Origin of the sequence: Amycolatopsis heterodermiae, from assembly GCF_034929455.1 — a bacterium.
Lineage (GTDB): Bacteria > Actinomycetota > Actinomycetes > Mycobacteriales > Pseudonocardiaceae > Amycolatopsis > Amycolatopsis heterodermiae.
Genome location: NZ_JAYFSI010000004.1, coordinates 1 through 54,206 on the forward strand (window position 1 = coordinate 1; position 54,206 = coordinate 54,206).

57 protein-coding genes, 1 tRNA gene and 1 pseudogene (1 of these 59 running past the window's edge) are annotated in these 54,206 nt (G+C 71.0%); 34 read left to right on the forward strand and 25 right to left on the reverse strand.

The genetic code is table 11. The features are described 5' to 3' along the window. Together VA596_RS18805 and VA596_RS18810 are read left to right on the forward strand one after the other, a co-directional pair. A pseudogene (locus tag VA596_RS18805) lies at positions 1–943 on the forward strand (glycosyltransferase); the annotation flags it as partial. Positions 944–962: 19 nt separating this feature from the next. Further along, on the forward strand, positions 963–1,976 hold the full coding sequence (locus VA596_RS18810) for an acyl-CoA dehydrogenase family protein (RefSeq protein ID WP_323328898.1): 1,014 nt from the start codon (positions 963–965) through the stop codon (positions 1,974–1,976). On the opposite strand, the gene VA596_RS18815 is transcribed toward VA596_RS18810, so the two are convergent. Next, positions 1,973–2,218: a hypothetical protein gene (locus tag VA596_RS18815; protein WP_323328900.1), complete on the reverse strand. Its 246-nt coding sequence runs from the start codon at positions 2,216–2,218 to the stop codon at positions 1,973–1,975. The two genes, VA596_RS18810 and VA596_RS18815, sit on opposite strands and share 4 nt — an antisense overlap. A gap of 142 nt (positions 2,219–2,360) precedes the next feature. On the opposite strand from VA596_RS18815, the gene VA596_RS18820 reads away from it, so the two are divergent. The 9 genes from VA596_RS18820 to VA596_RS18860 all read left to right on the forward strand — a co-directional run bounded on the left by VA596_RS18820 (position 2,361) and on the right by VA596_RS18860 (position 9,942). Beyond that, positions 2,361–3,125 carry an ESX secretion-associated protein EspG gene (locus VA596_RS18820; protein ID WP_323328902.1) on the forward strand — a complete coding sequence of 255 codons (765 nt, stop codon included), beginning with the start codon at positions 2,361–2,363 and terminating at the stop codon, positions 3,123–3,125. A gap of 129 nt (positions 3,126–3,254) precedes the next feature. Next, entirely contained in the window at positions 3,255–3,704 is a 450-nt protein-coding gene (locus tag VA596_RS18825) for a hypothetical protein (RefSeq protein WP_323328904.1), read from the forward strand. A gap of 3 nt (positions 3,705–3,707) precedes the next feature. Then, a complete protein-coding gene (locus VA596_RS18830) occupies positions 3,708–4,277 on the forward strand; it encodes a DUF3558 family protein (RefSeq protein WP_323328906.1) in 570 nt (189 codons plus the stop codon). Between the two features lie 10 nt (positions 4,278–4,287). After that, on the forward strand, positions 4,288–5,814 hold the full coding sequence (locus VA596_RS18835) for a hypothetical protein (protein WP_323328907.1): 1,527 nt from the start codon (positions 4,288–4,290) through the stop codon (positions 5,812–5,814). A gap of 109 nt (positions 5,815–5,923) precedes the next feature. Then, positions 5,924–6,433 carry a YbaB/EbfC family nucleoid-associated protein gene (locus tag VA596_RS18840; RefSeq protein ID WP_323328909.1) on the forward strand — a complete coding sequence of 170 codons (510 nt, stop codon included), beginning with the start codon at positions 5,924–5,926 and terminating at the stop codon, positions 6,431–6,433. Positions 6,434–6,444: 11 nt separating this feature from the next. Further along, the gene (locus VA596_RS18845; protein WP_323328911.1) at positions 6,445–7,260 is read left to right on the forward strand and encodes a WXG100 family type VII secretion target; all 816 of its coding nucleotides are present in this window, start codon (positions 6,445–6,447) and stop codon (positions 7,258–7,260) included. 1 nt (position 7,261) lies between these two features. Further along, positions 7,262–8,584, forward strand: a complete 1,323-nt coding sequence (locus VA596_RS18850) for a hypothetical protein (protein WP_323328913.1) — start codon at positions 7,262–7,264, stop codon at positions 8,582–8,584. Then, positions 8,568–8,987 (forward strand): hypothetical protein, encoded by a 420-nt coding sequence (locus tag VA596_RS18855; RefSeq protein WP_323328914.1) that lies wholly within the window; start codon positions 8,568–8,570, stop codon positions 8,985–8,987. The genes VA596_RS18850 and VA596_RS18855 overlap by 17 nt, the downstream gene beginning before the upstream one ends. Then, entirely contained in the window at positions 8,977–9,942 is a 966-nt protein-coding gene (locus tag VA596_RS18860) for a hypothetical protein (RefSeq protein ID WP_323328916.1), read from the forward strand. The genes VA596_RS18855 and VA596_RS18860 overlap by 11 nt, the downstream gene beginning before the upstream one ends. On the opposite strand, the gene glfT1 is transcribed toward VA596_RS18860, so the two are convergent. From glfT1 to wzm, 3 genes are read right to left on the reverse strand one after another with little or no spacing between them, the layout of a single operon-like run. After that, a complete protein-coding gene (gene glfT1, locus VA596_RS18865; protein ID WP_323328918.1) occupies positions 9,936–10,844 on the reverse strand; it encodes a galactofuranosyltransferase GlfT1 in 909 nt (302 codons plus the stop codon). The genes VA596_RS18860 and glfT1 overlap by 7 nt on opposite strands. After that, a complete protein-coding gene (gene wzt / locus VA596_RS18870; protein ID WP_323328920.1) occupies positions 10,844–11,659 on the reverse strand; it encodes a galactan export ABC transporter ATP-binding subunit Wzt/RfbE in 816 nt (271 codons plus the stop codon). Before wzt ends, glfT1 begins: the two co-directional genes overlap by 1 nt. A 3-nt stretch (positions 11,660–11,662) precedes the next feature. Continuing rightward, a complete protein-coding gene (wzm, locus tag VA596_RS18875; RefSeq protein WP_323328921.1) occupies positions 11,663–12,613 on the reverse strand; it encodes a galactan export ABC transporter permease subunit Wzm/RfbD in 951 nt (316 codons plus the stop codon). A gap of 143 nt (positions 12,614–12,756) precedes the next feature. Here wzm and VA596_RS18880 point away from each other — a divergent pair, with 143 nt between their 5' ends. Genes VA596_RS18880 through pseI form a run of 4 tightly spaced genes read left to right on the forward strand, consistent with a single transcriptional unit; the run spans position 12,757 to position 15,384 of the window. Further along, positions 12,757–13,383, forward strand: a complete 627-nt coding sequence (locus VA596_RS18880) for a glycosyltransferase family 29 protein (RefSeq protein ID WP_323329717.1) — start codon at positions 12,757–12,759, stop codon at positions 13,381–13,383. Between the two features lie 33 nt (positions 13,384–13,416). After that, entirely contained in the window at positions 13,417–13,851 is a 435-nt protein-coding gene (locus VA596_RS18885) for a hypothetical protein (RefSeq protein WP_323328923.1), read from the forward strand. Continuing rightward, positions 13,852–14,304, forward strand: a complete 453-nt coding sequence (locus tag VA596_RS18890; protein ID WP_323328925.1) for a GNAT family N-acetyltransferase — start codon at positions 13,852–13,854, stop codon at positions 14,302–14,304. 30 nt (positions 14,305–14,334) lie between these two features. After that, positions 14,335–15,384: a pseudaminic acid synthase gene (pseI, locus tag VA596_RS18895; protein ID WP_323328927.1), complete on the forward strand. Its 1,050-nt coding sequence runs from the start codon at positions 14,335–14,337 to the stop codon at positions 15,382–15,384. On the opposite strand, the gene pseC is transcribed toward pseI, so the two are convergent. Both pseC and pseB read right to left on the reverse strand, forming a co-directional pair. Then, a complete protein-coding gene (gene pseC, locus VA596_RS18900; protein ID WP_323328928.1) occupies positions 15,381–16,511 on the reverse strand; it encodes a UDP-4-amino-4,6-dideoxy-N-acetyl-beta-L-altrosamine transaminase in 1,131 nt (376 codons plus the stop codon). The two genes, pseI and pseC, sit on opposite strands and share 4 nt — an antisense overlap. After that, complete coding sequence (gene pseB / locus VA596_RS18905; protein WP_323328930.1) at positions 16,504–17,487, reverse strand: UDP-N-acetylglucosamine 4,6-dehydratase (inverting); 984 nt, start codon at positions 17,485–17,487, stop codon at positions 16,504–16,506. The genes pseC and pseB overlap by 8 nt, the downstream gene beginning before the upstream one ends. Before the next feature lie 40 nt (positions 17,488–17,527). On the opposite strand from pseB, the gene VA596_RS18910 reads away from it, so the two are divergent. The 3 genes from VA596_RS18910 to VA596_RS18920 are packed head-to-tail and all read left to right on the forward strand — an operon-like array spanning position 17,528 to position 20,397. After that, positions 17,528–18,274: a cytidylyltransferase domain-containing protein gene (locus VA596_RS18910; protein ID WP_410171899.1), complete on the forward strand. Its 747-nt coding sequence runs from the start codon at positions 17,528–17,530 to the stop codon at positions 18,272–18,274. Then, positions 18,271–19,209: a spore coat protein gene (locus VA596_RS18915; protein ID WP_323328935.1), complete on the forward strand. Its 939-nt coding sequence runs from the start codon at positions 18,271–18,273 to the stop codon at positions 19,207–19,209. Before VA596_RS18910 ends, VA596_RS18915 begins: the two co-directional genes overlap by 4 nt. Positions 19,210–19,251: 42 nt before the next feature. Beyond that, the gene (locus tag VA596_RS18920; RefSeq protein WP_323328937.1) at positions 19,252–20,397 is read left to right on the forward strand and encodes an epoxide hydrolase family protein; all 1,146 of its coding nucleotides are present in this window, start codon (positions 19,252–19,254) and stop codon (positions 20,395–20,397) included. Between the two features lie 164 nt (positions 20,398–20,561). On the opposite strand, the gene VA596_RS18925 is transcribed toward VA596_RS18920, so the two are convergent. Then, positions 20,562–21,137, reverse strand: coding sequence for a bacterial proteasome activator family protein (locus VA596_RS18925; RefSeq protein ID WP_323328939.1), 576 nt, complete (start codon positions 21,135–21,137; stop codon positions 20,562–20,564). 134 nt (positions 21,138–21,271) lie between these two features. Here VA596_RS18925 and VA596_RS18930 point away from each other — a divergent pair, with 134 nt between their 5' ends. Further along, positions 21,272–22,471, forward strand: a complete 1,200-nt coding sequence (locus VA596_RS18930) for a cysteine desulfurase-like protein (RefSeq protein WP_323328940.1) — start codon at positions 21,272–21,274, stop codon at positions 22,469–22,471. Here the strand turns inward: VA596_RS18930 and VA596_RS18935 are convergent. Then, a complete protein-coding gene (locus VA596_RS18935; protein ID WP_323328943.1) occupies positions 22,468–23,445 on the reverse strand; it encodes an NAD(P)H-quinone oxidoreductase in 978 nt (325 codons plus the stop codon). The two genes, VA596_RS18930 and VA596_RS18935, sit on opposite strands and share 4 nt — an antisense overlap. A gap of 82 nt (positions 23,446–23,527) precedes the next feature. Here VA596_RS18935 and VA596_RS18940 point away from each other — a divergent pair, with 82 nt between their 5' ends. Further along, positions 23,528–25,069 carry a M28 family metallopeptidase gene (locus VA596_RS18940; RefSeq protein WP_323328945.1) on the forward strand — a complete coding sequence of 514 codons (1,542 nt, stop codon included), beginning with the start codon at positions 23,528–23,530 and terminating at the stop codon, positions 25,067–25,069. A gap of 51 nt (positions 25,070–25,120) precedes the next feature. Here VA596_RS18940 and ypfJ read toward each other — a convergent pair whose 3' ends face one another. Continuing rightward, a complete protein-coding gene (gene ypfJ / locus VA596_RS18945; RefSeq protein ID WP_323328948.1) occupies positions 25,121–26,053 on the reverse strand; it encodes a KPN_02809 family neutral zinc metallopeptidase in 933 nt (310 codons plus the stop codon). Positions 26,054–26,586: 533 nt separating this feature from the next. On the opposite strand from ypfJ, the gene VA596_RS18950 reads away from it, so the two are divergent. Next, complete coding sequence (locus VA596_RS18950) at positions 26,587–27,060, forward strand: MarR family winged helix-turn-helix transcriptional regulator (RefSeq protein ID WP_323328950.1); 474 nt, start codon at positions 26,587–26,589, stop codon at positions 27,058–27,060. A 20-nt stretch (positions 27,061–27,080) separates the two neighbouring features. Here VA596_RS18950 and VA596_RS18955 read toward each other — a convergent pair. From VA596_RS18955 to VA596_RS18965, 3 genes are all read right to left on the reverse strand, one after another. After that, a tRNA-Ser gene (locus VA596_RS18955) sits at positions 27,081–27,170 on the reverse strand. Positions 27,171–27,563: 393 nt separating this feature from the next. Next, a complete protein-coding gene (locus VA596_RS18960) occupies positions 27,564–28,403 on the reverse strand; it encodes a patatin-like phospholipase family protein (protein WP_323328953.1) in 840 nt (279 codons plus the stop codon). 40 nt (positions 28,404–28,443) lie between these two features. Continuing rightward, positions 28,444–28,725: a DUF2277 domain-containing protein gene (locus VA596_RS18965; protein WP_323328955.1), complete on the reverse strand. Its 282-nt coding sequence runs from the start codon at positions 28,723–28,725 to the stop codon at positions 28,444–28,446. A 102-nt stretch (positions 28,726–28,827) separates the two neighbouring features. On the opposite strand from VA596_RS18965, the gene VA596_RS18970 reads away from it, so the two are divergent. Further along, positions 28,828–29,784, forward strand: coding sequence for an Ldh family oxidoreductase (locus tag VA596_RS18970; RefSeq protein ID WP_323328957.1), 957 nt, complete (start codon positions 28,828–28,830; stop codon positions 29,782–29,784). Between the two features lie 28 nt (positions 29,785–29,812). Here VA596_RS18970 and VA596_RS18975 read toward each other — a convergent pair whose 3' ends face one another. Next, a complete protein-coding gene (locus tag VA596_RS18975; RefSeq protein WP_323328959.1) occupies positions 29,813–30,037 on the reverse strand; it encodes an RNA-binding S4 domain-containing protein in 225 nt (74 codons plus the stop codon). A 17-nt stretch (positions 30,038–30,054) separates the two neighbouring features. Continuing rightward, positions 30,055–30,852, reverse strand: a complete 798-nt coding sequence (locus tag VA596_RS18980) for a trypsin-like serine peptidase (RefSeq protein ID WP_323328961.1) — start codon at positions 30,850–30,852, stop codon at positions 30,055–30,057. Positions 30,853–30,991: 139 nt separating this feature from the next. Here VA596_RS18980 and VA596_RS18985 point away from each other — a divergent pair, with 139 nt between their 5' ends. Further along, positions 30,992–31,810 (forward strand): SDR family oxidoreductase, encoded by an 819-nt coding sequence (locus tag VA596_RS18985; protein WP_323328963.1) that lies wholly within the window; start codon positions 30,992–30,994, stop codon positions 31,808–31,810. 190 nt (positions 31,811–32,000) lie between these two features. Further along, a complete protein-coding gene (locus VA596_RS18990; RefSeq protein WP_323328965.1) occupies positions 32,001–32,630 on the forward strand; it encodes a hypothetical protein in 630 nt (209 codons plus the stop codon). A 1-nt stretch (position 32,631) separates the two neighbouring features. On the opposite strand, the gene VA596_RS18995 is transcribed toward VA596_RS18990, so the two are convergent. Beyond that, positions 32,632–33,291 carry a response regulator gene (locus VA596_RS18995; RefSeq protein ID WP_323328966.1) on the reverse strand — a complete coding sequence of 220 codons (660 nt, stop codon included), beginning with the start codon at positions 33,289–33,291 and terminating at the stop codon, positions 32,632–32,634. Beyond that, on the reverse strand, positions 33,288–34,865 hold the full coding sequence (locus VA596_RS19000; RefSeq protein ID WP_323329718.1) for a sensor histidine kinase: 1,578 nt from the start codon (positions 34,863–34,865) through the stop codon (positions 33,288–33,290). Before VA596_RS19000 ends, VA596_RS18995 begins: the two co-directional genes overlap by 4 nt. Before the next feature lie 190 nt (positions 34,866–35,055). Here VA596_RS19000 and VA596_RS19005 point away from each other — a divergent pair, with 190 nt between their 5' ends. The 4 genes from VA596_RS19005 (at position 35,056) to VA596_RS19020 (ending at position 38,734) form a co-directional block, all read left to right on the forward strand. Then, on the forward strand, positions 35,056–35,862 hold the full coding sequence (locus tag VA596_RS19005; RefSeq protein WP_323328968.1) for an ABC transporter ATP-binding protein: 807 nt from the start codon (positions 35,056–35,058) through the stop codon (positions 35,860–35,862). Further along, the gene (locus tag VA596_RS19010) at positions 35,852–36,733 is read left to right on the forward strand and encodes an ABC transporter permease (RefSeq protein WP_323328970.1); all 882 of its coding nucleotides are present in this window, start codon (positions 35,852–35,854) and stop codon (positions 36,731–36,733) included. Before VA596_RS19005 ends, VA596_RS19010 begins: the two co-directional genes overlap by 11 nt. Position 36,734: 1 nt before the next feature. Next, positions 36,735–37,790 carry an ABC transporter substrate-binding protein gene (locus VA596_RS19015; protein WP_323328973.1) on the forward strand — a complete coding sequence of 352 codons (1,056 nt, stop codon included), beginning with the start codon at positions 36,735–36,737 and terminating at the stop codon, positions 37,788–37,790. A 233-nt stretch (positions 37,791–38,023) separates the two neighbouring features. Continuing rightward, entirely contained in the window at positions 38,024–38,734 is a 711-nt protein-coding gene (locus VA596_RS19020) for a G1 family glutamic endopeptidase (RefSeq protein ID WP_323328975.1), read from the forward strand. Positions 38,735–38,780: 46 nt separating this feature from the next. On the opposite strand, the gene VA596_RS19025 is transcribed toward VA596_RS19020, so the two are convergent. The 3 genes from VA596_RS19025 to VA596_RS19035 all read right to left on the reverse strand — a co-directional run bounded on the left by VA596_RS19025 (position 38,781) and on the right by VA596_RS19035 (position 43,231). After that, the gene (locus VA596_RS19025; protein WP_323328977.1) at positions 38,781–39,563 is read right to left on the reverse strand and encodes a LytR/AlgR family response regulator transcription factor; all 783 of its coding nucleotides are present in this window, start codon (positions 39,561–39,563) and stop codon (positions 38,781–38,783) included. Between the two features lie 71 nt (positions 39,564–39,634). Further along, a complete protein-coding gene (locus VA596_RS19030; RefSeq protein ID WP_323329719.1) occupies positions 39,635–40,243 on the reverse strand; it encodes a hypothetical protein in 609 nt (202 codons plus the stop codon). An 87-nt stretch (positions 40,244–40,330) separates the two neighbouring features. Beyond that, the gene (locus tag VA596_RS19035) at positions 40,331–43,231 is read right to left on the reverse strand and encodes an ATP-binding protein (RefSeq protein WP_323328979.1); all 2,901 of its coding nucleotides are present in this window, start codon (positions 43,229–43,231) and stop codon (positions 40,331–40,333) included. Positions 43,232–43,680: 449 nt separating this feature from the next. Here VA596_RS19035 and VA596_RS19040 point away from each other — a divergent pair, with 449 nt between their 5' ends. Continuing rightward, on the forward strand, positions 43,681–44,784 hold the full coding sequence (locus VA596_RS19040) for a S1 family peptidase (RefSeq protein WP_323328981.1): 1,104 nt from the start codon (positions 43,681–43,683) through the stop codon (positions 44,782–44,784). A 97-nt stretch (positions 44,785–44,881) separates the two neighbouring features. Here VA596_RS19040 and VA596_RS19045 read toward each other — a convergent pair whose 3' ends face one another. From VA596_RS19045 to VA596_RS19055, 3 genes are all read right to left on the reverse strand, one after another. Further along, positions 44,882–45,286 (reverse strand): SsgA family sporulation/cell division regulator, encoded by a 405-nt coding sequence (locus VA596_RS19045; protein ID WP_323328983.1) that lies wholly within the window; start codon positions 45,284–45,286, stop codon positions 44,882–44,884. A gap of 154 nt (positions 45,287–45,440) precedes the next feature. Further along, a complete protein-coding gene (locus tag VA596_RS19050; RefSeq protein WP_323328985.1) occupies positions 45,441–46,640 on the reverse strand; it encodes an MFS transporter in 1,200 nt (399 codons plus the stop codon). Between the two features lie 49 nt (positions 46,641–46,689). Next, positions 46,690–47,163, reverse strand: coding sequence for an Lrp/AsnC family transcriptional regulator (locus tag VA596_RS19055; protein ID WP_323328988.1), 474 nt, complete (start codon positions 47,161–47,163; stop codon positions 46,690–46,692). Between the two features lie 214 nt (positions 47,164–47,377). Here VA596_RS19055 and VA596_RS19060 point away from each other — a divergent pair, with 214 nt between their 5' ends. Continuing rightward, positions 47,378–48,373, forward strand: coding sequence for a beta-ketoacyl-ACP synthase III (locus VA596_RS19060; RefSeq protein WP_323328989.1), 996 nt, complete (start codon positions 47,378–47,380; stop codon positions 48,371–48,373). On the opposite strand, the gene VA596_RS19065 is transcribed toward VA596_RS19060, so the two are convergent. Beyond that, entirely contained in the window at positions 48,361–49,857 is a 1,497-nt protein-coding gene (locus tag VA596_RS19065) for an adenylate/guanylate cyclase domain-containing protein (RefSeq protein ID WP_323328991.1), read from the reverse strand. The two genes, VA596_RS19060 and VA596_RS19065, sit on opposite strands and share 13 nt — an antisense overlap. 72 nt (positions 49,858–49,929) lie before the next feature. Here VA596_RS19065 and VA596_RS19070 point away from each other — a divergent pair, with 72 nt between their 5' ends. Next, entirely contained in the window at positions 49,930–50,427 is a 498-nt protein-coding gene (locus VA596_RS19070) for an FBP domain-containing protein (RefSeq protein ID WP_323328992.1), read from the forward strand. Positions 50,428–50,484: 57 nt separating this feature from the next. Here the strand turns inward: VA596_RS19070 and VA596_RS19075 are convergent, their stop codons facing one another. Next, entirely contained in the window at positions 50,485–51,177 is a 693-nt protein-coding gene (locus tag VA596_RS19075) for a FadR/GntR family transcriptional regulator (protein ID WP_323328994.1), read from the reverse strand. A 55-nt stretch (positions 51,178–51,232) separates the two neighbouring features. On the opposite strand from VA596_RS19075, the gene VA596_RS19080 reads away from it, so the two are divergent. After that, a complete protein-coding gene (locus VA596_RS19080) occupies positions 51,233–51,580 on the forward strand; it encodes a VOC family protein (RefSeq protein ID WP_323328996.1) in 348 nt (115 codons plus the stop codon). A 79-nt stretch (positions 51,581–51,659) separates the two neighbouring features. Continuing rightward, the gene (locus VA596_RS19085) at positions 51,660–52,433 is read left to right on the forward strand and encodes a sulfite exporter TauE/SafE family protein (RefSeq protein ID WP_323328998.1); all 774 of its coding nucleotides are present in this window, start codon (positions 51,660–51,662) and stop codon (positions 52,431–52,433) included. Here VA596_RS19085 and hisC read toward each other — a convergent pair. Then, positions 52,423–53,478 carry a histidinol-phosphate transaminase gene (hisC, locus tag VA596_RS19090; protein ID WP_323329000.1) on the reverse strand — a complete coding sequence of 352 codons (1,056 nt, stop codon included), beginning with the start codon at positions 53,476–53,478 and terminating at the stop codon, positions 52,423–52,425. The genes VA596_RS19085 and hisC overlap by 11 nt on opposite strands. A gap of 126 nt (positions 53,479–53,604) precedes the next feature. Here hisC and VA596_RS19095 point away from each other — a divergent pair, with 126 nt between their 5' ends. Next, on the forward strand, positions 53,605–54,206 hold the 5' portion of the coding sequence (locus VA596_RS19095) for a dienelactone hydrolase family protein (RefSeq protein ID WP_323329002.1). Its footprint extends 28 nt past the window's final position; 602 of the gene's 630 nt are visible here — the first part of the coding sequence; the start codon lies at positions 53,605–53,607; its stop codon lies off the right edge, out of view.

Below are 54,206 nucleotides of genomic sequence, written 5' to 3' on the forward strand. Positions count from 1 at the left end.
GCTGGAGCCGGGGCAGCCGGTGGAGCACTCGCTGACCACCGCGGACCTGCTCGGCGTCGACGAGGAAACGTTGAAGCCGAACCGGCAGGAACGGCGGCTGGACGCCGGGTACAACGGCTGGTGGTCTTGCCTGATCCCGTACGAGGTGGTGCAGGCCACCGGGTATCCGATGCCGTTCTTCTTCCAGTGGGACGACGCGGAGTACTCCTACCGCGCCCGCGCCCACGGCTTCCCCACCGTCACCCTGCCCGGCGCCGGGGTGTGGCACGCGGACTTCCACATGAAGGACTGGGACGAGTGGCACCGCTACTTCAACCTGCGCAACTCCATCATCACCGCCGCGCTGCACTCGCCGTTCAACCTGAACCTGCTCTCCCGGGTGCTGCTGGCCCAGCTGGTGCGGTACCTGCTGGGGATGCAGTACGGGCTGTCGGCCACGCTGATCAAGGCCGTCGAGGACTTCCTCGAAGGCCCTGAGGTCCTGCGCGACGGTGGCGTGGAGGCGATGAAGGAGATCCGCCGGATCCGGGACCAGTACCCGGAGACCAAGCGGCACAAGGCCACCGACGTCCCGGGCATCGCCTCCAACGACATCGGCATCATCAACAGCGCACCGCGGCCCAGCATGCAGCGCCTGGTGCTGATCAAGCGCGTGCTCGACCGCGTCCTCGGCCGCAGCCGCTTCGGGCTCGGCGCGGTGCCGATCGACGAGGCGAACTGGTGGCACATCGCCCTGTTCGACACGGCGGTCGTCACCGACGCGAACCAGGAAGGCGTCCGCGTCCGGTCCTACGACAAGGTCAAGATGTTCGACCTGGCCAAGCGCGGCGCGAAGGTCGTCCAGCGGCTGCGCAAGGAAGGCGCGGCGGTGCAGGAGCAGTACAAGCGCGCCATGCCGGAGCTGACCTCGCGCGAAAACTGGAAGCGCCTGTACAAGCTCTGAGCTGGGTTAGCCTGACCGCATGACCGATCTGGTGGCGCGTGCTCGGGCGATCGCCGACGACGTCCTGTTCCCGGCCGCGGCCGAGGTGGACGTCAAGGGCGAGGTGCCCCGGAGCCATTTCGACCTGCTGGCCGAACAGGGTTTCTACGGCTTGGCCGCACCGGTCGAGCTGGGCGGTGCGGGAGCGGACCTCCCGCAGCTGTCCGCCGTCGTGGAAACCCTGGCCGGCGGTTGCCTGAGCACGACGTTCACCTGGTTGCAGCACAACGGCCTGGTCGCCGGGCTGGCGCATTCCGCGTCTCCACTGCGGGAGCGCTACCTGGCGCCGCTGATCCGCGGGGAGGTGCGCGCGGGCGTCGCGTACGGCGGGGTGATCCCGAAGACGCCGCTCATGCGCGCCACCCGGGTCGACGGCGGGTACGCCTTCACCGGCCTGGCGCCGTTCGTCAGCGGCTGGGGCCTGATCGACGTGCTGCAGCTGTGCGGCCGGGACGGCGACAACCTGATCAGCGCGGTGGTCGACGCGGTCGCCGGACCCCAACTGGCGGTCCGGCGGCTCGACCTGGTGGCCGTCCAGGGCACCGCCACCGTCGCGCTGACCCTCGACGGCTACTTCGTCCCCGAAGAGCTCGTCTACGACGAAACCTCGCACGCGGAGTTCATCGCCGGGAACACCTTCGGGGCCCGGCTGAACGGCTGCGCCCACCTCGGCCTGGTCGGGCGGGCCACCCGGCTGATCGAGGATGCCGGCCAGCCGGACCTCGCGGCCACCCTGGCCGCCGAGCAGGCGCAGGTCCGCGACGCGCTCGACGAGGCGCTGGCCGCGGGCGACCTGGCGCGGTTGTTCGAGGCCCGGGCCGCGGGTGCGGAACTGGCCTACCGCTCGGCCGGCGCGCTCGTGGCGGCGGTGGGCAGCCGCGCGGTGCTGGCGGGCGAGCACGCGCAGCGGCTGGTCCGCGAAGCCACGTTCCTGCTGGTGGTCGCGAGCCGCCCGGAGATCAAGGCGGGACTGCTGGCGCGAGCCGCCCGCTAGGCGTGCATGCCGAAGATGTTCGTCTTCCGGTTGAGGTCGTCGACGTAGGCGGCGGCGACGTGGGCGAAGTTGATCGCCACCTCCGCGTCGTTCTTGGTCGTCACGGTCTCCACCGCGCCGGTCTTCACCAGCTGGGCGAGCTTGCCCGTCAGCTTCGCGGATTCTTCGGTGGTCAACGCGAACAGCAGCGGTTCGCCGCCGGTCGCGAGGTGCAGCACGAGTGCGGGTTTCTGGTCAGCCATGCACCCATCGGACCAGCGGCGATCTTCGCGCGGCAAGCGAGTTCGCTGAGGGCGCAGCAGGTTCCGCGTCCAGCTGCGGCACCCGTGCGCGGTGGACTACCGTTTCCCGGAGATCCGTAGACCCGCGGGGGAGAAACAAGCGATGCCACACACGTTCTCGCTGTCGCTGGCAGCGGTGGACATCCTGCTCGAGCAGCTGGGCCTCGGCCGCGCGCCGACGCCGTTCGAGGTCCCGCACGTCGGCACGACCGTCGAGCAGCGGGCGATGATCCGCGACGCCGTGGTCCGCGACCTCAGCGGGCGCGGACTGTGGCAGCGCGGCCGGCTCGACGCGGACACCGAGCTGGCGCTGGCCACCTTCGTCCGCGCCGGCCTCACCATCAGCGCGGTCGCCGAGCTGGGCGGCAAGCAGCTCTTCGCCCGCGTCGCCTCCGACGGCCAGTTCGCCGTGCTCGTGAAGCAGGACGAGAACCTCCTCGTCTTCGAGGAGGTGCGCCCGACTGGCATCGTCCCGGCGATCGTCGACCTGCTGCCGCTGACCCCGGCCGCGCCCGGCCAGTCGGTCACCATCTCCCGCCCGGCCGAGCAGCCCCGCCGCCCGCGCCGCGACGACGCGTACGACCCCTTCGCCGGCGTCAGCGGCCCGCGGTCGCACAGTGGCAGCGGCGGCCCGCAGGTCCGGATGATCGAGCGGGTCTTCCAGGAGCCGAAGAAGCGCATCGGCCAGTTCACCGCCCAGACCCGCGGCGGCACGTTCGCCCCGCTGGCCTGGTTCGACACGGACTCGGGCCGCTGGCTGATGTCGTCCCGCACGGCCGCCGACGGCCAGCGCTGGATCACCTACGCCCCGGCCGACAACGCCCGCCTCGCCCAGCAGCTCTACGCGCAGCTCGAAGGACAGTTCTGACCCTCGGGGAACCTTTCGCGGCGGCCCCGCGTCCCAGATGAAGATCGGTGAACGGCAGTTGCGCAGGGTGCCCGGCTAGTAGACTCCCGGGTGCACACGCACGGGCGAAGCGATAACGGGGTGGAAAGCATGTTGATTGCCGACGGCGGCGGTGGCGGGTCGTTCGCGGACATAGTCAACCCGCTCTCCTCGGCCGGCATGAGCGAGGCCATCAAGGGCGTCACCGCGGAGACCCAGAAGCTGGTCGACGCAGCCAAGAGCGGTGGTTTCAAGATCACGCCGGAAGGCGTCAAGCCGATCCGTGACGCGTTGACCGAGCTGGTCACCGACCTCGACGGCCTCAAGTTCACGAGCGTCTCGCTGGACCAGGCCCCTCAGCTCGGAAATCACCCGTACGGACACACCATCGCCCAGCACGACCAGAAGAGCGCCACCGAGGCCGAGAGTTCGGCGTCCGCCGTGCTCGACAAGCTCCGGCTGGTCGCCCAGCAGGCGGACGAAGCGCTCGCCCGGGCCGCGGGCCTGTACACGGAAACCGAGAACCAGGCGTTCTCCCAGCTGAAGACCGGTCAGGCCTGAGGAATGACGAAACTCTTCGTTCGTGTCGTTCTTCCCCTCGTGGCCGGCGGAGCGCTGCTGGCCGGGTGCACCAGCACCCAGGGCGGAACGGCCTCGCCCGCGCAGTCGCCGTCGGCCGGCGATTCGAGCGCCCCGGAGACCTCCGCGTCTGCGGGCGGCGGCGGGACCGAGTCGATCTCCGACCCCTGCACCCTCATCGAGGCGGGTGATCTGAGCAGCTACGGCGAGTTCAACCCGCCGGTCAGCAAGAAGCTCGGTACCGCGCGGTCGTGCTCGTACCAGAAGAAAATCGCCTCGGCCAGCGACGAATCCATCGTGGTCGGCGCGAACGTCCGTGACGACGCCTCGATCGACCAGGTCAACGACACCGGCGGCGGCGTGGTCGACAAGGACGTCAACGGCCGGAAGGCCAGGGAAGCGTCCGGCGGATCCGTCGCGGCGTGCACGCTCGGACTGGCCGTCGGAGCTTCGCGGGTGGACGTGGTGGTGACCACCGTCAGCTCGGCGGACCAGGCTTGCCAGATCGCCGAAGCGGTCGCCAAGGCCGTCGAGCCGCGGTTGCCGAAGGGATAGGGGAACCCAGATGAGCGCGCGACAGGGATCGCAGCCGAAGACGCCGGACAAGTCGCCTCAGGAAGTCCAGGACATGGCGCCCGCCGAGCGGGACGCCTACCTGCAGCAGAAGGCCGCGGAGGGTGTCGACCCCGGCAGCTGGCTGTTCGGGCCGGTCCAGCAGTGGATCGCCCAGGCGCAGGCGAAGAACCAGTCCCAGGAGATGGGCGACAAGAACGTCGCGGCGGCCACCAAGGGCCGTGACGTCGAGTACGTCTCGGGCCTGAACGCGCCGAACGCGGACTACAAGGGCAGCGACCACGCCCAGCTCAAGGCCTACCTCGACAGCAACCTGAACGTCGACCAGGTCTCCGACGTCTCGACCGCGTACCACGAGGTCCACAAGGTCTTCGAGAAGTTCGGCACGTCGATGAACACGGCCGTGAACGCGTCCAAGGGCACCTGGGAAGGCAGCGCGGCCACGAACGCGCAGTCCTACTTCACCAGCCTCGGCAAGTGGTCGGACGCGAACGGGCAGAACGCGAAGCTCGCGTCGGAGACCATCTACGACCAGGGCCAGGCGGCCGCCACGGCCAAGAACGCGATGCCGGCCCCCATCCCGTTCAGCTGGACCGACGAGATGAAGAACTGGGCGACGTCCAACCCGTTCAGCCTGCCGGACAACGTCGACAAGTCCATCCAGAAGCAGAAGGACAGCCAGGCGGCGCACGACGAGGCCGCCGGCGTGATGTCGACCTACGACAAGAACCTCTACGAGGCCGCGTCGAAGCAGCCCGCCTTCGCACCGCCGCCCAGCTTCAGCACCGGGGGCGGCAGCGGCGACCCGAACGGGCCCGGCGACCGGAACGGGATCAACACCCCGTCCGGTGTCGACATGCCGGGTGCCAGTTCGGTGAACACGCCGGGTGGCAGCCACAGCAGCAGCAGCAGCAACACGGGCAGCAACTTCACCAGTGGGAACATCCCCGGCACGAACGTCACCCCGCACATCTCCGGGCCCGGCTCGACCACCGGCGCCGGGTTGCTCCCGGCGGGCACCACCACGCCGTCCGGCTTCCAGCCGGGCGGGGTGCCGAGCGGCGCGACGTCGAACCCGAACAACAGCGCCATGGGCGGCATGCCGATGAGCCCGATGCCGATGGGTGGCGGCATGGGCGGCGGTTTCGGCGGCGACGAGGCCTACAACTCCAAGATCGGCGGCGGCGCCGGAGGCGGTGGCCGGGGCGGTTCCGGCTTCGGGCCCGGTGGCTCCGGGGCCGGCAGCGCGACCGGCGCGGGAGCCGCCTCGGGCGCGGCCCGGCCGGGTGGCATCGGCGCGGCCGAAGCGGCCGCCGGACGTGGCATGGGCGGCCTGGGCGCGGGCAGTGGCGCCGCGGGCCGCGGTGGCATGGGCTCGGGCGGCGGTTTGGGCCGTGGCCAGAAGGGCGAAGGCGACGAGGACACGGAGCACTCGCGCCCGACGTACCTGGTCGAGGGTGACCCCGACGAGGTCTTCGGCACCGACATGCGCACCGCGCCGCCCGTCATCGGCGAATAACGGCAGACGCGCAGAGCCCCGCACCGGACCCCGGCGCGGGGCTTTTCGCATCCACGCTGGTCACGGAACCAGTAACCTTCGCGGCGCGTCGGACAGCGGGGAGGCCGGGATGACACCTGAGGAATGGCTGGCGAACTTCGAGACGAAGATCGCCGAGGTGCGCGAGAAGGCCGAAGAGTTCCGCGTCGGGCTCGAGGCCGCCGGCACCACCGTCACTTCGCCCGACGGGACGATCCGCGTCGGCGTCGCGCCCAACGGCTCGCTGACCGACCTGCAGCTCTCCGACGCCGCGGTGGCCGGCAAGTCCGGGGCCAAGCTCGCCGAGGAGATCCTCAAGCTCGCCCGCAAGGCGCAGCGTGACGCCGCGGTGAACGTCGCGGCCGCGTTCGCGCCGCTGGGCGGCGACTCCGAGGCCATGCACATGGTCACCGGCTACGTCCCGCCGGAGGAACCCGAAGAGCCGCCGGCGCCCGAGCCGATCCGCGAACGCCGGCTCTGGCAGCACGAGGAGCCGGAAGCCGCACCGCCGCCACCACCACCTCCGCCGCGTCGCCCGGCACGCCCACCGCGTGACGACGATGACGACTTCGGCGACTCCGCCATCATGCGCCGCGACTGAGGGGACCCGACATGACCACCGCCACGTCCGGCACCGGCATCTTCGACACCTACTCCGGCCTCGTCGACTCGATCACCGCCGACTCCGAGTCCGAGGGTGCGCACGTCCTCGACGTCTCCATCAACGCGGCCGGCGCCGTCGTCGACACCATCGGCGCCGCCGCCGACCCGCTCGGCGCCGTCCTCAACGCGGGTGTCGGCTGGCTGCTGGAGCACATCAGCTTCCTGCGCGAGCCGCTGGACGCCCTGCTGGGCAACCCCGACGAAATCAACGCCAACGTCGACCAGCTCAAGTCCGCCGCGGCCGAGATGCACACCGTCGCCCAGGAGCACCGGGACGACCTGCGCAGCGTCGCCGAGTGGACCGGCCAGGCCGCCGACGCGTACCGCGACAGCCTCACGAAGATGGCCGAGGAGCTCGAATCGCTCGGCAAGACGCTCGACGGGACGGCGGCCGTCGCGGGCATCTCCGGCATGCTCGTCTGCACCCTGCGCGGCATCGTGTTCGGCCTGATCTCGTCGGTGATCGCCGAGCTCATCCGGGACGCGCTGATCGCGGCGGCCTCGGCGGTGTGCACCTTCGGCGGTTCGATCGCCGCGTTCTGCGGGGTCGCGTCGGCCCGCGCCGCGGCGACCGCGTCGAAGATCGCCGGCAAGATCAGCAAGCTCCTGGAGGGCTTCGCGCGCCAGGGCGGCCGGCTGGCCAAGCTGCTGGAGGCGATGGAGAAGCTCACCAAGGGCCTCGACCGGTTCTCCACGGTCGGCGGCCTCGCGATGGGCGCCTACCAGGCCGCGAAGCCGTACGGCACGCAGCCGTCGGAGGCGTGACATGGCGACCCACCACACGAGCACACCGCACCACACCAGCACGCCCCACCACACGGACACGACGCCGTCGCACCACGAGACGTCCACCCCGCACCCGGCGCGGGAGCCGCACCCGACCGGCGGCGGTTCCAGCGGCGGCGGGTACGCGCTGCACACGGACTCGCTGCACACCATGGAGAGCAACCTCGGCGCCACGAAGGACAAGGTGCACGCGGTCGGCCGGACCGTCTCCGGGGCCAACTTCGGCGCCCAGTCGATGGGCGTGGTCGGCTCCACGATGACCGGGACGCTCAACACCACCGTCTCGGCGGCCAAGGAACACGTCACCCGCGCGGGCAAGGCGGTCGAGGACGCGGGGGCGCGCACCAAGGCGGTCCGCGAGCACTACCAGACCACGGAAGCGAACGCGGCCGACACGATGACCGCGGCGGGCAAGCACGTAGACGCGCCGAAGGCGGGCGGCTCAGCCCCACCGCCGCCCCCGAACGACGGTGGCGGCCCACCCCCGCCGCCCCCACCGGGTGGTGGCGGCATGCACAACAACCAGGGCCACCACGCCACCGACGCGGAACTGGACGGCCAGTACACCCGCGACTCGATGCAGACGCGCCCGACGTCGACGGACAACCAGATCCGCGACGCGGCCAGCAGATTGGGCTACGACCCGGACCGCCACCTGGCCATGACGCTGCAGCCGACGGCGAACCTGACCCCGGCCCAGCGCGCGGAGATCGTCGCGGTGCGCAACGAGCTGCACGCCGACCCGGGCGAGATCATGACGAAGGTGGTGAAGCCGGAGATGGGCGAAGCGACGCTGCAGAACAAGACCAGCTACGTGGAGCTCAGCACCGGCGACACCAAGACCTTCGACCCCGGCCAGGTCGGCGGATCGGTGGCGCGCGGCAGCGACACCGCCCAGTACGGAACTCCGGCCGAGTACCGGGGCAAGCTCGCGCTGGACGACAACGGCGCCGGGTGGACACCGATCGAAGCGGGCGCGCCGCACGCGTACCAGGTCAGGTACCCCGGCGACTCGAACAAGATGGAGATCAGCTACGGCGGTACGGATGCCGGGACCGCGCACGAGATGCAAGTGCTTTCCGGCCAGCCGGCGCCGCGTCCGTGGGATCCTCCGTTCCTCGGAACGGGCTACACCGGCGGCGGGGTGCCGGAGTGGATCCAGACGCGAGCGGACTACCGTGGCCGGGCCGAGATGTACCTCGTCCACTCGGACGGGACGGAGTCCTTGGCCGGGGTGTACCTCCCGGACCGGGGTTGGTTCGACGTACGTGGCCGAGGAGGCTCGAGTGCCGGGACACCGTAGGATTTCCCCCGCCGAGTACGCGGTGTTCCAGGGCGAGGTCCACCCAGCTGCCGAGCGGGTGCCGGCCGACATGCAGCTCTACCGGAACGGCACGCCTTGGCGGTTGGTGCCGATCGCCGATCTTGACGAGTGGTACACCGTCCGCACCTACGGCACCTTCCTCGAGCACGAGTTCGAGATCTACCACGAAGAAGACGACACGTACTTCATCGGAGTGGTCGGGCGGGGCGACGGGCACTGGCTCGCCGAGACCTGGGCCAAGCCGGAGGAACACCCCGAGGTCGGCTTCCAGCGAATGGACCAGTTCACCTTCGAAGCCACGGTGCCGAAGCACCTGGTCACCGGCTTCCGTGAAGAGCGCACCGACCACCTGAACCGACCGAAGGAAACCGATGAGTCCTGACGCTCCCGCCGGTCTGGCGGGCGGCACCGTGGTGCAGCTGCCGGTCAAGCCCGGCCTCGTCGGCCTCTACCTCGGCAACGTCGTCGTGCCCGGGCGCTTCGAACCCCACCGCGTCCAGGGCTTCGCCGGGCGCGCCGAGGACGTCGCCGAACTCGACACCGCCGCCATGATCCGGAACTACGGGCTGGCGAAGATCCCCGGCTGGGGGCCGCTCGACGCGCTTTACCTGCTCAGGTTCGCGGTCGGCCACACCTTTCCGTTCCGCACCTCCTACGGCGCGTCGGACCGGGAGATCGCGGCCGAGTTCGGGGTTGCGCGGGTGTACCCGCCGCCGTTCCTCGGGACCGGGTACTTCCCCGGCGTCGACCACCCGCTGCCGGAGTACGTGCTGCGGCTGGTCGAACTCCCCGTCGGCGCGGAACTGGTCGTCCGCACGGCGGAAGGGGAGACGCGGCTCGGGCAGTACCACAGCCGGAAGGTCGGCTGGATCCCGGAACAGAAGGACGCCTTCGGCGAATCGACCTTCTTCCCGCCGCCGGTGTCGTTGCCGCCGCTGGTGCGGCGCGGGTACACCGCCCGGTACCGCGGGGGCGACTTCGACGCCGAGTTCGCCGGACCTGGGCGGCTCGTGCTGCACCCGTTGCCCGGTGCTCCGGCGCCGGCCGACTTCGGGGAGACCTACGGCTTCCGGATGAAGGCCGTCGACCAGGTCGAACTGGACGAGCTCACGTTCGTGCGGACGCTGTGCCGCTGGCGCGGTGGCACCTTCGAGGTCCTCGGCCGGACCCGGGACGCCGCCGACCTGATCCTCGTCGACGAGGACTTCCTGACCGCGCGCGACCTCGGTCTGTCCGAAGTGGACTACCGGGTGTGGCGGCAGACCGTGCCCGCCGCCGAACTCACCGACGTCCGGACCGAAGCCGTTCCGGTGCCGCTGGAAGGGCGGTTTCAGTAGCGGTAGAACTTCTCCGCCCGGCCCTGGCGGACGAGCTTCAGCCACTGCAGGAACGCCTTCGGGTCGCGCTTCACGCCGACGAAGTACAGGCCGAAGCGGACGACCTCCAGCGCGCCGATCTTACGCATTCCCGGCTGCGACAACAGGTAGCCGCGGTTGCGGTAGGTGTAGTAGCGCTTGACCTCGTTCTCCGGGTCCTGCGCGTGGAACTTGCCGCCGAGCATCGGCTTGAACTCGTCCGAGCCGTCCGGGTGCAGGTACTTCGTCTTCAGCGACGTGCCGAACGGCAAGCCCGAGCGGGCCAGCCGGCGGTGCAGCTCCACCTCGTCGCCGCGGAAGAACAGGCGCAGGTCCGGCACGCCGACGACGTCCAAAGTGGACGCGCGGAACAGCGCGCCGTTCATCAGGGACGCGATGCCCGGCAGGAAGTCGACCCCCAGCTCGGACTGCGAACGCTTCCACGTCAGGCCGCGGCGGAGCGGGAACGCGAGCTTCTCCGGGGCGTCGATGTTCGACACCACCGGCGAGATCTCGGCCAGGCCCCGCTTCTCCGCTTCCTCCAGCAGGATCGCCAGCACGTTCTCGTCGGCCGGGCGGCCGTCGTCGTCGGCCAGCCAGACCCAGTCCGCACCCATCGACAGCGCGTGCAGCATGCCGAGCGCGAACCCGCCGGCGCCGCCGAGGTTCCGGTGCGACGGCAGGTACGTGCAGGGCAGCGGGTAGTTCTCCACGACCTCGCGGGCCGAGTTGTCCGGCCCGTTGTCGACCACCACGAGGTGGTCGACCGGCCGGGTCTGGGCCGCGATGACCTTCAGCGAGTCCGCGAGCAGCTCCCGCCGGTGCCGCGTGACGACCACGCCGACGACCGCGCCGTCGGGCAGCTGCCGGGTCTCGCTGGCCATCATTCCCCGCCGTTCGTCGTCGCCACCGGCTCGATGCCCAGCCGCTGCAGCGTTTCCTTGCTCATGTCCGCGAACGGGTCGCGGCCCTTGTACCCGGTGAGGACGTCCCGCAGCGTGCCGTGTTGCTTGAGGTGACCCTCGTCCATCCAGATGGCCGAATCGCACAGCTCGAACAGGAACTCGTCGGAGTGGCTGGCGAACACCAGGATGCCCGAGCGCTTCACGAGGTCCTTGAGGCGATCGCGCGCCTTGTTGAGGAACGCCGCGTCGACCGCGCCGATGCCCTCGTCCAGGATCAGGATCTCCGGGTCGATCGAGGTGACGACGCCGAGCGCCAGCCGCACCCGCATGCCGGTGGAGTACGTCCGCAGCGGCATCTGCAAGTAGTCGCCGAGCTCGGTGAACTCCGCGATGTCGTCGACCCGCTTCTCCATCTCCTTGGCCGTCATCCCGAGGAAGAGGCCGCGGATGATGATGTTCTCTTCGCCGGAGATCTCCGGGTCCATGCCGATGCCGAGGTCGAAGACCGGCGCGATCTTGCCGGTGATCCGCGACGAGCCGCGGGTGGGCTCGTAGATCCCGGCGAGCAGGCGCAGCAGCGTGGACTTGCCGGCGCCGTTGTGGCCGACCAGGCCGACGCGGTCGCCCTCGCGGAGGTTGAGGGTCACGTCGTGCAGGGCCTCGATGATCGGCACCTTGGTGTCGGTGCCGATCTTGCCGCCGACCTTGCCGAGGACGCGCTTCTTCATCGACCGCGTCTTCGCGTCGAAGATCGGGAAGTCGACGAACGCGTTGTGGACGTCAATGGAGACCATGTGTCACACCCAATAGGAGACGCGGGCACGGTAATTGCGCATCGCGACGAGCGCGAGCGCCCAGCCGACGATGGTGAGGGAGCCGACCACGATCCAGCTCTCCGGGGAGAACTCCTGCCCCAGCAGCGGTGCGCGGGTCACCTGCATGAAGTGGTACAGCGGGTTCGCCTTGATGATCGGCAGGATCCACGACGCCACGCTGGCTCGTGAGCCGCCGGCCAGGAGCTGGTCGACCGGCCAGACGATCGGCGTGCCGTAGAACAGCAGCTGGATCAGCGAGTTGATGACCTGCGGAATGTCGCGGAAGCGGGTCGAGATGATGCCGAACAGCAGCGTCACCCAGCCGGCGTTCAGGGCCAGCAGCAGGAAACCGGGGATGGCCAGCAGGATGGTCCAGCTGAGGCCCGGGTGGCAGATGCCGCCGGGCACGCAGACTCCGTTGCCCAGCGAGTACTGGTTGCTGAGCGCTTTGAAGAAGATCGCCACCACGGCCACGTAGACGATCATGTTGTGGGCCAGCAGCAGCGTCTGCCGCCAGACCGTCCGCAGGACGTACACGCTCAGCGGCGCGGGGAGCTGCTTGATCATCCCCTCGTTGGCGATGAACGTCTCCATGCCCTCGGACAGGCAGCCGCTGATGAAGCCCCAGATGATGAACCCGGTGGAGATGTAGGGCAGGAACACCTCGACGGGCACCTTGAACAGCTGCGAGTACAGCAGCCCGAGCCCGAGCGCGATGACCGCCTGGCTGATCGTGATCCAGAAGGGCCCGATCACCGACCGGCGGTAGCGCTGCTTGATGTCCTGCCAGCCGAGGTGACCCCACAGCTCGCGGGCTCGGAAACCGGCCTTGATGTCGGCGAAGGCGCGCGAGAACGTCTTGCTGTCCGACGTCGGCGGGGCCGGCGTCGCTACGGGTGAGTCCGCGGCCTGAACCGTGCTGGTGGCATGCACGTGGACGAGGGTACCGATGGGATGTGCGGCGTCCTGGCCACCCCGTCGCTGTGGTAGACGTTCTGACCGCTATGCGGCGGCTCGAGCGCTGCGTGCTGGTACTTTCTCGGCTTATGACTGCTGCTCTCGGCGCGGCGAGCTTGATGGTCAACCTGCTCGCGGCCTACGCCGACCGGCCCGACCCGCGGTCGGTGGCCGTCGTCGGCAACCAGCCGCTGCCCCCCGACCCCCAGCGGGCCAAGGCGATCGACGCGTGCGACCTGGTCATCCGGGTCAACGGCTTCGTCGTCGACAAGCCCGGCGAGGAGGTCGTCGGCTCACGGACGCACGTGGTGGTGTTCAACCGGGCGATCCGCGCGACGCCGTACGTCTTCCAGGACTACCGCAAGCGCCTCTACCTGCTGGTCGAGCCCGGCCGGATGCACTGGGAACCCGAGGACCTGCCGGGCTGGTGGCCCGCCGACCTCGGCGCGGTCCCGGTGTCGAACCGCGAGGTCGTCCTGCCCCTCTCGGACGCGCTGGGCCTGCCCACGCGCGACGAGCCGACGTGGTCGACCACCGGCACCCTGGCCGCCTGGATCGCGCGGACGTCGTTCCCGGGCGCGCAGCTGGTGCTCACCGGGTTCTCGTTCATCGACAACCCGGACCAGACGTCGTGGGAGCACGCCGCCGGCGACTCCTGCATCGTGGGTCCGGAGCACCAGATCGCCGCCGAAGGGCGGCTGCTGGACTCCTGGACCAAGACCGGTGACACCACTCTCCTGCGCTGACGCGCGTCCCCACCCCACGTAAGGAACACCCCCATGGCAGTGCAGAAAATCGGCAGAGGCCTGCTCGACCGGATCGTCCGGGTCGTCGACTTCCGCGTGGACGAGCGCACCCGCGTGCTCGCCGACCGGGTCAACAACCTCGAGCACGCCACCGCCGACCACCGGCGCCGGCTCGACAGCGCCGAGCACAACCTCGAGCAGGCCCGTGGCGACCTGGGCTGGGCCCGCGCCGAGCTCGACCGGCTGATCCCGCACGTCGCCGCCCAGGAAGGCCGGCTGGAGACGCTGCGCGAGTCGATCTCGCTGGTGCCCAACAGTGACACCCCGCAGCTCGCCGAGGCCCGCACGCTGATCGAGGAGATCCAGCGGCAGCACGCGCAGATCCGGGTCCGGCTGGCCGGCATCTCCCGCTACGAAGACCGGCTGCGCCGCCTCGAGGACCGGGTCGAAGAGCCCGTCGCCCAGTAGGTGCGTGCCCGGGAGGCCGCCGAAGCCGACGCCGAGCTGCTGCTGGGCTGGCGCAACGACCCGCGCACGCGGCAGTCGTCCCGGTCGACGGCGGTGGTCACCCTGGCCGAGCACCTCGGCTGGCTGCGCGGCGTGCTGGCGGACGAGGAGCGGCTGCTGCTCGTCGTCGACCACGAGGACGCGCCGGTCGGCACCGTCCGGTTCGACCGGCGTGACGGCGACGGCTGGGAGGTCAGCATCACGCTCGCCCCCGAGAGCCGCGGCCGCGGGCTGTCCGGGGCGGTGCTCGCCGAGGGGGAGCGGGCGGCACGGGAGCGCCTCGGCGTCCGGGTCGTGCTGGCCGCCGTCCACCAGGACAACACCGCTTCGGCGAAGCTGTTCGAGCGCGCCGGGTACGCCGAAGCCGCGCCTGCCGTCAGCGGCTTCCGGCAGCTGCGCAAGACTCTGGGGTGACCTGACGTTCAGCCCGGGGAGGCGGCACCCATGCACGACATCCGGTTCGGCGCGCACCAGATCGGCCCGGGTCACCCGCCGTTCGTGATCGCCGAGATGTCCGGCAACCACAACGGCGACCTCGACCGGGCCCTGGCCATCGTCGACGCCATCGCGGAGACCGGCGCGCACGCGGTCAAGCTGCAGACCTACCGTCCGGACACGATCACCATCGACGTCGACACCCCGGCGTTCCGGATCGGCGACTCGCACTCCCTCTGGGGCGGCGAGAATCTGTACAAACTGTACGAAAAGGCCCACACGCCCTGGGAGTGGCACGCGCCGATCTTCGAGCGCGCCCGCGCCAAGGGCCTGGAGATCTTCTCCAGCCCGTTCGACCCGACCGCGGTCGAGCTGCTGGAGTCGCTGGACGCGCCGGCGTACAAGATCGCGTCGTCGGAGATCGTCGACCTGCCGCTCATCGACCTCTGCGCGCGCACGGGCAAGCCGCTGGTCATCTCGACCGGCATGGCGAACGTCGCCGAGATCGACGCCGCGGTCCGCACCGCCCGCACGGCGGGCAACGACCAGCTGATCGTGCTCGGCTGCACGGCGAGCTACCCGGCGTCGCCCCGCGAGAGCAACCTGCGCGGCCTGCCGCTGCTGGCCGACCTGACGCAGACGCTGGTGGGCCTGTCGGACCACACCCCCGGCATCGGCGCGCCGGTCGCGGCCGTCGCACTGGGCGCGGTGGCCATCGAGAAGCACGTCACGCTGGCCCGCTCCGACGGCGGTGTCGACTCCGAGTTCTCCCTGGAGCCCACCGAGCTGGCCGCGCTGGTCGCGGAGACGCACCGGGCGTGGGAAGCGCTGGGCGAGCCCGTGCTGGGCCCGCGCGAGAGCGAGAAGGAGGGCCTGCGGCTGCGCCGGTCCCTCTACGTCGTCGAGGACGTCCGGGCCGGCGACGAGGTGACGACCGCGAACGTGCGGTCGATCCGGCCCGCCGGCGGGCTGGCCCCGGCCGAGATCACCGCCGTGGCAGGGCGCACCTTCCGCGTCGACGCCGCAAAGGGCACGCCCCTGACCTGGGACCTCGTCTAGTAGAACGCGCGCACGGCGTCGACGACGCGGTCGACGTCGGCGTCCGTCAGCGACGGGAACAGCGGCAGCGAGAGCTCCTGCTCGTAGTACGCCTCGGCGTTCGGGCAGAGCCCGCGCCGGTAGCCGAGGTCCTCGAACACCGGGTGCCAGTACACCGGGATGTAGTTGACCTGGACGCCGATGCCGACCCCGCGCAGGTGCTCGAACAGCGCCTTGCGACGGCCCTCCAGCACCCGCAGCGGGTAAAGGTGCCAGACGGGGTCGGCGCCCGGGCGGCTCGGCGGGGTCGCGACGCCGTCGACGTCCGCGAACGCGGCGGTGTAGCGGGCGTGGATCTCGGCGCGGCGCTTCTTGAACTCCGCGAGCCGGGTGAGCTGGCTGCTGCCGAGCGCGCAGAGGACGTCCGGCAGGCGGTAGTTCAGCCCGAACTCGTGCACCTCCTGGTGCCAGCCGCCTTCGTCCGGGTAGCGCTGCTCGGCGCGGTCGCGGACCAAGCCGTGGTTGCGGAACTTCCGGGCGCGGTCCAGCAGGTGCGCGTCCGGGGTGACGACCGCGCCGCCCTCGGCGGTGGTGAGATTCTTGGTCGGGAAGAACGAGAAGGTCGTCAGGTCGGCGATCGAGCCCACCGGACGCCCCTGCCACGCGCCGCCGACGGAGTGCGCCGCGTCCTCCAGCAGCAGCGCCCCGGCGTGGTGCGCGAGCTTGCCGAGGGCGTCCAGCTCCGCGGGGTGACCCGCGTAGTCGACGGCGGCGACGACCTTCGTGCGCTCGGTCACCGCGGCGGCGGCCGCTTCGACCGCGAGGTTCCCGGTGTCCGCTTCGACGTCGGCGAAGACCACCTTGGCGCCGAACAGCGCCGCGGTGGCGGCCGTCGCCACGAACGTCATCGGGGAGACGACGACCTCGTCGCCCGGCTTGATGCCCGCGGCCGCGTAAGCGACGTGCAGCGCGGCCGTTCCCGAGGTCACGGCCACCGCGGGGGTGCCGCCGGTGTGCGCCGCGAGGTCGGTCTCGAACTGCTGGACGGCGGGCCCGGTGGTCAGCCAGTCGCCGCGCAGCACCGCGACGACCGCCTCGATGTCCGCGTCACTGATCGACTGGCGGCCGTACGGCAAGAAGTCAGCCATACTGCTCGACCAGTTCGCGCAGCTCCTCCGCGTCCAGCCACAGGTCGTTCGTGTCGGAGCGGTAGGCGAACCCGTCGGGCATCGGCTTGCCGTCCGCCGGCGACTCGTAACCCCAGCCCGCGAGGTGCGGCTGGACGACGTAGCGGTCGGCCAGCTGGACCGTCCGGCGCGCGTCGTCCGGCGCGATCATCTCCTCGTGCAGCTTCTCGCCGGGCCGGATGCCGACCTCGTGCATCTCGCTGCCCGGCGCGATCGCCTGCGCCAGGTCGACCAGCCGCATGCTCGGGATCCGCGGCACGTACAGCTCACCGCCGCGCATCTGGTCGAACGAGTCGACGACGAACCGCACGGCCTGGGGGAGCGTGATCCAGAAGCGCGTCATCTCCTTGTGCGTGATCGGCAGCGACTCGCCCTGCTCGGCGAGCTTGCGGAAGAACGGGATGACGCTGCCGCGCGAGCCCATCACGTTGCCGTAGCGGACCACCGAGAACCGGGTCACGTGCGCGGCCGCGTAGTGGTTGCCGCTGATGAACATCCGGTCCGCGCACAGCTTCGTGGCGCCGTACAGGTTGATCGGGCTGGACGCCTTGTCCGTCGACAGCGCGACGACCTTCTTGACGCCCGTGTCGATCGCGGCCTCGATCACGTTCTGCGAGCCCATGACGTTGGTCTGGACGAACTCGAACGGGTTGTATTCACCGGTGTCGACCTGCTTGAGCGCGGCGGCGTGCACGACGTAGTCGACGCCGTGCATGGCGCGCTCCAGCCGGCGCCGGTCCCGGACGTCGCCGATGAACCAGCGCAGGCGCGGATCGTCGTTGAACAACTGCCGGGCTTCGTACTGCTTGAGCTCGTCGCGGGAGAGCACGACCAACCGGCTCGGGTTCAGTTCGGCGAGGGCGTGCGCGATGAACGCCTTGCCGAACGAACCGGTCCCGCCGGTGAGCAGGATGCTGGAGCCATCCAGCTCGGACATCGTTGACCTCCGCGTTTGGGGTTGGGTGCCGTCGGACATCATGTCACCCATGCGTGGAGCGCCCGGTGTCAACGCCGTCATCCAGGCCCGGTCGACGTCGACCAGGCTGCCCGGCAAGGTGCTGCGCCCGCTGGCCGGCCGCAGTGTGCTGGGCTGGGTCGTCCGGGCCGCGGCGACCGCTCCCGGCGTCGACCAGGTGATCGTCGCGACCTCCGCTGACGCCTCGGACGACGCCGTCGCCGCCGAGGCCGCTTCGTGTGGTGCCGCGGTCGTGCGAGGTCCGCTCGACGACGTTCTCGCCCGCTTCGCGCTCGCCCTCGACGAGCACCCGGCCGACGCCGTGATCAGGCTCACCGCCGACTGCCCGCTGCTGGACCCGTCGCTGATCGGCCAGCTCGCGACGCTCTGGCGGGCCCAGCCGTCGCTGGACTACGTCAGCACGACGCTCGTCCGGACGCTGCCGCGCGGGTTCGACGCCGAGCTGGTGCGCGCCTCGGCCTTGGCGGAGCAGGTGGCGACGGCGACCGGCGCGCACCGCGAGCACGTCACGTCGGGCATCTACTCGCAGCCTTCGCGCTATGCGTGCACCGGGATCGTGGTGAGCCCGGCGGCCGACGACCTGCGGGTGACGTTGGACACCGCCGAGGACTGGGCGCTGCTGGAAGCGGTGGTGGCCGAGCTGGGCGACCGCGTCGGCGACTGGCGTGCCGTGGTCGCGCTCCTGCGCTCGCGGCCGGACCTGGTGGCGCTGAACGCCGAGGTCGAGCAGAAGAAGGTCGGCCAGTGAGGCTGCTCCTGCGGGCGGACTCGTCGGCGTCGATCGGCGCCGGGCACATCGCGCGGGTGGTCGCGTACGCCGAGCGCGCGGTGGCGCGCGGCTGGGAGGTCGCGTTCGCCGGGAGCACGGCGAACGCCGAGTGGCTCGCCGCGCGGTTCGACGAGCTGGGGGTCGCGCGGGTGCCGTTCGCCGCTGCCGGGTTCGACGCGGTGGTCGTCGACCACTACGGCCTCGGTGACCTGCGCGAAGAGGTCAACGCGGCCGGGGCGAAGCTCGTCTCGATCGAGGACGGTGGGTTCGGCCGACGGCCCGCCGACGTCGTCGTCGACTCGAGTTTCGTGCCCGGTCCGCGGCCGGACGACGGCTCGGACGTCCTGCTGCGCGGCATCGCGTACGCGCCGTTGCGGGACGTCGTCCTGCGGACCCGCCGGGTTTCCGCCGCGCCGCCCCTGCACGTCACGGTGGTCCTCGGCGGCGGCGCCGAGTGGACGAAGACGGTCGAGCTGCTGCTTCGCGCCCTTCGTGACACGGAACTGCCGTTCGTGGCGGACGTCCTGGTGCGGGGTGAGCCCGTGCTGCCCGCCCTGCGGCCGGACCAGTCGATCCGGGTCGCGGCGCCGAGCCCGGCGTTGCCGGAGCTGTTCGCGACCACCGACGTCGCCATCAGCGCGGCGGGCGTGACGTTCGTGGAACTGTGCTGCGTCGGCGTCCCGACGGCCGCGGTGCAGCTGGTCGACAACCAGGAGCCGGGCTACCGGGGCGCGCTGGAGCTGGGCCTCGCGGCCGGGCTGGGCCACGCGGACACTCTCGCGTCCCGGCTGCCGGAGGCGACGGCGGTGGTGCATTCGCTGCTCTCCGACGCCGAGCTGCGCCGGACGTTGTCCGCGACGGTGTCGTCCACAGTGGATGGTCGCGGCGTGGATCGGGTGCTGGATTCCCTCTGATCGAGGACTCTCGCTGTCCGCGATCGTTCATAGGGTCGTGGCATGACGATCACCCCGTTCCGCATCGACGTCCCGCAGGCCGATCTCGACGACCTCCGCACGCGGCTCGCGAACACCCGCTGGCCCGACCAGCCCGCCGGCGCCGGGTGGCGGCTCGGCGCGCCGGTGGACTACGTGCGTGAGCTGGCGGAGTACTGGCGCGTCGGCTTCGACTGGCGGGCGCAGGAGGCGCGGCTCAACGCCTTCCCGCAGTTCACCACGACCATCGACGGGACGAACATCCACTTCCTGCACGTCGAATCCCCGGAACCGGCCGCGACGCCGGTGCTGCTCACGCACGGCTGGCCGGGCTCGATCGTCGAATTCCTCGACGTGATCGGGCCGTTGACGGACCCCCGCGCCTACGGCGGCGACCCGGCGGACGCGCTGCACGTCGTGGTCCCGTCCATCCCCGGCTACGGGTTCTCCGGCCCGACCCCGGCACCGGACTGGGGACCGGACCGGATCGCGCGGGCCTTCGCGGACCTCATGTCCAGCCTCGGTTACGAGCGTTTCGGCGCCCACGGCGGCGACTGGGGCGCGATCATCTCGCGTGAGCTGGCGGTCCAGTTCCCTGCGCGAGTGCTGGGCATTCACGTGACGATGCTGGCTTCGGCGGTCGCCCGCAGCGAAGCCGACTTCGAGGGGTTGAGTGGCGCGGAACTGGTTGCGGCGCAACGATCCTTGGAGAAGGGTCGCAAGTTCTCGTACGAGGGCACGGGTTACGCGATGATCCAGTCGACGAAGCCGCAAACGCTGGCGTACGGCCTGCACGACTCACCGGCGGGCCAGCTGGCGTGGATCGCGGAGAAGTTCCGGTCGTTCTCGAACACGACCGAGGACCTCATCGACCGCGACGACCTCCTGGCGGACGTCTCGATCTACTGGTTCACCGGCACGGCCAACTCGTCAGCCCGCCTGTACGCGGCGCTGACCGGAGGCTGGGGAGCCCCGCCACCCCCGAACACGGTCCCGACGGGAGTAGCGGTCTTCCCGGACGACATCGGCCTGCCGATCCGGACACTGGCCGAGCGAACGGACAAGATCGTCCACTGGACGGAGTTCCCCCGAGGAGGCCACTTCCCGGCCTTGGAGGAACCGGACGCGCTCATCGGCGACATCCGGACGTTCTTCCGCTCCCTGCGCTGAAGGCTCCCGGCCGCTCGAGAGGGACCAGACATCCCCCACCGCTCCCAGGGGGGCGTCCCCACGTCCAGTCTATCGGCCACCCCGGACCGAACCCGCGAAAAGCCGGTTGTCCACAGGAGTTGTCCACATCACCGCGAGCCTGTGGACAACCCTGCGGACCAACCTCAGAGGTACTGACCCGTCCCGGAGATCCCCGGTCCGTGCCCTTCGTGGCCCGGCATGCCCGCAGCGGCCGCCGAAGGCCCGGCCGGCAGGCCCCGGCGCATCTGCTCCAGCTGGACCCGCGCCGCCATCTGCTGGGCGAACAGGGCGGTCTGTATTCCGCTGAACAACCCCTCCAGCCAGCCCACCAGCTGGGCCTGCGCGATCCGCAGCTCCGCATCCGACGGCGTCGAGTCGTCGGTGAAGGGGTGGACCAGGCGGTCCAGCTCGTCCCGCAGCTCCGGCGCCAGCGAGTTCGACAGCTCCTTGACCGAGGTCTGGTGGATCTCGCGCACGCGGTTCCGGGACGCGTCGTCGAGCGGGGCCGCGCGGACCTCCTCCAGGAGCTGCTTGATCATCGTGCCGATCCGCATCACCTTGGCCGGCTCTTCGATCAGCTCGCCGACTGCCTCGGCGTGCTCGGCGCCCTCGAGGGGTTCGCCGTCCGGTCCGACTACCACCACGTGGGGTGAAGATTCTTGGCCGGCGTCACCCGCTGTGCCCGATTCCCGGAAGTTCGGCTCGGTCATGTGCTCCATCCTGGCCCGTGATCACCACGCTCCGCGACGCCCGCGGGGTGTCCGTGTCCGAGCGTAGCCGCAAACCGCTCTCCCGGTGGTTCTCCACCCAACCCCGGGCGCACGGCGAAACCGCACGTCCGTACGGTGTCCCCATGGCGTTCGACGTCGCTCGTATCCGTGGGCTCTTTCCCGCGCTGGGTGACGGCTGGATCCACTTCGACGGTGCCGCCGGAATGCTGGTCCCGGAACAGGTCGCTTCGGCTGTTTCGACGGCGATGCGAGCCCCGGTGTCGGGGCCGGGTGGAGCGTTTCCGGCCTCACAGCGCGCGGAAAGCATCGTGACCGCGGCCCGCAGGGCCGTGGCCGACCTGGTCGGTGCCGACCCGGCCGCCGTCGTGCTCGGACCCAGCGCGCCGGTGATGCTGCGCCGGCTGTGCGACGCGCTCGCCGAGCGGTGGACGATCGGCGACGAGGTCGTCGTCTCCCGGCTCGACGAACAGGCCAACCTCGCGCCGTGGCAACGCGCCGCGAAGCGCGTCGGCGCGGTCGTGCGCTGGGGTGAGATCGACATCGAGACGTGCGAGCTGCCCGCGTGGCAGTACGAGCAGCTCGTCTCGGCGCGCACGAAGGCCGTCGCGGTCACGCTCGCCTCGGGGTCCGTCGGCACCCGGCCGGACGTCCCGACGATCATCGAGTTCGCCAAGCGCGTCGGCGCGCTGGTCGTCGTCGACGCCACGTACGCCGCGCCGTTCCTGCCGCTGGACATCAACGCCCTCGGCGCCGACGTCATGGTCGTGTCCGCGCAGGCGTGGGGCGGCCCTTCGGTGGGTGCGCTGGTGTTCCGCGACCCCGAATTGATCGAACGCATCTCGTCCGTCTCGCTCGACCCGGCGGCGCGCGGCGCGGCCCGGCTCGAGCTGGGTCCGCACGCCTACCCGCTGCTGGCCGGGCTGATCGCGTCGATCGACTACCTCGCGGGCCTCGACGACGCGGCCGCCGGTTCGCGGCGCGAACGCCTCGTCACCTCGCTCGGCTCGGCGAAGTCGTACCACGCCGGGCTGCTCGCGCAGCTGTCGACGGAACTGCTGTCGCTGCGGCACATCATGGTCATCGGCAACGCGATGCGCCGGATTCCCGCGCTCGCCTTCGCCGTCGCCGGCAAGAAATCGCCCGAAGTCGCCGAATACCTGGCCTCGCAAGGGCTGTGCGCCTTCGCCGACGACGGTGCGGCCGGCGTCTTCGCGTCACTCGGCGTCGGAGAAGTGGGCGGCGCCGTGCGGATCGGGCTCGCCCACTACTCCAACGTCTTCGAGATCAACCAGCTCGTGCGGGTGCTCGAAGAGCTGCGCTAGGACTTCGCGGTCAGCAGGATCTTGCCGAACACACTGCCCTCTTCCAGCGCCCGGTGCGCGGACGCCGCTTCGGCCATCGGGACGACCTGGCCGATGATCGGCTTGACGGCGCCGTCGGAAACCAGCGGCCACAGGCGTTCCCGGACGTCGGCGACGATCGCCGCCTTCTGGTCCAGCGGCCGGAAGCGCAGGCCCGCCGCGAACACGTCGGCCCGCTTGCCGAGCAGCGCGCCGACGTTCAGCTCGCCCTTCACCCCGCCCTGCATGCCGATGATCACGAGCCGCCCGTCGGACTTGAGGACGTCGACGTTGCGGCCCAGGTAGGACGCGCCCATGTTGTCGAGGACGACGTCCGCGCCGCCGGTCTCCTTGCGGAGCACCTCGACGAAGTCCTCTTCCTTGTAGTTGATCGTGATGTCGGCGCCGAGCTGGCGGCACCGTTCGAGCCGCTCCGCCGAGCCGGCGGTGACCGCGACGGTCGCACCGAGCGCCTTGCCCACCTGGATCGCGTGCGTGCCGATGCCGCCGGCGCCGCCGTGGACCAGCAGCACCTCGCCCTCGGTGAGCTTCGCGTGCATCACGACGTTCGCCCACACCGTGCAGGCGACCTCGGGCAGCCCGGCCGCGGTGATCAGGTCGACCTCGCCCGGCACCGGCAGCAGCTGCCCGGCCGGGACGACGGCCTTCTCCGCGTAGCCGCCGCCGGCGAGCAGCGCGCAGACCTCGTCGCCGACGTTCCAGCCCTCGACTCCCTCACCGAGTTCGGCGATCGTGCCGGAGCACTCGAGGCCGATCGTTTCGCTGGCGCCGGGCGGCGGGGGATAGTGCCCCTGCCGCTGGAGCAGGTCGGCCCGGTTCACGGCGCTCGCCGCGACGTCCAGGAGGACCTCGCCGGCGCCGGGCCGCGGATCCGCGACCTCCGCCCATTCGAGAACGTCCGGCTCACCTGGCTCACGGATGGTGATCGCGTACATGCAACGACCGTATACCGGTGGGTGAGAGTCCCGCCGAATGACGCATTGACGTACCTCTCATATCGCACAAAAGTGAGCAACCATGTCACTCTTCCGAAAAAGACTCGTCCCACCGGTGGCCCTGGCCGCCTGCGCGACGCTCGTGCTCGGCTTGACCCCGGCCGCGGCGGCCAACACCGCCCCCGACGGCCCGGCGCTGGCGAAACAGCTCGTCAAGAAGGTCGACATCAACGGGGTCAACCGGCACCTGATCGCGCTGCAGCGCATCGCCGACACCAACGGCGGTACGCGGGCGGCCAGCACCGAAGGCCACAAGAAGTCCGCGGAGTACATCGCCACCAAGCTCGAGGCGGCCGGCTTCCAGGTGACCCGCCAGGAGTTCCCGTTCACCTACGCGGAGACCCTGGCCGAGAAGCTCACCGCCGGCGGCAGAGGCGTGCCGGTCATCGCGATGGAGTACACGCCGTCGACCCCGGTCGGCGGCATCACCGCGCCGCTGTCGGTCGTCGCGGTCGACGACACCAGCGGCTGCGAGGCCACCGACTACACCGCCGACGTCGCCGGCAAGATCGCGCTGATCAAGCGCGGCGGCTGCCCGTTCGCCCAGAAGCAGGCAACGGCCGCTGCGGCGGGCGCGATCGGCGCCATCGTCTACAACAACACCGACGGCGACCTCAACGGGACGCTCGGCGACCCGGCCGCCGCGAAGATCCCGACCGGCGGCGTGACCGCGGCCGCGGGCGCGCAGCTGGCGACGCTGGGCGGCCAGTCCGTGACGCTGGAGCTTCGGGCCTTCCAGGAGGCGCGGACCAGCTACAACGTCATCGCCGAGACCAAGTCCGGGCGCAAGGACAACGTCGTGATGCTCGGGTCGCACCTCGACAGCGTCCCGGCCGGCCCCGGCATCAACGACAACGGCACCGGCTCGGCGACCCTGCTCGAGACGGCGTTGCAGCTGGGGAGCAGCCCGAAGGTCAACAACGCCGTCCGCTTCGGGTTCTGGAGCGCGGAGGAGTTCGGCCTGATCGGCTCGACCTACTACGTCGACTCGCTGAGCTTCGAGCAGCAGCTCGACATCGCGCTGTACCTGAACTTCGACATGATCGGCTCGCCGAACGCCGGGTACTTCGCCTATGACGGTGACAACTCCGACGGCGTCGGCGCGGGCCCCGGCCCGTACGGCTCGGCGCAGATCGAGAAGACCTTCGTCGACTACCTGCAGGCCGCGCGGGGCGTGTCCCTCGAGGGCACCGACTTCACCGGCCGCTCGGACTACGGCGAGTTCATCGCCGTCGGCATCCCGGCCGGCGGCCTGGACACCGGCGCCGAGGTCCTGAAGACCCCGGCGCAGGCGGCGAAGTGGGGCGGCACGGCGAACATCGCGTTCGACCCGTGTTACCACCAGGCCTGCGACAACCTGGGCAACATCGACCGGGTCGCGCTGGACCGCAACGCGGACGGCGTCGCCTGGGCCCTCGGTGTCTACGCGACGAGCACCGAGACGATCAACGGCGTCAAGCCGGGCAAGGCGAAGACGGTCAAGCAGAAGGCCGCCGAACGCAGCGGGCAGCGGAACTTCTCCGCGCACGCTGTCGCCGGTGACCCGCACGCGCTGACTGCGTAGTGACACACAGAAGGGGCCGTCCCGGGTTCGGGACGGCCCCTTCGTCGTGTGTTAGCCCAGGTTGTTGGTGCCGAAGGTGTCGCAGCGGGCCGGGTCACCGGTCTGGAAGCCGGTGGTGAACCACTTCTTGCGCTGCGCGGACGTGCCGTGGGTGAACTGCGAGCTGTCCACCTGGCCGCCGCCGAGCTTGGTCTGGATGTAGTCGTCGCCGATCCGGGACGCCGTGTCCAGCGCGGACGCGATGTCGTCCTGCGTGATGTCGACGATCAGCGGCTTGCCGGTGTCGGTCGGCGTGGTCGTCGCGTGGTTGCCCCAGACGCCCGCGTAGCAGTCGGCCTGCAGCTCGAGCCGGACCGAGCCCGACGTCGGGCCGGTGCCGGTGCCCTTCTTGGACGTGCCGAGCAGGTTCTGCACGTGGTGGCCGTACTCGTGCGCGAGGACGTACGCCTCGGTGAACTGGCCGCCCTGCGCGCCGAAGCGGGTCTTCAGCTCGTTGAAGAAGCTCAGGTCGATGTAGACCTCGGAGTCGGCCGGGCAGTAGAACGGCCCGGTGTCCGAGGTGGCGCTGCCGCACCCGGTGCGGACGCCGCCGTTGAAGAAGTTCGTCGGCGCCTTCCGGTAGGTCGAGCCGGAGCGCGCGAACTGCTGTGACCAGTAGTCCTGGACGGAGTTGACGATCGCGACGATGGCGCAGTCGTGGTTCTTGTTCGCGTCCGCGCCGGTCTTGCAGGTGCTCGCGAGCTGGGAGTTGTCGACCTGCTGCCCGGAGCCGACGCTGCCGAGCCCGCCGCCGCTGCCCAGGTTCACCGCCCCCGGGCTGATCCCGCCGAGCTGCGAGATCACGAAGTAGATGATCAGCCCGACCACGCCGAGCCCACCACCACCGAGCGCCACGCGGCCGCCGATCCCGCCGCCACCACCACCGCTGCCGCGCATGTCCTGGACTTCGGAAGCGTCCAGGCCCGCATCGTCGTCGAATCTCACGCGGCAGATCGTAGCCGGACACGGTCCTGGGCGCGGCCATCGAACTGTGGCCACGCCCAGGACTTGTACCGAGGTTGTCTTCTAGTAGAGCGGCTGGCCGCGTACGGACCGGCGTTCAGGCGCTGTCGCCACGGCTGCTGAGACCGCGGCCTGACACAGGCCCGATCGACGCCGAATGCGTGAACGCATGGAAGCCCGCGCGGTGCTGTTCGCAGTGAGGCCGGTTCGGGCCTCGGTCACGACCGACCCGGTAGGTGTCCGTTCCGGTCGCGGGTACGCAGCTGGCGGTCAACCGCGAAAATCACCCGTCACGCAACCACCTGACCTCTCTGGCGGGGAGCCGGGCCGGCACGTCGCCGTCGTCGCGCCTATACCCTGGCCGACCATCCACCGACAAGCAGAATGCGCCTTTTTCCGCCGAGTCTCAACCTTTTCGTAACCCCACCTTCGGGCGATGTTGCAACGGCATTTTTACCGGCAGACAACTCGGACTCGGACCGCGCGGTCCCTTGATCAACGTTCTACGCTGCCTTATGACCGAGGAGCGGCCTGTGCAGTGGTTGGACGATGCCGAGATGGCGGCGTGGCGCTCCTACATCGTCGCGACCCTGAAGCTGCGGCAGCGGCTGCACCGCGAGCTGGCCGACCGGCACGACGTCTCGCTGACCGACTACGAGGTGCTCGTCTGCCTGGAGCTCCAGCCGGAGCAGCGGATGCGGATGTCGGAGCTGGCCGTGCTCATGGGATCCACGAAGAGCCGGCTGTCCCACCAGGTCGGCCGGCTCGAGGACGCCGGCGTGGTCCGGCGGGTCCGCGACCCGGAGGACAAGCGCGGCGTCATCACGGAGCTGACGAAGGACGGCGTGGCCCTGCTGCAGTCGGCGGCGCCGACCCACGTGGAAGGGGTGCGCGAGCACCTGATCGACCTGCTGAGCCCCGAAGAGCAGGCGACGATCGCTTCGGCCTTCGGCCGGGTGCTGGACCACCTGACCGAGGTGGAGAGCTGACGCTTCGCGCGTCAGCCGGCTGGCGGTAGCGGTGGGATTCGAACCCACGGAGAGGTTGCCCCCTCGCATGTTTTCAAGACATGTTCCTTCGGCCGCTCGGACACGCTACCTCTGCCGACGAGGGTAGCCGACGGCGTTTCGCGGCAACCCGAGCCTGGCTCTCACCGCCCTGATGGTCGCGATGGCTTCCCTGGTGGCGTTCGCGGCCGGCGTGAGCACGGTCAGGGACCGGGCCGGCTCCGTGGTGATCGGCGCGCGACCGCCGACCTGGTGACTTGTCGTCGCGCTCGTCGACGAGCCGGGTTGCGGCAGGTGCGGGGCGACTCGGAGTACAACCGCTGCAACCACAAGTAGGTCGTCCCCGGCTACATGCTCGGCAGTCGCATCGAGGTCCGGTCTCGGCCGACACCGCGGGCGCATGGTGACTGCCGGGTGCGTGGGTCCTGGCGTACCCGCGACCGGACTCGTCGCCGTGCTGTGGTTCTTGGGCCGTCGCCCGCGGCCTAAGACCAGGTGAGCGTCAAAGCCGTGCCTTGGGCGCGGCCTGCCTCCGCGGCCGGGGTGCGGGTCGACGGGTCCAGCGGGTTCTGGCCGATGGCCGCCACCGAGGCTTCGTCCGGGCCGATCACCGCGATCTCCGCGCCCGCCGCTCGCAGGTCCTCCAGCACGGAGAGCAGGGTTTTCTCCCCCGGCAACGGCGATTCCAGGCCCATCGGCGCGACCACCGTGACGCGGGTGGCGCCCGCCGCGTAGTCCGCGTTCTCGCCGGAGCGGATGCCGCCGTCGACGTAGCGGCGGCCGTCGATCGTGGTCGGGGGCCAGATGCCCGGGACCGCGCAGCTCGCGGCCACCGCGTCGACCAGGTCGACGCCCGAAGCGCGGTCGAACAGCTTCGGCTCGCCCGTTTCCGCGTCGACCGCCACCAGGACGATGCGCTGGGCGGGCCAGTCGTGGGACGGCAGCCGGGCGGCGATCACCGCGCGGCGGTCCGCTTCGGACACCGTTTCGGCGGCGAGCGCCATCTCGCCGACCCGTTGCCGCACCTCGGCAGGCGAACCGGCGTCCGCGAACGCGGCGCCGAAGTCCGCGACGAACTTCTCCATGTCGATGTCGGCCGGGATCTCCGGGGTCTGCCGCGCCGGGTCGGCCTGGTGCGCGAAGAGGTCCGCCAGCGCGACGCCGCTGGTGACCTGCGCGGCGACCGTCGCGCCCGCCGACGTGCCGACGATCAGATCCGCGCCGGTCAGGTCCTGCCCGCGATCGGCCAGGCCGGTCAGCAGCCCGGTCGTCCACGCGATCCCGGCGACCCCGCCGCCACCCAGCACCAAAGCCTGTCCGCTCATGCCGGGAACCCTAACGGGACCCACCGACAATTCTGCGGAATCAGGGCTGGCGCAGCTGCTTCGCGGCGATCCGCGCCCGCACCTCGGGACGGCGCAGCGGCGGCACGGTCGCCGGCGGCTGACGGCGTTCGGGCAGCTGCTGCAGCAGCCTCGTGGTGATCTCGGTGATCTCCGCGACGGCCGCTTCGAACGGTTCGCGCGTGGCGTCCGACAGCGACTGCACCCCGGTCACCTTGCGGACGTACTGCCGGGCCGCGGCCTCGATCTCCTCGTCCGTCGCGGACGGCTGCAGCCCTCGGAGGGTGGTGATGTTTCGGCACATGCCGCCCAGGGTACGACTCTTCGGAGGTCCGGATCACACGGTCGGGTTGGCTCTCCCCGACGTCGTTGACGCTGCTGCCCGCGCTTGGGCAAGGTCGGGGAAGTGCCCCTCAGACCGCGTCCCTTCCGTTCCGCCCGCCCCGAACCCGGCATCCTCGAAGAAAGCGTCCACGTCAAGAAGCCGGAAACCCCGATCCCGGAACAGGCCTGGCCGCGCGTGCGGGCCGACGAGCTGGTCACCCTCGTGGCACACGTCTTCGCCGCCCACGGTTTCCCGGAAGCGCGGGCCCGCATCGCCGCCGAAGCGCTCTGCCACGGCGATCTGACCGGTTCCCCCGGGACCGGTGTCGCCGAGCTGACCCGGACCCACCTGCCGTTGCTCAAGGACGGCCACGTCGTGCCGCACGCCGAGCCGCTGATGATCGCCGACCGCGGCGCCGCCGCGCTGCTCGACTACCGGCGCGCGTCCGGCCTCTGGGCCGTCGGCGACGCGATGGACCGCGCGGTGACGCGGGCCGGGCGCTTCGGCGTCGGCATGATTTCGCTGCGCGGGGTCGGGCCGTTCGGCCGGGCCGGGCACCACGCCGCCCGGGCCCTGCCGCACGCGATGATCGGGCTGGTGCTGGCGGCCGGCGGTGAACCCGGCCAGCCGATGAACCCGCTGGGCATGGCCGCGCCGGGTGGCGCGTACCCGGAGTTCGTCTTCGACATGGACCACCCCGGCCAGGAAGCGGCCGCCGGGTTCACGCTGCTGGTCGAGGTCCTCGCCGGGGTGCTCTCCGGCGTCGCCGACCACGAGCACGACACCGGCCTGCTGGTGATGGCCATCGCACCGACGACGCTGCGCAGCGCCGACGGCTTCTACCGCGCGGCGAGCGCGCTGTTCGGCAGCATGCTCGGCTGGGAGGGCGGCGCCCCGATCCGCTACCCCGGCTGGCGCGAGGCCCAGCACCTCGAGCAGTGCCGGGCGCTGGGCGTCCCGCTGGCCGGCCCGGTGCGCCGCGAGCTGGACGCCCTAGCCGCGTCGATCGGACTACCGCCGCTCACGAACGTCGGCTGAGCCGGGGCCCCGGCGGATGGGACCCGGACTAGTGGACCAGGACGACCTTGCCGCGGTCGGGGCCGACGGCCACGACGTCGCCGTTGGTCAGCTGGCGGCCGCGGCGGGTCTCCACCTCGCCGTTGACCGTGACCTCCTCGGCGTCGATCAGGTCCTTGGCGTGGGAGCCGCCTTCGGCGAGGCCGGCGAGCTTGAGGAACTGGCCGAGCCGGATCGGCTCGCCGCTGATGGGTACGTCGACGGGGTCGCTCATACCCGCATCATGCCGGGTCAGGCGCGGGCGGCCGTCTGCCGGTAGAGCGCTTGGACGTCCGTGTCGAAGTAGCTCGAGTACGACGTGTCGGGATCGTCGCCGCCGTACTCGAAGCCGCCGATGACGCCGACGACCGTGCCGAGCCGGGTGCGCGGGTCCTGGCCGACCACCCACGGGCCGCCGCTGGTGCCGGTCGGGAAGCCCGCGCAGTCCACCTTGAGCTGGTAGGTGTCCTGCCGGCTGGTCGTGTTCTGGCAGACGGCGGGGGTCTCGGAGTCGTCCGGGTAGCCGGTCAGCGTGATCGCCTGCTCGAACGCGCTGCCGGTGGCCAGGGTGTTCGCGCCGACCAGGCTCTCCAGCGTCTTCGCAGCCCCCGCTTGGTGCGCGGTGGCGAAACCGACGTCGAGGTCCGGGTCCGACGAGTCGATCCAGCCGGCGGCGACGAGCTCGTCGGACACCGTCCAGAAGCCGAACGGCGCGACACCGTCGTGGTAGGCGGGCGCGAAGGTGACGCCGGTGAGGTAGTCGCCGCCCTCGCCGTCGTGGATGCAGTGGGCCGCGGTCAGCAGCACGTCGCCCTGCTGGCTGTGGACGACGCTCGCCGTGCAGTAGTGCGCGCCGTCGACGAACAGCGCGCCGACCGCGGGGCTGGACACCGCGGGCAGGTCGACGGTGGACGCCGGGGTCGCGTCGAGCGAAGGGGTGGTCGCGCCCGCGGACTGGGGCTGCCGGGCCACCACGACCACGACGAAGGCCGCGCCGAGCAGCAGGACGGCGGCGAGGGAGAGCAGGACGGCGGGCCGCCGCACGCGCATCGCCTCCAAATCCCTGTCGCCCCCGAGCTCGTCCAGATCACCATAGGGCGTCGCTCCGACACAATCAGCACACCCACAGCAAGCTCACAGCCGCTAATATCCGTAACTCGGGAGTAACACCCAACGGGCGGGAGGGCCGATGAAGCAGTTCGCGGACAAGGTCGCGGTGGTCACCGGGGCGGGGTCGGGGATCGGCCGGGCGCTGGCACTGGAGTTCGCCCGCCGGGGTGCGCGGGTCGCGCTCTCCGACGTCAACACCGCGGACGCGGAGGAGACGGCGAAGCTGGCCGGCGAGAACGCCCAGGCCTACACGCTCGACGTCGCCGACCGGGCCGCCGTGCTCGCGCACGCCGAAGAGGTCGTGAGCGACTTCGGCGGGGCCAACGTCATCGTGAACAACGCCGGTGTCGCGCTCGGCGCCACCGTCGAAGAGATGACCTTCGAGGATTTCGACTGGCTGATGGGCGTGAACCTCGGCGGTGTCGTGAATGGCACGAAGGCGTTCCTGCCGCACCTGATCGCCTCCGGCGACGGGCACGTCGTGAACATTTCCAGCGTGTTCGGCTTCGTCGGCGTCCCGACGCAGAGCGCGTACAACGCGGCGAAGTTCGCGGTCCGCGGATTCACCGAAGCGCTGCGCGAGGAAATGCTGATCGCGCGCCACCCGGTGGGTGTCAGCTGCGTGCACCCCGGTGGGATCAAAACCAACATCGTGCGCAACTCGCGAGGCGGCGACGGCGATCAGGAGCAGGCCGCGGCGGGCTTCGAGCGGATCGCGCAGACCACGCCGGAAAAGGCCGCACTGACGATCCTGCGCGGAATCGAGCGCAGGTCCGCGCGGGTCCTCATCGGACCGGACGCCTACGTGATCGACGCCATCCCGCGCATCCTCGGCTCCGCCTACCAGCGGCCGGTCGCCGTCCTCGCGCGGCTGGGCCTGAAACAGCGGAAAAGCTGAAACTCTTTTCTCCGTTTGCTGCTTCCGGGCGAACGCTCTGGTCCGGGAAGGAGACCTGGGCCACTCTGGATCACTCTTCGCGGCCTGCGAAGATCGTCAACGCGTCACTCAAAAGAGTTGCGTTTCTGACAAGGCCGTCTGAAATGGTCCAGAATGCGTGGGGTCCGCGAGCCCCTTACCGGAGGTCCCGATGCCGCGCACCGCACAGCGCAGTGCGACCCGTTCGTCCAGCGAACCCGCAGCGGTCGAGCTGCTGGACCGCACCGGCATCATCGCGGCCAGCCTGCCCAAGCGGCGCCGCACGGACGACGACCTGCCCGAGCTCGCCGACCCGATCTACACCCGGCCGCCGGTGTGCGACCAGGACCTGCGCCCGAAGTCCGTGGTGATCCGCCGCCGCGCCCGCACCTGGCTCGGCAGCGGCGCCGCGGTGCTGCTCGTCGCGGCCGGCTGGGTCGCCGGTGGCCTGCTGGGCGGGAGCTTGTTCACGCAGGCGCCGCCGGACGACGTCGCGCAGGTCGACCCGCGGCCCGCCGTCGCGGCCGCCCCGGCGCCGCAACCACAGCCGCAGCCCCAGGCCCCGGCCGTCACGCCGCCGCCGACCACCGTCTACGTGCCGGTGCCGGCGAAGCAGGAAGCGCCGAAACGCGTTCAGGTGCAGGCGAAGGGCCAGGCGAAGAAGGCGCCCGCGGAAACGGACGTGCCGCGCGTCGACCTCCCGCCGTCGACGACCCCGCCGTCGACCACCAACCCGGTTCAGCAGTGGGTGAACGCGGCGGAAAGCATGATGCAGCAGTACCAGTACGGCTCCGGGCACTGAGTCAGGCGCCGGACCAGCGGTATTCGTGCTCCGGGCGGCCCGTGGCGCCGTAGCGCAGCCGCATCTGGACCGTGCCCGACTCGGCCAGCGCCGTCAGGTACCGCTGCGCCGTCGCGCGCGCCATGCCCAGCTCCCCGGCGACCTCCGCCGCCGACAGCGGGCGCCCCGCGCGCCGCAGCTGCTCCGAGACCAGCCGTGACGTCGCCGTCGACTGGCCCTTCGGCGCGGACGTCCGGTCCTGGTCGTGCAGCACCCGGTACGCGCGGTCGACGTCGTCCTGGGCGAAGGCGCGCCCGTCGGCGAGCAGGCCGCGGAACCGCGCGTACGACGTCAGCCGCTCGGCCAGCTGCCGCGTGGTGAACGGCTTGATCAGGTAGTTCAGCGCGCCGGCCCGGATCGCCGCGGCCACCGACGCGCTGTCGGTCGCCGCGGACAGCACGATGGTGTCGGTCTGCAGCTCCGGCAGCACGGCGAGGCCGGACTCGTCGGGCAGGTAGACGTCGAGCAGCACCAGGTCGGGGGTCAGCTCGCGCACCCGGGCCCGCGCCTCGGCCGCGGTGTGCGCGGTGCCGACCACCGCGAAGCCGTCGACCTCCTCGACGAACCCGGCGTGCACCCCGGCGACCCGGAAGTCGTCGTCCACGATGAGCGTGCGGATCATCCGTCCTCCGTCAGCATTCCGGGCAGTTTGGCGACGAACAGCGCGCCCGTCTCGCCTTCGCCGGCGTCGGCCAGCCAGACGTCGCCGCCGCGCGCCCGCGCGGCCTGGCGGGCCAAGGCGAGCCCGAGTCCGTGCCCGGGCGCGATCTTCGTCGAGACGCCTTCGTCGAACAACGTCCGGCGCAAATCGGCCGGGACACCGGGCCCACTGTCCACAACGGACACGTGCAGCGTGGTGCCGTCGGTGAGCAGGCCGATCTCGACGGTCGCCGGGCGTCGCGGGCCCATCCGCGCGGCGTGCAGGGCGTTGTCGACGAGGTTGCCGATCACGGTGTTGGCGGCGATCGGGTCGGTCACCGTCCGCGGCACCCAGGTGTCGTCGGCCAGCTTGAGCGTGAGGCCCTTTTCCTGCGCCTGCTCGGTTTTCGCGACCAGGAGCGCCTGCAGGTACGGGTCGGCGACGGCGTCGCCCAGCTCGCTGGGGTGCGCCGACGGCGAGTCCGTGAGCGTCTGCAGGTATTCGACGGCCTCGGTGTGGTGGCCGAGCTGCAGCAGCCCGTAGAGCGTGTGCAGCCGGTTCGCGAACTCGTGGCGTTGCGCGCGCAGGCCGTCGGACAGGGAGCGGATGCCGTCCAGCTCGCGGGTGAGCGTGTCGAGGTCGGTGCGGTCGCGGAAGGTCAGCACGGTGCCGATCGGCCGGTCGTCCAGGCGCACCGCGCGCGAGTTGATCACCAGGACGCGGTTGCCGGCCACGGCCAGCAGGTTGTCCACCGGCCGCCCTTCGGCGACGGCCTTGTGCACGCGCGGCGAAAGCTCGAGCTCGGCCATCGCCGCGCCGATCGGGAGCTCGGTGCCGAGCAGGCGTTCGGCCTCGCCGTTGCGCACCGAGACGCGGTTGGCCTCGTCGACGGCCAGCACGCCCTCACCGATCCCGTGCAGCACGGCTTCGCGTTCGTAGAGCAGCTCGGTGAGTTCGTGCGGCTCGAGGCCGTGCGTGACGCGCCGCAGCCGCCGGTTGAGCAGCGCGGACGCGCCCGCGCCGAGCAGCAGCGCACCGCCCGCGAAGATCAGCGTGATCACCAGGAGCCGGTTGAAGTCGCCGGTCGGGTCGCCGACCTCGAAGCCGACGCTCACCTCGCCGACCACCCGCGTGCCCTGCCAGATGGGCGTCTTGCTGCGCACCGAGAGCCCGAGCGTGCCGCTCTGCACCGCGCTGACCTCGTCCTGCCCGGCCAGCGCCAGTTCCGGGGAGGTGCTCACCCGCTGGCCGATCAGGCTCGTCGTCGGGTGGGCGAGCCGGATGCCCTTGTCGTCGGTGATCACGACGAACAGCGCGTCGTTGGCCTTCGTGACCGCCAGGACGCGGTCTTCGAGCGGGCCGCCGGGGGCCTTCGCGGCCGCGTTCGCGACCACGACCGGGTCGGCGGCCACGGACTTCGCGATGGCCAGCGCGCGGCGGCCGTACTGGTCGGTGAGGGTGCGGGACAGGAGCACGCTGACCAGGGCCACCCCGATCCCCACGACCAGGGCGACCACGCCGATCTGCAGCAGCAGCACCTGCCTGCTGAACCGCATCCGCGGGAAGAGCGCCCACTTTGGCATGGCTGGGAACATACCCCCAGCTCACGGGCATGCGCTAAATGAGCAAAACATGCAGAACGCGCAGCGGCGACGCAGAACGTCGACAAGCTTCACCTGGCCGCCACACGTACTTAACGTGCCTTCCAGCGTGATCCCCACCACGTGACGAAGGAGTCACCTCCCCATGGTTCCCCCACTGATCGAACTCACCGGAGCCACCAAACGGTTCCCGAGCGGGTCCGGTTCCGTGCACACGGCCGTCCGCGACCTGACCATGACCGTCCAGCCCGGCGAGTTCGTCGCCGTCGTCGGCCCCACGGGCTGCGGCAAGTCGACGACGCTCTCGCTGGTCTCCGGGCTCCAGCCGCCGTCCGCGGGGCGGGTGCAGGTGAACGGCGCCGACGTGAAGTCCATTCCGGACGGTGTCGGCTACATGTTCCAGACCGACGCCGTGATGCCGTGGCGGTCGGTGCTGGACAACGTCGCGTCGGGGCCGCGCTTCCGCGGGGTGCCGAAGGCCGAAGCCCGCGCGCAGGCCGTCGACTGGATCGCCCGCGTCGGGCTCGCCGGGTTCGAGAAGTACTACCCCCACCAGCTCTCCGGCGGTATGCGCAAGCGCGTCGCGCTGGCCCAGACGCTCGTCACCAAGCCGAAGATCATGCTGATGGACGAGCCGTTCTCGGCGCTGGACGTGCAGACCCGCGCGCTCATGCAGGACGAGCTGCTGCGGCTGTGGTCGGGTTCGGGGGCCGCGGTGATCTTCGTGACGCACGACCTGGACGAGGCGATCGCGCTGGCGGACAAGGTCGTCGTGCTGACGTCGTCGCCGGCCACCGTGAAGGACGTCTTCGAGATTCCCCTGGAGCGGCCGCGGAAGGTCGAGGAGCTGCGGCTCACCGAGGAGTTCCGCAAGCTGTACGCCGACATCTGGGAATCGCTGCGCAGCGAGGTCGACAAGGCCCGCGAGAAGGGAGCGAGCAATGTCGCTTGACACCCCGGCGGTGAACACGAACCCGTTGCCGGTCCTGGAGACCGAGCAGGACATCATGGCCCGCGCCAAGCAGGCCTCCTCGCGCCGCAAGCGCAACATCTGGCTGCTGCGCCTGGCGATCGTCGTCGTCTGGCTGGGCAGCTGGGAGCTGACCGCGACGTACTGGATCGACCCGTTCTTCTACTCGAAGCCGTCGAACATCTGGCAGCGGCTGGTCGAGTGGTTCAGCAGCGGGACCGACTTCGGTTCGATCTGGTACAACATCTTCACCACCGTCGAGGAAGCCGTGCTGGGCTTCGTCATCGGCGCGATCGCCGGCGTCGTCCTCGGGGTCATCCTGGGCCGCAGCGAGTACTTCGCGCAGGTGCTCGCGCCGTTCATCAAGGCCGCCAACGCCCTGCCGCGCATCGTGCTCGCCGCGCTGTTCGTGATCTGGTTCGGGCTCGGGCTGTCGTCGAAGGTCGCGACCGTCGTCGTGCTCGTGTTCTTCGCGGTGTTCTTCAACGCCTTCACCGGTGCTCGCGAGGTGGACCGCAACCTGATCGACAACGCCCGCATCCTGGGCGCGACGCGCGGCCAGGTGCTGAAGTCGATCGTGCTGCCCAGCGCGACGTCGTGGATCCTCTCCTCGCTGCACGTCGCGTTCGGCTTCGCGCTGATCGGCGCGGTGGTCGGCGAGTACACCGGCGCCAAGGCCGGCATGGGCTTCCTGATCAGCAACGCGCAGGGCACGTTCGACACCGCCGGGGTGTACGCCGGGATGCTGATCATCACCGTCGTCGCGCTGCTGGCCGAATGGGGCATCGGCACGCTCGAACGCCGCCTGCTGCGCTGGCGGCCGAACGTCAGCTCCCAGGCGCAGGGGATCTGACATGCGTCTCAAAAGGACATTCGCGGTCGCGGCCGCGCTGGCCGTCACCGCGGGCGGGGTGACCGCCTGCCGCGACTCGCGCTCGATCGACTTCGGGGACGGCGGCCGCCCGCACGTCAAGATCATGGTCGGCGGCCTGTCCAAGGTGATCTACCTGCCGGCGCAGCTCGCGCAGCAGCTCGGCGAGTACCAGAAGCAGGGCGTCGACGTCGAACTGTTCGACCAGCCGTCCGGGGCCAACGCGGAGACGTCGCTGCTGGCCGGTGAGGTGCAGGGGGTGGTCGGGTTCTACGACCACACGATCGACCTGCAGGCCAAGGAGCAGTGCATCCAGAGCGTGGTGCAGTTCGCCAACGTGCCGGGCGAGGCGGAGATGGTCGCCACGGCCAAGGCCGGGGAGGTCAAGTCCGGCAAGGACTTCAAGGGCCGCACGCTCGGCGTGACGTCGCTCGGCTCGTCGACGGACTTCCTGACCAAGGCGCTCGCGCAGCGCGGCGGCGTCAGCTCGAAGGACTACACGCCGTACAAGGCGGGCGCCGGGCAGACGTTCATCACTGCGCTGAACCAGGGCACGATCGACGCCGGGATGACGACCGACCCGACCATCGCCCAGCTGACGAACACCGGCCAGGCGAAGGTGCTTTACGACATGCGCACGGTCGAGGGAACAAAAGCCGCTTTGGGCGGTTTGTACCCGGCGAGCTCGTTGTACATGAGCTGCACCATCGTCGAGCGTTATCCGGACATCGTGCAGAAACTCGCGAACGCGTACGTCGCGTCCTTGAATTGGCTCGCGAAGCACACCCCGGAGGACGTCGCGGCGATCATGCCGCCGTCGTTCGCCGGTGGGGACAAGGCGCTGTACGTGAAGTCGCTCAAGGACAGCCTGCCGATGTTCACCAAGGACGGCCGGATGGACGAGGCGGGCGCGCAGAACGTCCTGAAGGTGCTGGGTGACTCGTCCAGCAACGTCAAGCCGAAGAAGGACAAGATCGACCTGTCGAAGACGTACACCACGAAGTTCGTGGACACGGCACGCGCGCAGGCCGCCCAGTAACCCCGCTCACCCGACCGGGCGGTTGGTGAGCTCCATAGGACCCGTGAAGGCCTCTTCCCCCGCGGAGGCCTTCACGGGTCTTTTCGTCCATTCCGGAGTAAATCCGGCAAATATCGTGATTCGTTCCCGGAATGTGAAGACCCTTCGAAAGTAGCTACCTTCCGGTTGTCGCGGATTCAACACTGGTCACACGGTTCTTCCCGGGTCCCCACCCTGTGAACGGAGTCTCCGTCATGACCAGATTCGTTTCCTCGCGTGCTGTCCGCGTGCTCACGGTGGCCGCCGCCGCGGCCGCCGGCCTGGCGATGGCCGGCCCGGCCCACGCGGCCGTCGAGTACGGCTCGCACTTCCACGGCCATCAGTTCGCCGGGGGCAACTGGGGTGGTTACGTCAGCTTCGGCAGCTTCACCACCGCCACGGCGAGCTGGACCGAACCGACCGTGACGTGCCGCTCCAGCAACGACCTGTTCGCCCCGTGGGTCGGCATCGACGGCGACGGATCGTCCACTGTGGAGCAGACCGGCGTCGAGACGGACTGCTCCAGCGGCCGTCCGGTGTATTCGGCCTGGTACGAGATGTACCCGGCCGCGCCGGTGTACTACAACGTGTCGGTCGGCGCGGGCGACAAGATCACCGCGACCGTGACGCGGACCGCGACCAACACGTACAAGCTGGACCTCACCGACTCCACCAAGGGCTGGACGAAGACCACCACCAAGACCCTGACCTCGAAGCACTCGTCGGCGGAGGCGATCATCGAGTCCCCGACCGACTCCTACCCGACGATCTCCGGCGGCATCAAGTTCACCGGCGTCAAGTTCAACGGGACGAACCTGGCCTCGACCAGCCCGTCCGCCCTGAGCGCCGACGACCGCGGCACCGGCACCTGGACCCCGGGCGCCATCGGCTCGGACGGCCAGAGCTTCAGCATCACCCGCCACTGACCCGTCGTGAGTGTTCAGCAGGTCCGCCCCGACCCCGGCTGAACACTCACGACCTGGTGGTGTCCTCGACGTACCGGCGGGCCACGAGGTGGCACTCGTCGATCCGGACGAACCCGGCCGCGTCCCAGTCGGCCGCCACGACCGGCGCCGGCACCCGCGCGGTGAACTTGCCCGCCGAGGTGTGCAGGCGGGCCCGGCGGCCGTCCAGTTCGACCAGGTGAACCTCGGAAAGCCGGACGAACCCGCTCACCCCGGCGCGCTCCACGGAGATCACCGGATCGGCGGGCGACGCACCCCGGTCGTGCGGCGCGGCGCGGACGAGCAGCTTGCGCACGGCGTCGGCCAGCCGGTCGGGGTGCACCGGCTTGAGCAGGTAGTCGACGGCGTCGAGTTCGAAGGCTTCGACCGCGTGCTCGTCCCAGGCGGTGACGAACACCAGACCGGGCGGAACGGCGAACCGGGCGACCAGCCGCGCGAGGTCGAGACCGCTCAGCCCAGGCATCTCGATGTCCATGAACACGGCGTCCAGCGGTTCTTTCCGCCGCAGGACGTAGTGGATGTACTGGCTCGCCGTGATCCCGTCGGAAACGCCGTCCACCTTCATGACGTGGGGGTTGGCGCGAAGCAGGTAGACGATCTCCTCCAGCCCGTGGGGCTCGTCGTCCACCGCCAGCACGTGCAACCGGCCCGGCGGGGGCAGCGGCGAAGGCGGCTCGTTCTTGTACACGTGCGAGTTGACGTAGACGTCGCCCTGCACGCCGCCGATCTGCACGGCGGTCTCCGGATCGCCTTCGAGGTGGTTGGCCACGTCGCCGTCGGTGTCGGTCATGCTCTCCTCTGCCGGTCCGAGTCCAGACTTGCCCACGGACGGGTGAGGGTCAACGGTCAAAAAGTGGACGGCTACTTCAGGTTGTTGATCGCCCAGGCGACCACCATCAGCGCCAGCACCAACGAGATCGCGGCCTGCAGCATCATCGTCATCTTCGCCCAGATCCGCAGCGGCAGGACGTCGGTGGGGCTGAACGCCGCCGCGTTCGTGAACGAGAAGTACAGGTAGTCCAAATAGGACGGTTCCCAGTCCTGGTCGGCGAGGTCCGGGTCGGCCATCTGCGGGAACTGCAGGTCCGGGAAGACGTGGTGGCCCAGCGCGCGGCGACCGGGGCCGCCGCGGTCGAACTCCCAGTACCACAGGGAAAAGGCCACCACGTTCGTCCAGTAGACGATGCCGCCGCTGATCAGCACCGCGCCCGCCGCCGCGGTGAGCGTGCCGGTCGCGATCCCGTAGACCAGCTGGCCGGCCGAACCGGCGTTGAGCAACGTCACTGCGGCCACCACCAGCAGCGAGATCACCCGCTCGACCGCGCTGAAGTGGTCCATCTTGCCGGGGTTGACCAGCAGCAACGCGCCCACGAGCAGCGCGGACAGCGACGGCAGCAGCCACCACGGCCGCACCGCGACCTCGCCGGGCAGGGCCAGCTGCAGGGCGAGCGTGGCGACGACGACGCCCATCGCGGGCCAGCGGGTCTCACCCGAGGTCCGGCGGCGCCACGCGGGAAGTGCCTCTTCAGTCACCGGGTCACGGTACGTCCGCGGCGATCACCCCGCAGGTGCGGTCGCCGTCTCGCCCGGCATCTTGCGGGCGACGTCCGTGCGGGACCGGGCCCCGAGCTTCCGCAGCACCTTCGCGACGTGCTGTTCGACCGTGCGCGGTGACAGGAACAGCCCGTCCGCGATCTCGCGGTTCGTCCGGCCCTCGGCGAGCATCCGCGCCACCTCGCGCTCGCGCGGGGACAGCTCGCTGCCGTAACCCCGCCGCCCGCGCTGGGACGGCGCCCACGCGCCGTGCTCACGCAGCTGGTGGCGGCAGCGTCCGGCGTCGCGGGTGGCGCCGAGCTGCTCGTACGCCTCGGCCGCCGCGGTCAGCTCGTCGACGGCGTCGCGGTTGCCGGCGGCGAGGCGGCACATCGCGGCCCGCTCCCGCGTGGCCGTCGCCGGGTACGGCATCGGCAACGCCCCGTAACCCGCCGCGGCCTCGTCGAACAGTGCGGCCGCGGCCAGGTGCTTGCCGCGGGCTTCGAGCAGCACGGCCCGGCCGGCCACCAGCGCGGCCGTCGCCACCGGCGCGTCACGACCTTCGATGCCCCGCGCAAACGCTTCCACCACGCTGTCCGCCTCCGGCCAGCGCCCGGCCCGCGCGTACGCCTGCGCCGCCGCCGGGACCAGCGCGGCCGCCCAGATCCAGACGCCCTTGCGCCCGGCCGCGGCCACCGCCGTGTCGGCCACCGCGCAGGCGCCGTCGACGTCGTCGGTCGCCAGGCGGACGCTGATCAGCACGCCGGCGGCCGACAGCACCACCGGGATCGGGCCCTGGTCCGGCGCGTGCACGCCCGCCGCGGTCAGGTGCCGTTGCGCGGCCGCGAACTCCCCGCGGACGGCGGCGAGCCCGCCGAGCACCAGCGACGACTCCATGACGATCGGGCCCAGCTCCGGATAGCTGTCACGCAGCTGCTCGGCCGTTTCGGCGAGCCCGGCCCACTGCCCGCGCACCCAGTCCAGCCGGACGCGGGTGCCCTGGATCAGGCCGATCGCGTACAGCGCGCCCGCGTCGGTCGCGCGCCGGACGCCTTCGGTCACCAGCCGCTGCGCCCGATCGAGGTAGCCGGCCCACGCCTGCCCGTCGGCGAGGTTGCACCACAGCCGGGCCAGCTGGACGCGCTCGGCGACCGTGCCGACGGTGTCCGACATCGCCTCGAACTCCGTCCACGCCGAGCCGTCGCCGACGTGCGAGGCGGCCGCGATCCGGTCGGCGGTCAGGGCCAGCCGCAGCTCGGGGTCCTCGAGCCGGTCGTACACCTCACCCGCGCGGGCGCGCCAGAGCTCGTGCCACGACACCGGGGTCAGCCCGTCGATCGGCTGAGCGAGCAGGGTGATCCCGCGCGCGGCGAGGTCGGGCCGGTCGACGAGTTCGCCGACTGCGCGCTCGACCTCCAGCCGGCCGCGGCCGAGCTGCCCGATGGTCCGGACCAGCAGCATGCCGAGGCTCAGCCGGATCGAGCCGCGCACCGACGGCGGCAGCGTCACCTCTTCGAGTACGTGCTCCAGCGTGCCGATGACGTCCGGGCGGAAGCCGCGCAACGCGACCTGGCTCAGCTTGCCCGCCACGCGCCCGGCGTCGGACTGCGCTGGGCCGGGTTCGGCCAGCACCGACTGCAGGAGGTCGATCGCGCGGGACGTCTCACCGCGGGCGATCGCTTCGTCGGCCGCCGCTTCGGCGTAGTGGCGCCACTGGTCGACGCGCCCCGCCGCGCGGGAGTGCCGGGCGAGCAGCGTGAGCGGGGGTGACGGCTGCGCGGCGAGCACCCGGATCGCCTGCGCGTGCAGCAGCGCGCGTTCCGGTCCGGTCACCGTGTCGTAGACCGCCTTGCGCGCCAAGGGATGCCGGAAGGCGTACTTGCTGTCGCCGGCCTCGCCGAGCACCCCGGCGGACAGCGTGGCGAGCAACGCCGTGCGCAGGTCGTCGTCGGACAGGCCGGCCAGTTCGCCGAGCACCCCCGCCTCGGCGCCGACCCCGAGCACCGCGGCGGCGCCGGCCAGCTGCACCGCCGGCCCCGGCAGCCCGGAAAGCCGTTCGGTGACGGCTTCCCGCAGCAGCACCGGCACTTCGAGGTTCTCCAGCAGGCGGTCGGAGAGGACTTCGCCGACGGGAAGCCGTTCGGCGGCGTCCCGCAGGGCGCGCAGGGTTTCTTCGACGACGAACGGGATCCCGGCCGTGCACTCGTGCAGCTTCGCGGCGAAATCGGCCGTGACGCGCGGCAGTTCGAGGAGTTCGACGGCCAGCTCGCGCACCGCGGCGACGTCGAGCGCGCCCAGCGCGACGCGCGCCGTGTGCACGTCGGGCCCGGTGCGGAAGGGCGGGCCGGGGCGCGCGTCGGGGGCGGTCCGGTGGGTGACGACCACGGCCAGCTCGGGCGGCATCGACCCGGCGAGGAACCGCAGGAGGTCGAGGGTGTCCTCGTCGGCCCACTGCAGGTCGTCGATCAGCACGAGCGCGGGCCCGCACGCGGTCAGCAGCTCCCGCACCGCGCGGAACACGCGGTGGCGTTCGGCGACCGGGTCGGCCAGCGGCTCGGGCCGTGGGGGAAGCGCTTCCGCGAGCTCGGGCAGCAGCGGCCGCAGCACGCCGGCGACCGGGCTGAGCGGGCCGAGCGGCGCGTCGCCCGCGGACCGCAGCGCGTCCAGGATCGGGCCGTAGGGAAAGGGTTCCCGCAGCGGCTGGCAGGTACCGCCGAGCACGCGGCCGCCGTCGAACTCGGGGCGCCGCGCGATCTCGGCGAGCAGCCGGGTGCGGCCCATGCCGGGCTCACCCTCGATCACCACGGCGGCCGGGCGCTGCCGGAGCACGCCGGCGACGGCGTCGAGCTCGGCGTCGCGGCCGGTCAGGCGAGCCGGTCCGGACCGGACGGAGACGGAGGTGGGGCGGGGCGCGGTCAGCCACATGTGACCTCCTCGACGCACACCGGGGGCTGTGCGCGGGAGCCTAAGCAGCGCTCAACCGTCCGTAAACCTTTCACCGAATAGGTGGCCGACACCGCGCACGCACGTCCGGCTACCGGTTGTCACCGGGTTGCCGGTGGAATCGCCGGTCCCGGGTCGCCGCGCGAGCGAAACGTCGGCGTCGCACGCCTTCCAGCAGCGCTTAACACGTTCAGTGAATCTCGGCCGCTACGGAAAGTAGTAGTCGGAAACCCTACTTACGGACCTGTCCGACCGGGTGACAACCGGCGCTTGGGGCCGCTTGGAGCAGGGGATACACCCGAGGTGAATGCGTATACCCATTCGCCGGGTGCCCGGATTGCACCGTAACGCCCATAACGGGGACGCTCTGCCGGGGGAGTTCCTCTGCGTGGCCGGTGGGGAGCCACGCGTAACCACCTCTAGGGAGAAGCATGAAGATCGCCAGATTCTTCGGTGCCGCTGCCGTTGCCGTGCTGACGACGGGCGCGCTCGCCGCGATCGCCGTTCCCGCGTCCGGCCAGGACCTGCTGAACCCCGACATCGTGCCGGCGATGCAGCGCGACCTCGGCCTGACCCACGACCAGGCGGTGGCCCGGCTGAAGAGCGAGGACGTCGCGAACCAGGTCTCCGCGGCCGTTTCCGCGACCCTCGGCGACGCGCTCGGCGGCGTCACCTACAACGCCACGACGGGCAAGGCACACGTCGAGACGACGAACGCCGCCCTGCTGGGCAAGATCCGCGAAGCGGGCGCGGAAGCCGAACTCGTGAAGTTCAGCGCGCGCCAGCTCGACTCCACTGTGGACACCCTGAACGCGGCCGACGCCTCGGCGCCCGCCTCGATCACCGGCTGGGGCGTGGACTCGGCCACCAACCGCGTCACGATGACCGTGCTGCAGGGCCACGCCAGCGCGGCCGACGCGTTCATCGCGAAGTCCGGTGTGGACAAGTCGTCGATCACGATCCTCCAGACGACGGCGAAGCCTTCGCTGTACGCCAACATCCGCGGTGGTGACGCCTACTACATCGGCGGCTCGTCGCGCTGCTCGGTCGGGTTCTCGACGACCACCGGCTTCCTCACCGCCGGGCACTGCGCCGCGCTCACCGGCGGCGGCTCCCTGACCGGGTCCAACGGCGCCGCGCTCGGCTCGTGGGGCACCTACCGGTTCCCGGGCAGCGACTACGCCTCGGTCCGGACGAACAGCAGCTGGACCCCGGTCGGCCAGATGAACAACGGCACCGCGGTGCGCGGCTCGTCCAACGCGGCGACCGGCACCTCGGTCTGCAAGGCCGGCTCGACCACCGGCTGGACCTGCGGCACGATCGGCGCCAAGAACCAGAGCGTCCGCTACGCCGAGGGCACGGTCAACGGCATGACCGCGACCAACGTCCGCTCGGCCGCGGGTGACTCGGGCGGCGGCTTCATCGCCGGCAACTCGGCGCAGGGCATCCTGTCCGGCGGCAACACGTCCGTGACGTACTTCTTCCCGATCGGCGCGGCGCTCTCGGCGACCGGCACCACGCTGCGGCTCGGCTGATCTTCCCCGGTAACAGCGAAAGGGCGGGTTTCGGCAGCCTCCAGCGCTGCCGAAACCCGCCCTTCGTTCCTCGCCGCGGGAATGGGAGGTTTGCGGGTCAGACGTTGCTGATCTCCTCGATCAGCCCGTCGACGTCGAAGTGCGCGCTCTCTTCGCCGAGCGGCACCAGCTCGTAGGACGCCTCGAGGAACGTCCGGATGTCTTCACGCTCCAGCTCGAACGACGCATAGCCGTCCGGTGACTCGATTTCGAGGGTCAGGAAGTCGTCGTCCTCGGACAGGTCCGGGCGGACGCGGACGTCGCCGAGGCCGGCCGGCTCGTCCAGGCCCTCGACGAGGAGGTCACGGGCGAACGTCCACTCGATCCACCGGCCCCGCTCGGTCCGGAACGCCACGGTGGCCGCGAACGGCTCTTCCGCGTGGTAGGAGAGGCGGGACAGGACGGGCGTGGTGCTCTCGTTCAGCACCACGAACTGGCTCTGGTGAATGGCTTCGGTGTGCACGGCCCCTCCTGGAGTCTCGCGGTGGTTCGCGCGGCGCGAACTGTTCGAGGAGGAGATGACCAGGGCCTACGGTCATGACGGAGAAACTCTCACGTTCACTTGATCGGTTGCATCCGTCCATTGTGGTGTAACGCCGGGCACATACCCCTTGCGTTCAGGCCGCGACTGATGGTGACGGTTCGCGCAGCGCTTCCGGCAGTTTCCGGCGCAGGACGAGCAGCGCCGGGACGGCTGCCGCGCAGGTCAGGGCCAGTACCGACCACGTCAGGGCGTTACCGACGCTGAGCAGGGCGGCGAGCAGGCCCGGCGCGAGCGCCACCGGCAGGCCCCAGGAGAGCTGGAAGATCGAACTCGCGCGTCCCTCGGCGCCCGGTGGGGCCGCCGCGGCCGCCGCCGCGGTGGCGGTCGGGCCGAACATCGCCTCCGCGATCGAGAAGCCGAGGCTCGTGAAGAGGATCAAGCCGGTCGCCACGGGCAGGGAAACCGCCTGCAGCGGGATCAGCAGCCCGAAGCAGGCCGCGAAGATCGTCGCGGCCCCGATCAGCCCGGCCGTCCGGCTGCGGCCGGCGAGCAGCGCGACGATCGGGCGCTGCCCCGTCACGACGGCCACCGTGCCGAGCGTGATGGCCGTCCCGGCGATCCACTGTGGACCGTGCAGCAGGTCGTGGACGACGATCGGCAGCACCGCGAACTTGCTCGCGCTGGCGAGCGTGAAAGCCATGTGGGTGAAGCAGAAGCCGGTGAACGGCCGGTCGCCGAGCACCGCGCGCCAGCTGCCCGGCGGCCGGACCGCGGGCGCTTCGGCCCGTGGCAACAGCCGGATCAGCAGGGCCGCGACGGCGAAACTGGCCGCGTTCACGTAGGCGAGCAGGTGGAAGGTCCACGGGCTGGTGATCGCGGGCAGCACGGCGATCGCGCCGGCGCCGATCCCCGCGCCGGCGAACCGCCCGGCGGTCTGGGTGGCGAGCACGCGGTCGGTGTCCCGGCCCTCGGTGAGCCGGGCGGTCATCGGCGCGTTGCACGTCCAGAAGAGCCGGTCGCCGACCCCGGCGACGACCGTCACGACGATCACCTGCCAGCTGCTGTGCACCAGGGGGTAGGCGCAGAAGGCGCCGATGCGCACCACGTTGCCGGTGACGAGCAGGGCGCGCGGGCCGAACCGGTCCATGGCGGCGCCGGCGGCCGGCCCGGCGACCAGCGCGAGCAGGGCGCCGGTGCTGAGCGACGTACCCGCGTCGAGCAGGGTGAGGCCCTGGGCGTGCACGAGGAAGAGCAGGGCGAACGGACCCCAGAGCCCGCTGCCGAGCGCGTCGATCAGGGTCGCGATCAGGAAGATCCGACGGTTCCGAAGCATGCTTCCCCCAGGTGGACAGCGCTCCAGGATATCGGCCCGCGGCCCCCGCCTACGGGCCCAGCGGCAGGTTGAGGCCCACCTTCACCCGGTCCATCGCGACGCTCGTGGTGAAGTGCCGGACGTTCGGGTTGTCGAAGAACATCCGCCGGGTGAACGTCTCGAAGCCGGCCATGTCCGGGCACGTCACGATCAGCACGAAGTCGGCGCTGCCCGTGACGTAGTAGCACTGCTGGACGCAGTCGTCGCCGAGGACCTGGCGGCGGAACGCGTCCAGGACCGCGAGGTTCTCCCGTTCCATCTCGACCATGACGACGAACGTCATGCTCAGCCCGAGCGCCTGCGGCGACAGCACCGCCACCTCGCGCTCGATGACGCCCGCCTCACGCAGCCGCTTGATCCGCCGCTGCACCGCCGCGGCCGAGAGGCCGACCTTTGCGCCGATCGTCTCGGCGATGGTGCGGGCGTCCGCCTGCAGGCAGGCGAGGATGGCGATGTCCAGCTGGTCGAGGTCGGGAGTCTGCACCTCAGCAGGCTAACCGGGACCACCGACGATTCGCCGCGGGTTAACGGACGGCTCACTCGCTCGTGACGGCGCTCACTACTCCGGACGCCGGGAAGATGAAACAACTTTTTCAGTGACCTGGAACACAACTGACCGGTCTACCAGGGGGTAGCCCATACAAGTGGAGAGACCAGCCGGACGCTCCGCCAACCCGCCGGCGTGGGGAGGCTCTCCCGTGCCCGCACCTGCCGCCGTGTTGACCGGAATCGGTTCGTGGTTGCCGACAAAAGTCCTGGACAACCACGAGATCGCCGCCCGGCTCGACACCTCGGACGAGTGGATCCGCACCCGCACGGGCATCCGTGAGCGTCGTGTCGCCGGTCCCGGTGAGTCCACTGTGGACCTCGCCGTCGGCGCGGGCCGCAAGGCGCTGGCCTCCACGGACGGCACGGCCGACATGGTCGTCCTCGCCACCTCCACGCCCGACCAGCCCTGCCCGGCCAGTGCGCCGCAGGTCGCCGCCCGGCTCGGGCTCGGCACGGCCGCGGCGTTCGACGTCAACGCCGTGTGCAGCGGGTTCGTCTACGCGCTGGCCACCGCGGCGGGCTTCATCGCGGGCGGGCTCGCCCAGCGGGTGCTCGTGATCGGCGCCGACACCTTCACCACGCTCATCGACCCGGACGACCGCACCACCGTCCCGATCTTCGGCGACGGCGCGGGCGCGGTGGTCCTGCGGGCGGGCGACCCCGACGAACCCGGCGCGCTCGGGCCGTTCGACCTGCACAGCGAGGGTGAGCACGCCGACCTGCTGTGGGTCGAGGCGGGCGGCTCGCGTCGCCGTCTCTCCGAAGACCCGGGTGACCGCTTCCTCGCGATGCAGGGCACCGCGGTGTTCCGGCACGCCTGCGCGCGGATGGCCGAGTCGTCGCGGACGGTCCTGGAGCGCGCGGGCTGGATGGTCGGCGACGTCGACCGCTTCGTCGGGCACCAGGCGAACATCCGGATCCTGCAGGCGACGGCGAAGCAGCTCGGCATGCCGGCCGACGCCGTGGTCGCCAACATCGACCGCGTCGGCAACACCAGCGCCGCGTCCATCCCGCTCGCGCTGGACGACGCCCGGCGCGACGGCACGCTCGCACCCGGCAACCGCGTCCTGCTCAGCGCGTTCGGCGCGGGCCTGACCTGGGGCTCGACGGTGCTGCGCTGGCCGGATCTGGGTCAGCTGTCCTGAGGTTCCGGGTCGGCTGTCCAGGTCGGCGTCGCCTCCTGGCGTCCGCGCAGCTCTAGCTCGCCGTGCTTGACCCAGAACGCGCGCTCGCCCTGCAGCGCGCCGGAGACGGCGGCGTCGCTCGCGAGGATCCGTGACGGCGTCGCCTTGGCCAGCTCGGTGAGCCGCGCGGCCTCGTTCACGGCGTCCCCGATCACGGTGTACTCGAGGCGGCTGCTGCTGCCGAGCTGCCCGGCGAACACCGGGCCGCTGGAGACGCCGATGCCGAGGTCGAGCTCGCCGGTCTCGCGCACGGCGTCCCGGATCGCGCGGGCCGCGGCCAGCGCGGCGGTCGGGGCGTCCGAGAGTCGGGTCGGGGCGCCGAAGATGCACAGCGCGGCGTCCCCCTGGAACTTGTTGACCAGCCCGCCGCGCGCGTTCACCGCGGTGACGACGACGGCGAACAGCCGGTTCAGCTTCCCGACCAGCTCCTGCGGCGGCGTCCGGTAGGCGAGCGCGGTCGAGTCGACGACGTCGACGAACAACGCCGTCACCTCGCGGACGTCGCCGGACAGGGACGCGCCGTACTCCAGCGCGTGCCGGGCGACCTCGGCGCCGACGTGCCTGCCGAACAGGTCCCGCATCCGCGCCTGCTCCCGCAGCCCGGCGGCGAGCTGGTTCACCGACGTCTGGAGCAGCCCGATCTCGCTGGAGTCGTCGACGTCGACGACGACCTCGTTGTCGCCGCGCGCGATCTTGTCGAGCGCGACGCGCAGCCGGTGCAGCGGCGCCGCGACCGCCCTGGCCAGCAGGCCCGTGCCGAGCGCGCCGACGACCAGGCCGATCACCGACAGCATGATCAGGCTGGCGGTGTGGTCACCCGAGCCGAGGTCCGGCGGCGTCGCGACGAGCAGCACGCCGACCAGGGGAACGCCGCAGGTCAGCGCCCACGTCACGATCAGCCGGGTCAGCACGGTCACCGGCAGCGAGCCACGCGGCGGCACGACGTCGAGCGCGATCGTCATCACCGGCCGCGCGACCCACTCGGCGGCCAGGTAGGTGAGCCCGACGGTGGTCAGGCCGCCGAGCCCGATGGTCGTGGCCATCGCGGCGGCGTCCGCCGCCGAGCCGAGGACGCCGGCCAGCACGCCCAGGACGGTGGTCCCGACCAGCCAGAGCGTCCCGCTGACGACGGCCATGTCGACCGGCAGCCGCAGCGCGCGCCGGGCCTCGCTTTCGCTGGGCGGGCGCCCGAGCACGAACCAGATCGCGGTCCGCCGCTGCAGCCAGGCCGTCCACAGCGTCCCGACGAGCAGCGAGACGGCGACGATCCCGGCCGCGGTGAGCCCGAGGATCCAGCCGCGGTCCCCGACGTCGTTGGGCAGGCCCTGCAGCAGCAGAAGCAGCGCGACGACACCCGACCCGGCGACACTGGAGCCGAGCCCGAGCCCGGCGAAGCCCAGGCTGGTGCGCAGGACGATCCGGAACCTCCCGCCGCTCTTGCGCACGGCGTCGATCGTATGGGGTGCGGCCGGAAAACGCGTGGCCGCAGCGCCGCGCCGCCGGTTACGGTGCCGCTCATGGAGCCACTCGGCCAGGAGGAGATCCGGGCCTCGTTCGTCAACTGCACCCGCGGCGAGGCCAAGGGCGTGACGCTGCCCGCCCGGCCCGACGAGATCCCGTGGGACCGGCGGGAGTTCCTCGGCTGGCGCGACCCCAAGGCGCCCGCGCGGGCTTACCTCGTACTGCCCTACGACGGCGAAGTCGTCGGTCTCGCGTTGCGGGCCGCGCCGTCGCCGAAGTCGCGGCTGCGCAGCAACACCTGCGGCTTCTGCACCACGACCCACGGCCTGGCCGACGTCACGCTGTTCTCCGGCAAGCGCGCCGGGAAGCTCGGCCGCGAGGGCAACACGCTGGGCACCTACGCCTGCGGCAACCTCGGGTGCTGCCAGTACGTGCGCGGTGAGCTGAAGTCCGACGTGCCCCAGCCGTTCGAGACCCTGACGCTGGAGGAGCGCATCGCGCGGCTCGAGGAGAAGGTGCACAAGTTCGTCGCGCGGGTGCTCGAGTCGCGTTAGAAGCGGTACTTCGCATCCGCAGCTGCAACCGCGTGACCGGCCGCATCCTTCTCCATCTCACTCCTCCGGGTGGGCGGCGAAGTCGTGGGCGTACGTCTTAGCGTCCACGAGGTGCTTGAGGGTGCGCTCACGGGCCTCGGCCGGGTCCGAGCGGCGGATCGCGTCGAGGATCGCGCGGTGGTCGTCGACGGCCTTGCGGATCTGCCCCGGCAGCCGCAGCGCGGCCCGCCGCTCTTCGCCGACCAGCGCGAGGACCGACCGCAGCAGCCCGGCGACGTCGTCGTTGCCCGCGTTCTGCGCGATCACCCGGTGGAACTCGGCGTCGGTGGCGATGACGCGCAGCATGTCGCCGTCCTCGGCGGCCTGCGCCATCTCCGCGACGTTGTCCTCGAGGCGGCTGACGACCTTCGCCGTCGCGTGGCGGGCGAGCCGGTCGGCCAGCGTCGGCTCGACGGTCGCGCGCAGGTCGAACAGCTTCTCGACGAGCTGGTCGTGCTCGGTGAACCAGGTGCTCAGCGGCTGCTCCCGCTGCTCGGCGACGTAGGTGCCGGAGCCGGCACGGATCTGGACGTACCCGATGGAGTCGAGCACCCGCAGCGCCTGCCGCAGCGACCCGCGGCTGATGCCCAACTCCTCGCACAGGACGCGCTCGGCGGGCAGCCGCGAACCCGGCGCCAGCTCGCCGGAGTCGATCATCGCGCGCAGGTGGTCGACGGTCGCGCTCCAGACCTGCTCGGTGTCCTCACCCACGGCCCCATCCTGCCGCACGCCCGGAACTGTCGGGGGTGACTGCCATGATCGCGGCATGACGGCACGGTTCAAGGACCTCGCGCTCGACGCGAACGACCACCAGGCCCTGGCGGACTGGTGGTGCCAGGCCATCGGCTACGTCCGCCACGAGTCTTCGGCCGAGCGCCCACCGGGCGACCCGATCCCGATCGTCGACCCCGACGGCAAGGGCCCGTTGCTCTGGCTCAACCCGGTGGCCGAGGTGAAGACGCTGAAGAACCGCATGCACCTGGACGTCGTGGGCGACCGCGCGGAGCTGCTCGCCCTGGGCGCGACCCTGGTCAGGGCGCAGGACGAAGACATCCGGTGGGACGTCCTCGCCGACCCGGAAGGCAACGAGTTCTGCGTCTTCGCGCCGTCCTGACCCGCGGTGGGTGTCTGACCAGACACATCTGCGTCGCGGGACGCGGCCACGGTGCTTAGGCTCCGCACGTGAGTGCTTCATGACGTGGTGGCACGCGGCGATCGTCCTGGTCGCCGGGATCTGGGCCGGGACCATCAACGCCGTGGTCGGGTCGGGGACGCTGGTGACGTTCCCGGTGCTGGTCGCGCTGGGGTACCCGCCGGTGACGGCGACGACCTCCAACGCGATCGGGCTCGCCCCCGGCACGCTCAGCGGCGCCTGGGGTTACCGGCACGAGCTCAAGGGCTACTGGCGGCAGACGGCGAAGTTCGCCGTCGCGTCGTTCCTCGGCGCGATCGGCGGCACGATCCTGCTGCTGTCGCTGCCGAAGGACGCCTTCGAGGCCGTGGTCCCGATTCTCGTCGGGCTGGCCGTGATCCTCGTGATCGTGCAGCCGCGCGTCTCGAAGTGGGTCGCGAAGCGCCGCGAAGAGAACGGCGAAGAGCACCAAGCCGGCCCGCTGCTGATGTTCTTCATCTTCCTCATCGGCATCTACGGCGGGTACTTCACCGCTGCGCAGGGCGTGATGCTGATGGCCGTCATGGGGATGCTGCTGTCGGAACCGCTGCAGAAGCTCAACGGCGTGAAGAACGTCCTGGCCGCCGTGGTCAACGTCGTCGCCGGGCTGATCTACGCGTTCGTCGCGCCGATCAGCTGGCCCGTCGTGCTCTGGCTGGCGATCGGCTCCACCGCCGGCGGCTTCCTCGGCGCGAAGATCGGGCGCAAGCTGCCGCCGATGGTGTTGCGCGGCGTGATCGTCGTGGTCGGCACGGCGGCCGTGATCCAGCTGGTCGTCAAGCAGTTCAGCGGCTGAACTCGCGCGCCGCCGCCAGGAACTGGTCGTTCTCCTCGGGCGTCCCGATGGTCACGCGCACGCCGTCGCCGGCGAAGGGGCGCACCACCAGCTTGCGGTCCAGCGCGTGCTCGGCGAACGGCATGGCCTGGTCACCCAGCGGCAGCCAGACGAAGTTGGCCTGCGTCTCCGGCACCTGGTACCCGGCGGCGATCAGGGCGTCCCGCACCCGGCCGCGCTCGGCGACGATGTCCTGGCAGCGCGCGAGCAGCTCGTCCGCGGCGTCGAGCGACGCCAGTGCCGCCACCTGGGCCAGCATGTTCACCGAGAACGCGACGTGCACCTGCCGGAGCGCGTCCGCGATCGCCTCCGGCGCCACGGCGTAACCGACCCGGAGGCCCGCGAGGCCGTACGCCTTCGAGAACGTGCGAAGCACCATGACGTTCGTGCGGCTGCGGGTGAACTCGACACCGTCGGGCACGTCGGGGTCGGTGACGAACTCCTTGTACGCCTCGTCGAGCACGACGAGCACCCGCTCGGGGACGGCGTCCAGGAACCGCTCCAGCTCGGCGCGCCGCACCGCGGTGCCGGTGGGGTTGTTCGGGTTGCACACGAAGACGACGCGCGTGCGGTCGGTGATCGCCGCCAGCATCGCGTCGAGGTCGAGCTCCTGGCCCTCGGTGATCGGGACGAGCACCGGCACGGCGTGCGCCACCTGCGTCACGATGGGGTAAGCCTCGAACGAGCGCCAGCCGAAGAGCACCTCGTCACCGGGGGCGCAGGACGCCTGGATCGTCTGCTGGCACAGCGAAACCGAGCCGCAGCCGATGGCGACGCGCTCCACCGGGACGTCCAGGTCGCGCGCCAGCCGCTCCCGCAGCACCTGCGAACCGGTGTCCGGGTAACGATTGATGCGAGCCGCCGCCTCGGCGATCGCCGCCGCGACGCTCGGTAGCGGGCCGCCGGGCACCTCGTTGCTCGCCAGCTTGATCGCGCCTTCGATCGTCCGGCCAGGGATGTACTTCGGCAACGATTCGAGATCGGCACGCGGGGACACGGACGACATCTTCGGCGCTCCTCGGGTTCAGCGGTACGGCCCCGCAACCGTATCTTTTCCGGTCGTCGTCCCGCGACTCCCTTCGGGCGGGCGACGGGGTTCCTCCCGTTCACCTCGAGGTGATTGAGTAACGCAATGACGTCGACCAGCACCGTGGACTACCAGCGCACCGACGGCGCCGCCCTGCGCCTCACGTTTTCGGAACCCGAAGGCGCGCTACGCGGCGGCCTGGTCGTGCTGCACGAAGTGGACGGGGTCACCGACGGGGTGAAGCTGCTGCTCGCCAGCCTCGCGACGGAAGGCTGGCTGACCGTCACGCCGCACCTCGACGGCCGGCGCCTCACCCAGCAGGACCTGCTCGACGCGACGGACATCACACTCGCCTGGCTGGTCGAACGCGGCGTCCAGGGTGACCTCCTCGGCGTGATGGGCTTCGACCTCGGCGGTTCCGCCGCGCTGGTCGTCGCCTCGCACCGGAGGCTGGGCGCCGCGGTGAGCGTCGGCGGCCAGCAGGCCGCGGAGCTGCCGACGCTGGTCGAGATCGCCGGGAAGCTCACCAGCCCGTGGCTCGGCATGTACGGCGACGCCGGTGACGAAGCGGGCGGCGCGGAGGTGGAGCGCCTGCGTGACGCGGCCGCGTCGGCGAAGGTCGCCACCAACGTCGTCCACTACCCGGGTGCGAACCACCGTTTCGACGCCGACCCCGGCGCGGCCGCGGAGGCCTGGCAGCGCACCCT

Bases quoted from the DNA above. Each gene is read 5' to 3' on its own strand.
- VA596_RS18950 (WP_323328950.1), top strand. From the start codon at position 26,587: ATGACCGAGGAGCGGCCTGTGCAGTGGTTGGACGATGCCGAGATGGCG.
- VA596_RS19010 (WP_323328970.1), top strand. From the start codon at position 35,852: ATGTCGCTTGACACCCCGGCGGTGAACACGAACCCGTTGCCGGTCCTG.
- VA596_RS18840 (WP_323328909.1), top strand. From the start codon at position 5,924: ATGACACCTGAGGAATGGCTGGCGAACTTCGAGACGAAGATCGCCGAG.
- VA596_RS18990 (WP_323328965.1), top strand. From the start codon at position 32,001: ATGCCGCGCACCGCACAGCGCAGTGCGACCCGTTCGTCCAGCGAACCC.
- VA596_RS18850 (WP_323328913.1), top strand. From the start codon at position 7,262: ATGGCGACCCACCACACGAGCACACCGCACCACACCAGCACGCCCCAC.
- VA596_RS18815 (WP_323328900.1), bottom strand. From the start codon at position 2,218: ATGGCTGACCAGAAACCCGCACTCGTGCTGCACCTCGCGACCGGCGGC.
- VA596_RS18980 (WP_323328961.1), bottom strand. From the start codon at position 30,852: ATGCGCGTGCGGCGGCCCGCCGTCCTGCTCTCCCTCGCCGCCGTCCTG.
- pseC (WP_323328928.1), bottom strand. From the start codon at position 16,511: ATGGCTGACTTCTTGCCGTACGGCCGCCAGTCGATCAGTGACGCGGAC.
- VA596_RS19015 (WP_323328973.1), top strand. From the start codon at position 36,735: ATGCGTCTCAAAAGGACATTCGCGGTCGCGGCCGCGCTGGCCGTCACC.
- VA596_RS19040 (WP_323328981.1), top strand. From the start codon at position 43,681: ATGAAGATCGCCAGATTCTTCGGTGCCGCTGCCGTTGCCGTGCTGACG.
- VA596_RS19005 (WP_323328968.1), top strand. From the start codon at position 35,056: ATGGTTCCCCCACTGATCGAACTCACCGGAGCCACCAAACGGTTCCCG.
- VA596_RS18995 (WP_323328966.1), bottom strand. From the start codon at position 33,291: ATGATCCGCACGCTCATCGTGGACGACGACTTCCGGGTCGCCGGGGTG.
- VA596_RS18830 (WP_323328906.1), top strand. From the start codon at position 3,708: ATGACGAAACTCTTCGTTCGTGTCGTTCTTCCCCTCGTGGCCGGCGGA.
- VA596_RS19020 (WP_323328975.1), top strand. From the start codon at position 38,024: ATGACCAGATTCGTTTCCTCGCGTGCTGTCCGCGTGCTCACGGTGGCC.
- VA596_RS19050 (WP_323328985.1), bottom strand. From the start codon at position 46,640: ATGCTTCGGAACCGTCGGATCTTCCTGATCGCGACCCTGATCGACGCG.
- VA596_RS18820 (WP_323328902.1), top strand. From the start codon at position 2,361: ATGCCACACACGTTCTCGCTGTCGCTGGCAGCGGTGGACATCCTGCTC.
- VA596_RS18960 (WP_323328953.1), bottom strand. From the start codon at position 28,403: ATGAGCGGACAGGCTTTGGTGCTGGGTGGCGGCGGGGTCGCCGGGATC.
- VA596_RS18860 (WP_323328916.1), top strand. From the start codon at position 8,977: ATGAGTCCTGACGCTCCCGCCGGTCTGGCGGGCGGCACCGTGGTGCAG.
- pseB (WP_323328930.1), bottom strand. From the start codon at position 17,487: ATGTCCGAGCTGGATGGCTCCAGCATCCTGCTCACCGGCGGGACCGGT.
- VA596_RS18845 (WP_323328911.1), top strand. From the start codon at position 6,445: ATGACCACCGCCACGTCCGGCACCGGCATCTTCGACACCTACTCCGGC.
- VA596_RS19080 (WP_323328996.1), top strand. From the start codon at position 51,233: ATGACGGCACGGTTCAAGGACCTCGCGCTCGACGCGAACGACCACCAG.
- VA596_RS19000 (WP_323329718.1), bottom strand. From the start codon at position 34,865: ATGCGGTTCAGCAGGCAGGTGCTGCTGCTGCAGATCGGCGTGGTCGCC.
- VA596_RS18935 (WP_323328943.1), bottom strand. From the start codon at position 23,445: ATGTACGCGATCACCATCCGTGAGCCAGGTGAGCCGGACGTTCTCGAA.
- VA596_RS19085 (WP_323328998.1), top strand. From the start codon at position 51,660: ATGACGTGGTGGCACGCGGCGATCGTCCTGGTCGCCGGGATCTGGGCC.
- VA596_RS18880 (WP_323329717.1), top strand. From the start codon at position 12,757: ATGGTCAACCTGCTCGCGGCCTACGCCGACCGGCCCGACCCGCGGTCG.
- VA596_RS18825 (WP_323328904.1), top strand. From the start codon at position 3,255: ATGTTGATTGCCGACGGCGGCGGTGGCGGGTCGTTCGCGGACATAGTC.
- VA596_RS19025 (WP_323328977.1), bottom strand. From the start codon at position 39,563: ATGACCGACACCGACGGCGACGTGGCCAACCACCTCGAAGGCGATCCG.
- pseI (WP_323328927.1), top strand. From the start codon at position 14,335: ATGCACGACATCCGGTTCGGCGCGCACCAGATCGGCCCGGGTCACCCG.
- VA596_RS18975 (WP_323328959.1), bottom strand. From the start codon at position 30,037: ATGAGCGACCCCGTCGACGTACCCATCAGCGGCGAGCCGATCCGGCTC.
- VA596_RS19070 (WP_323328992.1), top strand. From the start codon at position 49,930: ATGGAGCCACTCGGCCAGGAGGAGATCCGGGCCTCGTTCGTCAACTGC.
- VA596_RS18925 (WP_323328939.1), bottom strand. From the start codon at position 21,137: ATGGAGCACATGACCGAGCCGAACTTCCGGGAATCGGGCACAGCGGGT.
- VA596_RS18885 (WP_323328923.1), top strand. From the start codon at position 13,417: ATGGCAGTGCAGAAAATCGGCAGAGGCCTGCTCGACCGGATCGTCCGG.
- VA596_RS18920 (WP_323328937.1), top strand. From the start codon at position 19,252: ATGACGATCACCCCGTTCCGCATCGACGTCCCGCAGGCCGATCTCGAC.
- wzt (WP_323328920.1), bottom strand. From the start codon at position 11,659: ATGGTCTCCATTGACGTCCACAACGCGTTCGTCGACTTCCCGATCTTC.
- VA596_RS18965 (WP_323328955.1), bottom strand. From the start codon at position 28,725: ATGTGCCGAAACATCACCACCCTCCGAGGGCTGCAGCCGTCCGCGACG.
- VA596_RS18910 (WP_410171899.1), top strand. From the start codon at position 17,528: ATGTCACCCATGCGTGGAGCGCCCGGTGTCAACGCCGTCATCCAGGCC.
- glfT1 (WP_323328918.1), bottom strand. From the start codon at position 10,844: ATGGCCAGCGAGACCCGGCAGCTGCCCGACGGCGCGGTCGTCGGCGTG.
- VA596_RS18930 (WP_323328940.1), top strand. From the start codon at position 21,272: ATGGCGTTCGACGTCGCTCGTATCCGTGGGCTCTTTCCCGCGCTGGGT.
- VA596_RS18810 (WP_323328898.1), top strand. From the start codon at position 963: ATGACCGATCTGGTGGCGCGTGCTCGGGCGATCGCCGACGACGTCCTG.
- VA596_RS18835 (WP_323328907.1), top strand. From the start codon at position 4,288: ATGAGCGCGCGACAGGGATCGCAGCCGAAGACGCCGGACAAGTCGCCT.
- VA596_RS19035 (WP_323328979.1), bottom strand. From the start codon at position 43,231: ATGTGGCTGACCGCGCCCCGCCCCACCTCCGTCTCCGTCCGGTCCGGA.
- VA596_RS18940 (WP_323328945.1), top strand. From the start codon at position 23,528: ATGTCACTCTTCCGAAAAAGACTCGTCCCACCGGTGGCCCTGGCCGCC.
- VA596_RS19030 (WP_323329719.1), bottom strand. From the start codon at position 40,243: ATGGGCGTCGTCGTCGCCACGCTCGCCCTGCAGCTGGCCCTGCCCGGC.
- hisC (WP_323329000.1), bottom strand. From the start codon at position 53,478: ATGTCGTCCGTGTCCCCGCGTGCCGATCTCGAATCGTTGCCGAAGTAC.
- VA596_RS18985 (WP_323328963.1), top strand. From the start codon at position 30,992: ATGAAGCAGTTCGCGGACAAGGTCGCGGTGGTCACCGGGGCGGGGTCG.